This window comes from Streptomyces sp. NPDC057302 (genome assembly GCF_042667685.1).
Lineage (GTDB): Bacteria > Actinomycetota > Actinomycetes > Streptomycetales > Streptomycetaceae > Streptomyces.
Genome location: NZ_JBHUZJ010000015.1, coordinates 1 through 56323, shown reverse-complemented (window position 1 = coordinate 56323; position 56323 = coordinate 1). Strand labels below are relative to the sequence as shown.

The 56323-nt window shown below is 71.1% G+C and carries 48 protein-coding genes and 1 pseudogene (1 of these 49 cut by a window edge); 18 read left to right on the top strand and 31 right to left on the bottom strand.

What is annotated here, in order from left to right:
• Nucleotides 1-964, top strand: partial view of a DUF5925 domain-containing protein gene (locus ACFUPX_RS13940; protein ID WP_383320659.1) — the 3' portion only. It extends 131 nt beyond the left edge of the window; 964 of the gene's 1095 nt are visible here — the last part of the coding sequence; the start codon falls outside the window, past its left edge; its stop codon occupies nucleotides 962-964.
• A gap of 55 nt (nucleotides 965-1019) precedes the next feature.
• On the opposite strand, the gene ACFUPX_RS13935 is transcribed toward ACFUPX_RS13940, so the two are convergent.
• The gene (locus tag ACFUPX_RS13935) at nucleotides 1020-1418 is read right to left on the bottom strand and encodes a GntR family transcriptional regulator (protein WP_383320657.1); all 399 of its coding nucleotides are present in this window, start codon (nucleotides 1416-1418) and stop codon (nucleotides 1020-1022) included.
• A gap of 70 nt (nucleotides 1419-1488) precedes the next feature.
• Here ACFUPX_RS13935 and ACFUPX_RS13930 point away from each other — a divergent pair, with 70 nt between their 5' ends.
• Nucleotides 1489-2418 carry a GNAT family N-acetyltransferase gene (locus ACFUPX_RS13930; protein WP_383320655.1) on the top strand — a complete coding sequence of 310 codons (930 nt, stop codon included), beginning with the start codon at nucleotides 1489-1491 and terminating at the stop codon, nucleotides 2416-2418.
• A complete protein-coding gene (locus tag ACFUPX_RS13925; RefSeq protein ID WP_383320653.1) occupies nucleotides 2399-2920 on the top strand; it encodes a DUF402 domain-containing protein in 522 nt (173 codons plus the stop codon). Before ACFUPX_RS13930 ends, ACFUPX_RS13925 begins: the two co-directional genes overlap by 20 nt.
• Before the next feature lie 25 nt (nucleotides 2921-2945).
• On the opposite strand, the gene ACFUPX_RS13920 is transcribed toward ACFUPX_RS13925, so the two are convergent.
• Nucleotides 2946-4421 (bottom strand): trifunctional class I SAM-dependent methyltransferase/NUDIX hydrolase/VOC family protein, encoded by a 1476-nt coding sequence (locus ACFUPX_RS13920; protein WP_383320651.1) that lies wholly within the window; start codon nucleotides 4419-4421, stop codon nucleotides 2946-2948.
• A 108-nt stretch (nucleotides 4422-4529) separates the two neighbouring features.
• Between ACFUPX_RS13920 and ACFUPX_RS13915 the strand changes: the two genes are divergently transcribed.
• Entirely contained in the window at nucleotides 4530-4670 is a 141-nt protein-coding gene (locus tag ACFUPX_RS13915; protein WP_383320649.1) for a hypothetical protein, read from the top strand.
• 45 nt (nucleotides 4671-4715) lie between these two features.
• Here the strand turns inward: ACFUPX_RS13915 and ACFUPX_RS13910 are convergent, their stop codons facing one another.
• The 4 genes from ACFUPX_RS13910 to ACFUPX_RS13895 are packed head-to-tail and all read right to left on the bottom strand — an operon-like array spanning nucleotide 4716 to nucleotide 8224.
• The gene (locus ACFUPX_RS13910) at nucleotides 4716-5198 is read right to left on the bottom strand and encodes a GNAT family N-acetyltransferase (RefSeq protein ID WP_383320647.1); all 483 of its coding nucleotides are present in this window, start codon (nucleotides 5196-5198) and stop codon (nucleotides 4716-4718) included.
• Entirely contained in the window at nucleotides 5195-6703 is a 1509-nt protein-coding gene (locus tag ACFUPX_RS13905; RefSeq protein ID WP_383320645.1) for a tripartite tricarboxylate transporter permease, read from the bottom strand. Before ACFUPX_RS13905 ends, ACFUPX_RS13910 begins: the two co-directional genes overlap by 4 nt.
• Nucleotide 6704: 1 nt before the next feature.
• Nucleotides 6705-7244, bottom strand: coding sequence for a tripartite tricarboxylate transporter TctB family protein (locus ACFUPX_RS13900; protein ID WP_383320643.1), 540 nt, complete (start codon nucleotides 7242-7244; stop codon nucleotides 6705-6707).
• The gene (locus ACFUPX_RS13895; RefSeq protein WP_383320786.1) at nucleotides 7241-8224 is read right to left on the bottom strand and encodes a Bug family tripartite tricarboxylate transporter substrate binding protein; all 984 of its coding nucleotides are present in this window, start codon (nucleotides 8222-8224) and stop codon (nucleotides 7241-7243) included. The genes ACFUPX_RS13900 and ACFUPX_RS13895 overlap by 4 nt, the downstream gene beginning before the upstream one ends.
• A 223-nt stretch (nucleotides 8225-8447) precedes the next feature.
• Between ACFUPX_RS13895 and ACFUPX_RS13890 the strand changes: the two genes are divergently transcribed.
• The gene (locus ACFUPX_RS13890) at nucleotides 8448-9134 is read left to right on the top strand and encodes a response regulator (protein ID WP_383320641.1); all 687 of its coding nucleotides are present in this window, start codon (nucleotides 8448-8450) and stop codon (nucleotides 9132-9134) included.
• A gap of 267 nt (nucleotides 9135-9401) precedes the next feature.
• Nucleotides 9402-10397: a lytic polysaccharide monooxygenase gene (locus tag ACFUPX_RS13885; protein WP_383320639.1), complete on the top strand. Its 996-nt coding sequence runs from the start codon at nucleotides 9402-9404 to the stop codon at nucleotides 10395-10397.
• 80 nt (nucleotides 10398-10477) lie between these two features.
• Here ACFUPX_RS13885 and ACFUPX_RS13880 read toward each other — a convergent pair whose 3' ends face one another.
• From ACFUPX_RS13880 to ACFUPX_RS13860, 5 genes are all read right to left on the bottom strand, one after another.
• Nucleotides 10478-11341, bottom strand: a complete 864-nt coding sequence (locus tag ACFUPX_RS13880; protein ID WP_383320637.1) for an esterase/lipase family protein — start codon at nucleotides 11339-11341, stop codon at nucleotides 10478-10480.
• 177 nt (nucleotides 11342-11518) lie between these two features.
• On the bottom strand, nucleotides 11519-12229 hold the full coding sequence (locus ACFUPX_RS13875) for a response regulator (protein ID WP_383320635.1): 711 nt from the start codon (nucleotides 12227-12229) through the stop codon (nucleotides 11519-11521).
• On the bottom strand, nucleotides 12226-13575 hold the full coding sequence (locus tag ACFUPX_RS13870) for a sensor histidine kinase (protein ID WP_383320633.1): 1350 nt from the start codon (nucleotides 13573-13575) through the stop codon (nucleotides 12226-12228). The genes ACFUPX_RS13875 and ACFUPX_RS13870 overlap by 4 nt, the downstream gene beginning before the upstream one ends.
• A 100-nt stretch (nucleotides 13576-13675) precedes the next feature.
• The gene (locus ACFUPX_RS13865) at nucleotides 13676-14650 is read right to left on the bottom strand and encodes a hypothetical protein (RefSeq protein WP_383320631.1); all 975 of its coding nucleotides are present in this window, start codon (nucleotides 14648-14650) and stop codon (nucleotides 13676-13678) included.
• Nucleotides 14647-18132, bottom strand: coding sequence for a DNA polymerase III subunit alpha (locus tag ACFUPX_RS13860; protein WP_383320629.1), 3486 nt, complete (start codon nucleotides 18130-18132; stop codon nucleotides 14647-14649). Before ACFUPX_RS13860 ends, ACFUPX_RS13865 begins: the two co-directional genes overlap by 4 nt.
• Before the next feature lie 163 nt (nucleotides 18133-18295).
• Between ACFUPX_RS13860 and ACFUPX_RS13855 the strand changes: the two genes are divergently transcribed.
• Complete coding sequence (locus tag ACFUPX_RS13855) at nucleotides 18296-19342, top strand: DUF3533 domain-containing protein (RefSeq protein WP_383320627.1); 1047 nt, start codon at nucleotides 18296-18298, stop codon at nucleotides 19340-19342.
• 49 nt (nucleotides 19343-19391) lie between these two features.
• A complete protein-coding gene (locus ACFUPX_RS13850) occupies nucleotides 19392-20537 on the top strand; it encodes an AAA family ATPase (protein ID WP_383320625.1) in 1146 nt (381 codons plus the stop codon).
• Nucleotides 20538-20642: 105 nt separating this feature from the next.
• Here ACFUPX_RS13850 and adhE read toward each other — a convergent pair whose 3' ends face one another.
• The 9 genes from adhE to ACFUPX_RS13805 all read right to left on the bottom strand — a co-directional run bounded on the left by adhE (nucleotide 20643) and on the right by ACFUPX_RS13805 (nucleotide 31420).
• Nucleotides 20643-23249: a bifunctional acetaldehyde-CoA/alcohol dehydrogenase gene (adhE, locus tag ACFUPX_RS13845; RefSeq protein WP_383320623.1), complete on the bottom strand. Its 2607-nt coding sequence runs from the start codon at nucleotides 23247-23249 to the stop codon at nucleotides 20643-20645.
• Nucleotides 23250-23450: 201 nt separating this feature from the next.
• Nucleotides 23451-24536 carry a S1 family peptidase gene (locus ACFUPX_RS13840; protein ID WP_383320621.1) on the bottom strand — a complete coding sequence of 362 codons (1086 nt, stop codon included), beginning with the start codon at nucleotides 24534-24536 and terminating at the stop codon, nucleotides 23451-23453.
• Between the two features lie 275 nt (nucleotides 24537-24811).
• Entirely contained in the window at nucleotides 24812-25735 is a 924-nt protein-coding gene (locus ACFUPX_RS13835; RefSeq protein WP_383320619.1) for a slipin family protein, read from the bottom strand.
• Between the two features lie 156 nt (nucleotides 25736-25891).
• The gene (locus ACFUPX_RS13830; protein ID WP_383320617.1) at nucleotides 25892-26791 is read right to left on the bottom strand and encodes a S1 family peptidase; all 900 of its coding nucleotides are present in this window, start codon (nucleotides 26789-26791) and stop codon (nucleotides 25892-25894) included.
• Between the two features lie 269 nt (nucleotides 26792-27060).
• Complete coding sequence (locus ACFUPX_RS13825) at nucleotides 27061-27900, bottom strand: DUF1684 domain-containing protein (protein WP_383320616.1); 840 nt, start codon at nucleotides 27898-27900, stop codon at nucleotides 27061-27063.
• Nucleotides 27901-27929: 29 nt separating this feature from the next.
• Nucleotides 27930-28904: an ABC transporter substrate-binding protein gene (locus ACFUPX_RS13820; RefSeq protein WP_383320614.1), complete on the bottom strand. Its 975-nt coding sequence runs from the start codon at nucleotides 28902-28904 to the stop codon at nucleotides 27930-27932.
• A gap of 25 nt (nucleotides 28905-28929) precedes the next feature.
• A complete protein-coding gene (locus ACFUPX_RS13815) occupies nucleotides 28930-29682 on the bottom strand; it encodes an amino acid ABC transporter ATP-binding protein (RefSeq protein ID WP_383320785.1) in 753 nt (250 codons plus the stop codon).
• 5 nt (nucleotides 29683-29687) lie between these two features.
• Nucleotides 29688-30566 carry an amino acid ABC transporter permease gene (locus ACFUPX_RS13810; protein WP_383320612.1) on the bottom strand — a complete coding sequence of 293 codons (879 nt, stop codon included), beginning with the start codon at nucleotides 30564-30566 and terminating at the stop codon, nucleotides 29688-29690.
• Entirely contained in the window at nucleotides 30563-31420 is an 858-nt protein-coding gene (locus ACFUPX_RS13805) for an amino acid ABC transporter permease (protein ID WP_383320610.1), read from the bottom strand. Before ACFUPX_RS13805 ends, ACFUPX_RS13810 begins: the two co-directional genes overlap by 4 nt.
• Before the next feature lie 541 nt (nucleotides 31421-31961).
• On the opposite strand from ACFUPX_RS13805, the gene ACFUPX_RS13800 reads away from it, so the two are divergent.
• Nucleotides 31962-32921 (top strand): ABC transporter substrate-binding protein, encoded by a 960-nt coding sequence (locus ACFUPX_RS13800; RefSeq protein ID WP_383320608.1) that lies wholly within the window; start codon nucleotides 31962-31964, stop codon nucleotides 32919-32921.
• A gap of 77 nt (nucleotides 32922-32998) precedes the next feature.
• On the opposite strand, the gene ACFUPX_RS13795 is transcribed toward ACFUPX_RS13800, so the two are convergent.
• Nucleotides 32999-34261, bottom strand: a complete 1263-nt coding sequence (locus ACFUPX_RS13795) for a DUF5685 family protein (protein WP_383320606.1) — start codon at nucleotides 34259-34261, stop codon at nucleotides 32999-33001.
• Nucleotides 34262-34550: 289 nt separating this feature from the next.
• Here ACFUPX_RS13795 and ACFUPX_RS13790 point away from each other — a divergent pair, with 289 nt between their 5' ends.
• Complete coding sequence (locus ACFUPX_RS13790) at nucleotides 34551-34994, top strand: cell division protein SepF (RefSeq protein ID WP_249590824.1); 444 nt, start codon at nucleotides 34551-34553, stop codon at nucleotides 34992-34994.
• 13 nt (nucleotides 34995-35007) lie between these two features.
• Here the strand turns inward: ACFUPX_RS13790 and ACFUPX_RS13785 are convergent, their stop codons facing one another.
• Both ACFUPX_RS13785 and ACFUPX_RS13780 read right to left on the bottom strand, forming a co-directional pair.
• On the bottom strand, nucleotides 35008-36201 hold the full coding sequence (locus tag ACFUPX_RS13785; RefSeq protein ID WP_383320604.1) for an acyl-CoA dehydrogenase family protein: 1194 nt from the start codon (nucleotides 36199-36201) through the stop codon (nucleotides 35008-35010).
• 164 nt (nucleotides 36202-36365) lie between these two features.
• A complete protein-coding gene (locus tag ACFUPX_RS13780; RefSeq protein WP_383320602.1) occupies nucleotides 36366-37991 on the bottom strand; it encodes an MFS transporter in 1626 nt (541 codons plus the stop codon).
• Between the two features lie 230 nt (nucleotides 37992-38221).
• On the opposite strand from ACFUPX_RS13780, the gene ACFUPX_RS13775 reads away from it, so the two are divergent.
• Together ACFUPX_RS13775 and ACFUPX_RS13770 are read left to right on the top strand one after the other, a co-directional pair.
• Complete coding sequence (locus ACFUPX_RS13775; RefSeq protein ID WP_383320600.1) at nucleotides 38222-39382, top strand: hypothetical protein; 1161 nt, start codon at nucleotides 38222-38224, stop codon at nucleotides 39380-39382.
• 236 nt (nucleotides 39383-39618) lie between these two features.
• Nucleotides 39619-40638, top strand: coding sequence for a phosphatase PAP2 family protein (locus tag ACFUPX_RS13770; RefSeq protein WP_383320598.1), 1020 nt, complete (start codon nucleotides 39619-39621; stop codon nucleotides 40636-40638).
• 137 nt (nucleotides 40639-40775) lie between these two features.
• Here ACFUPX_RS13770 and ACFUPX_RS13765 read toward each other — a convergent pair whose 3' ends face one another.
• Entirely contained in the window at nucleotides 40776-40991 is a 216-nt protein-coding gene (locus ACFUPX_RS13765; protein ID WP_383320596.1) for an I78 family peptidase inhibitor, read from the bottom strand.
• 306 nt (nucleotides 40992-41297) lie between these two features.
• Here ACFUPX_RS13765 and ctaD point away from each other — a divergent pair.
• Nucleotides 41298-42935: pseudogene (gene ctaD / locus ACFUPX_RS13760) on the top strand (cytochrome c oxidase subunit I); the annotation flags it as partial.
• Between the two features lie 46 nt (nucleotides 42936-42981).
• Here the strand turns inward: ctaD and ACFUPX_RS13755 are convergent.
• The 5 genes from ACFUPX_RS13755 to ACFUPX_RS13735 form a co-directional block, all read right to left on the bottom strand.
• A complete protein-coding gene (locus ACFUPX_RS13755) occupies nucleotides 42982-44052 on the bottom strand; it encodes a helix-turn-helix transcriptional regulator (RefSeq protein WP_383320594.1) in 1071 nt (356 codons plus the stop codon).
• An 89-nt stretch (nucleotides 44053-44141) separates the two neighbouring features.
• Entirely contained in the window at nucleotides 44142-45020 is an 879-nt protein-coding gene (locus ACFUPX_RS13750; protein ID WP_383320592.1) for a hypothetical protein, read from the bottom strand.
• Nucleotides 45017-46276 (bottom strand): glycosyltransferase family 4 protein, encoded by a 1260-nt coding sequence (locus tag ACFUPX_RS13745; protein ID WP_383320590.1) that lies wholly within the window; start codon nucleotides 46274-46276, stop codon nucleotides 45017-45019. The genes ACFUPX_RS13750 and ACFUPX_RS13745 overlap by 4 nt, the downstream gene beginning before the upstream one ends.
• 164 nt (nucleotides 46277-46440) lie before the next feature.
• Nucleotides 46441-47721 (bottom strand): ABC transporter substrate-binding protein, encoded by a 1281-nt coding sequence (locus tag ACFUPX_RS13740; RefSeq protein WP_383320588.1) that lies wholly within the window; start codon nucleotides 47719-47721, stop codon nucleotides 46441-46443.
• Nucleotides 47696-48295, bottom strand: a complete 600-nt coding sequence (locus ACFUPX_RS13735) for a hypothetical protein (RefSeq protein WP_383320587.1) — start codon at nucleotides 48293-48295, stop codon at nucleotides 47696-47698. The genes ACFUPX_RS13740 and ACFUPX_RS13735 overlap by 26 nt, the downstream gene beginning before the upstream one ends.
• A gap of 248 nt (nucleotides 48296-48543) precedes the next feature.
• Between ACFUPX_RS13735 and ACFUPX_RS13730 the strand changes: the two genes are divergently transcribed.
• From ACFUPX_RS13730 to ACFUPX_RS13720, 3 genes are read left to right on the top strand one after another with little or no spacing between them, the layout of a single operon-like run.
• Nucleotides 48544-49002, top strand: coding sequence for a hypothetical protein (locus ACFUPX_RS13730; protein ID WP_383320585.1), 459 nt, complete (start codon nucleotides 48544-48546; stop codon nucleotides 49000-49002).
• Between the two features lie 4 nt (nucleotides 49003-49006).
• A complete protein-coding gene (locus ACFUPX_RS13725; RefSeq protein ID WP_383320583.1) occupies nucleotides 49007-52147 on the top strand; it encodes an ATP-binding cassette domain-containing protein in 3141 nt (1046 codons plus the stop codon).
• Nucleotides 52144-52878 carry an ATP-binding cassette domain-containing protein gene (locus ACFUPX_RS13720; protein ID WP_383320581.1) on the top strand — a complete coding sequence of 245 codons (735 nt, stop codon included), beginning with the start codon at nucleotides 52144-52146 and terminating at the stop codon, nucleotides 52876-52878. The genes ACFUPX_RS13725 and ACFUPX_RS13720 overlap by 4 nt, the downstream gene beginning before the upstream one ends.
• On the opposite strand, the gene ACFUPX_RS13715 is transcribed toward ACFUPX_RS13720, so the two are convergent.
• Both ACFUPX_RS13715 and ACFUPX_RS13710 read right to left on the bottom strand, forming a co-directional pair.
• On the bottom strand, nucleotides 52850-53755 hold the full coding sequence (locus tag ACFUPX_RS13715) for a transglycosylase family protein (protein WP_383320580.1): 906 nt from the start codon (nucleotides 53753-53755) through the stop codon (nucleotides 52850-52852). The genes ACFUPX_RS13720 and ACFUPX_RS13715 overlap by 29 nt on opposite strands.
• Before the next feature lie 119 nt (nucleotides 53756-53874).
• The gene (locus ACFUPX_RS13710; RefSeq protein WP_383320578.1) at nucleotides 53875-54519 is read right to left on the bottom strand and encodes a transglycosylase family protein; all 645 of its coding nucleotides are present in this window, start codon (nucleotides 54517-54519) and stop codon (nucleotides 53875-53877) included.
• A gap of 525 nt (nucleotides 54520-55044) precedes the next feature.
• Here ACFUPX_RS13710 and ACFUPX_RS13705 point away from each other — a divergent pair.
• Complete coding sequence (locus tag ACFUPX_RS13705) at nucleotides 55045-55851, top strand: hypothetical protein (protein ID WP_383320576.1); 807 nt, start codon at nucleotides 55045-55047, stop codon at nucleotides 55849-55851.
• 129 nt (nucleotides 55852-55980) lie between these two features.
• Complete coding sequence (locus ACFUPX_RS13700) at nucleotides 55981-56280, top strand: hypothetical protein (protein WP_383320574.1); 300 nt, start codon at nucleotides 55981-55983, stop codon at nucleotides 56278-56280.
• The last annotated feature ends 43 nt before the right edge of the window (nucleotides 56281-56323 follow it).

The window sequence follows — 56323 nt, the reverse complement described above, 5'->3', positions numbered from 1 at the left end:
GAACATCGACCGCGTCAAGTCGGGATCCACGCTGCTTCCGCCGGGTGCGACGGTGCTGCGCGCGGCCCGCGACGACGACCGCAGCGCGACGCTCGCCGAGGGCGACGGCTGGACGCTCCTGGTCTCCCGCTGGAACCGCGGCGCGGACGTCACGGTGACGGCGACGACCGCCGACCTCGCGGAGAAGGTCCTGAAGCAGGCGACGGACGGCGCGCAGGACGAGCCGGAGCCGCAGCCGGACAACGTGACCATGGGGTTCTGGTACGTGTCTCCCCGGCGCGGCCCGCACCGCACCACGCGGCAGATCGCCGCGGGTACGTGGGAGGAGGTGCGGGAGAACTACACCGCGCCGGTCGCCGAGGCGATGGACTCCCTGATGAAGATGGGCCCCGAGGACATCTCGGGCCGCCTGCTGCTGCTCCACGGGCCGCCGGGCACCGGCAAGACGTCGGCGCTGCGGACGCTGGCGCGGTCCTGGCGTGACTGGTGCCAGGTGGACTGCGTCCTGGATCCGGAGCGGCTGTTCAGCGACGTCGGCTACTTGATGGACATCGCGATCGGCGAGGACGACGGCACGGCGAAGGGGCGTTGGCGGCTGCTGCTCCTTGAGGACTGCGACGAGCTGATCCGCGGGGAGGCGAAGCACACGGCCGGGCAGGCGTTGTCGCGGTTGCTGAACCTGACGGACGGACTGCTGGGGCAGGGGCGCAACGTCCTGGTCGGCGTCACGACCAACGAGGACCTGGAGCGGCTGCACCCGGCGGTGGTCCGGCCCGGCCGCTGCCTCGCCCGGATCGAGGTCGGGAACCTGACGCGGGCCGAGTCGGTGGACTGGCTCGGCACGGACGAGGGGGTCTCCCGGGAGGGCGCGACGCTGGCCGAGTTGTACGCGTTGCGGCGCGGTACGTCACCTACTTCGGTGCCGGACGCCCGGGACGGGGCGGACGCGGGGCTCTACCTCTAGCCGTGGCGGCGTACCGAACGGCCACCGCTAGGTTTCCGCAAGCAGGGGGCAGGAGTCACCCCGAGTCCCCGTAAGCCGCGCGCAGAGCGTCCCGCGCGGCGGCCAGCGCCGCCGTCTCGGAGAGGCCGAGCCGCTGAGCCCGCTCGGCGAAGGCCTGGGCGGCGGCCGACGCCTCCCGCGCCGCCGCGTCACCGGCCGCGGCGACGAACGTCCCGTGCCGCCCCCGGGTCTCGATCACCCCGTCCGCCTCAAGGGCCCGGTACGCCTTGGCCACGGTGTTCGCGGCAAGCCCCAGCTCCTGGGCGAGTCCCCGCACGGTCGGCAGCTTGTACCCCACCGGCAGCGTCCCGCCCCGCGCCTGCTCGGCGATCTGGGTCCGCACCTGCTCGTAGGGCGGCAGACCGCCACCAGCGGCGGCGCCGCCGTCACTCTCGATCTCGATCTTCAACGTCACGCGGAGATTGTCCCGCACCCCGGGAAAATAGGAGGCACCCCGGCGCGCCCCGCGCGTAGCCTGCGGCACCATGACCGTCCTAGTCCGCGCCCTGCGCCCCGGCAACAGGCCCGATGCCGAGGCCTTCGCCGTCGTGCGCCGCGCCTGCGTGCCCGCCATGCTCGCCACCGCCGATTCGATCCGGTTCGACCTGACGCAGGCCCATCCCGCCGCCCGCTACCGCCAGTTGGTCGCGGAGGTGGACGGCGAGATCATCGGCACGGCGCAGGTGGGCCTCGCCTACGACAGCCCCGAGCCGGGCCAGGGCTTCGCCAACGTCTACGTACTCCCGGAGCGGCGCGGGCTGGGCGCGGGTTCGCTGATCCTGCGGACGGCGGAGGAGTATCTGGCTGACCAGGGCGCCATCACGGTCTTCTCCTGGGTCCTGGACGAGCCCGTGAACCTCGCCTTCGCGGCCGGACGCGGCTACCGCGCGAGCCGCTCGGCCCACTTCCTGCGCCTCGACCTGGCGGGTGGCGTGCTGCCGCCGCGCCAAGAGCCGCCCGCAGGAGTGGAGTTGCGTACGGGGGCGGAGTTCGGGGACGACCCGCGCGCCCTCTTCGAGCTGGACGCGGAGGCGGTGGCGGACGAACCGAGCGATGTGGCGGCGGAGCTCACGGACTACGAGCAGTGGCTCGCCGAGACGTGGAACCACCCCTTGCTGAACCGCGAACTGACCTCGGTGGCGGTGGTGGACGGCCGCCCCGCGGCCTTGACCCTGGCCCGCACGGACGACGCGTCGCGCTACGCGAGCGGCGGGACCGGCACCGGGCGCGCGTTCCGCGGCCGCGGGCTTGCCAAGCTCGCCAAGAACGACTCCCTGCACCGGGCGAGGGCGGCCGGCTGCACGGAGGCGTTCACCGGCAACGACGCGGGCAATGAGCCGATGCTGGCGATCAACAAGTGGTTCGGCTACGAGGTCTGCGCGACGGAGGTACGCCATGTCCGAACCCTCGGCTGACAAGGTGGAGATCATCCTGACGAAGGCGGGCCGCACGAAGATCCGCTACCCCGCGGAGGTGATCGCGGACGACGGCACCGTGGTGACGGTCCGCGCACCGTGGGCGGCGGCCGGGGTACGGGACTTCGGCTTCGTACGCTTCGAGCCGGGCGACGTCTTCACGGAGCACTACTGGCGGGACCGCTGGTACGCGGTGAAGGAGGTCCGCACCTCAACGGGCACCCTGAAGGGCTGGTACTGCGACGTGACCCGCCCCGCGGTGCGGCAAGGCGCCACCCTCACGGTGGAGGACCTGGACCTGGACCTGTGGTGCTCGGCGGACGGCAAGACGATCCTGCGCCTGGACGAGGACGAGTTCACCGAAAGCGGCCTCCCCACCAAGGACCCCGAAGCAGCATCCGCGGCCCTGAGTGCCTTGAACACCCTGGAGGCCATGGCCCGCGCCGGAACCCTCCTCTCTCCTCCCGTCCCCGCGGCGGGCCCGGGCCGCGACACACCGTGAGATCACCGAGTCCGCTCTCCACGCATCAGCTTTCGGCCACCAGCTCCACCTCGAACCCCGCCCCGTCCTCCAGGTAGGCCGCGTAGTGCTCCGCCCCTCCCGCGAACGGATGCCGCTCCGGGAAGAGCAGGGACCACCCGTGCTCCGGAGCCTCCGTCACCAGCCGGTCGAGCTCCGCGGCGCTCGCCACGTGGAACACCAGGTGATTCAAGCCGGGCAGCAGCCGGTCATGTGCCCCGTCCCGCATGTCCGGCGACTGCTCGAGCACCACGTACGCCGCATCACGCCGCCAACTGCCGCCGTGTTCCCATCGCTGCTCGCGGACATGCCCCAACTCACCCAGGAGCCAGCCCCACGACGCCTCCGCGGCAGGGAAGTCCGGCACCCAGAGCTCCACATGGTGCGTGCCCTGCGCAGGCGCCAGACCAACCCCCCGCCCAGCCCCGCCCCTCTCGTACGCCACCCCGTCCCCCTCCTCCTGCCAGTGCAGCACGAACCGCTCCCCCGCGTGCCACGCCTCAAGTGCCGCCCTGCAGTACGCCACCATGTCGTCCGGCAGCGTCGATGCCTTGTGCCAGGTCAGTTCTGCGCACTTGTCCGGTTCCGCGTTGAAGGGTTCGCCGCCCTTGCCGTACCGCGCTTCGAAGAACCAGCCGATGCGGGGTTCCTCGCCCGGGCCCCGGTGCTGGAGGACCAGTTCGGCGCTCACGTCGTCGGGGGTGAGAGTGAGGCCGATTTCTTCGTGGGCCTCGCGGATCACTGCCGTGCGGACGTCCTCGCCGGGCTCTACGTGGCCGGAGGGGACGTTGAACAGGCCGTCGCCGTAACCGGTGTTGGCGCGGCGGGCCAGGAGGATCTCGTCGCCACGGCGGAGGATGAGGTGGACGTCCACCACTTCCTTGTGGCGGCGGGGTGCTGGGAGGGACGCCACCACCGCGTATCGCTCGTCCTCCACCTTCCTGCCCCACAGCCGCTCGTCGCCCGACAGGCGCTCCGAGTGGAGATGGGCGGCCACGGGTGTCAGCGCGCTGATCAGGCGGTCCATCGGGATGCCGTTCGGATTCGTCACGCCCCATACGCCCTCGACCAGGACCAGGCGCCCTCCCGGCCGCAGCAGCCCGCACCAGTGCCGCAGCACCGCTTCCGGGTCCGGCACCATCCACAGCACGTGCCGGGCCAGGACCACGTCGAACCGGCGCCCCTCCACCGGCGGCTCCCACGCGTCACCGACCAGCACTTCCGCCGCGTGCCCCGACAGCTTCTCGCGGGCAAGCTCCACCATGTTCGGGGACAGGTCCACCGCCGTGACGCGGTGCCCCCGCTCGGCCGCCAGCAGGGAGAGGCTTCCGGTGCCGCAGCCCAGGTCGAGCACATCGCCCGCGGTCCGTGGCAGCCAGTCCCGCAGCCGCCGCGCCCACGCGTCCCGCACCACCTCGTCCCGCAGCCCGTGGTCCGGCTCGTCGTCGAACGTGGCCGCCTCGATGTCCCAGTCGATCGTCATGCCCCGAGCGTGACATCAGCCACTGACAATCCCCCTCGGATGAGAAACCCTCCCCGCAGAGGTCTACAGAGGTCCCACCTTGGACATCGGTAGTACAGGGAGGCAGCCATGCGCCGTGTGACCGTGCACAAGACCGTCGGGAAGCCCACCAATCGGCAGATCCGGGAGAAGTGCGAGTCCGAGGACCGGACCCACGACCGACCCGAGGTCCGCAAGGACGTCCAGCGGACCTGGTGGCCCGACGGGTGAGATCCGGCGCCGGCGAGGCGGCGGACGCCTGGACGGCACGAACCGTCACAGGCGCTTCCTGTAGTGGTAGCGGTCGTACGGGCCGTCCACCCGGCGCTCCACCATCTCGTACCCGTACCGAGGGTAGAGCTCGACGTTCTCCCACATCATCACGTTCGTGTAGAGCCGGACCTCCGGCAGCCCCAGCGCACGCGCCCGCTCGTCCACGAAGGCGAGCAGGCGCCGGCCCACCCCTTGGCCCGCCGCCTCGGGGTGGACCGCGATGCTGTCCAGGAAGAGATGGTCCTCGTGCGGGACCAGGACCAGGACACCCACTACCGACGGGTCCCCGGTAGCCCCTGTGGCCCCGGCGACCCCTGTGACATACACCCGCCCCGCCGCCACCTGCGCCGCGTGGTCCGCCTCCATGGGGGCGGGCACGACACCGATGCGCTCGATGTAGCGGTGGTAGGCGGCGTCCGTCACCGCCTTCACGGCGGGGACGTCGGCGGCGGTGGCGGGGCGGATGTCGGACGTGTCTGCTGTCATGCCTTTACGTCTACGTCAGCGCTCCTGCCCCGCACCAGCAGTTTCTTCAGGAGCGGCCACAGCACGATCAGCGCGATGATCACGTACACGGTGATCGAGAAGGGCGTGTCGATCAGGCCGCTGACGCTGCCGTCGCTGATCTGCAGCGCGCGGCGCAGCTGCTGTTCCGCGTTCGGGCCGAGGATGACGCCGATGACGGCCGGCAGGACGGGCAGTCCGTAGCGCCGCATGCCGAAGCCGATCAGACCGATGATGAGCAGGATCACCAGGTCCAGCGCCTCGCCGCCCACGGCGTACGCGCCCACCGCCGCGAAGAAGAGGATTCCCGCGTAGAGGTAGGGCCTGGGGATGCGCAGGAGCTTCGCCCAGACCGGGGCAAGCGGCAGGTTCAGGGCCAGGAGCAGGACCATGCCCACGAAGAGCGACGCGATCAGGCCCCAGACCAGATCCGGTTCGCGCTCGAAGAGGAGCGGGCCCGGCTGGATCCCGTACTGCTGGAAGGCCGCGAGCATGACGGCGGCCACCGCCGTCGTGGGCAGGCCCAGCGTCAGCATGGAGACCAGGGTGCCCGCGGCCGACGCGGACGACGCGGACTCCGGGCCCGCCACGCCTTCGATCGCGCCCTTGCCCCACTCGTCCTTGTGCTTGGACAGGCGCTTCTCGGTGACGTACGAGAGGAAGGTCGGGATCTCCGCGCCGCCCGCGGGAATCGCGCCGAACGGGAAGCCGATGAGCGGGCCGCGCAGCCAGGACTTCCAGGTGCGCTTCAGGTCGGACCTGCCCAGCCAGGGGCGGCCGACCGGGATCGCCTCGCCGCTGGTGCGCCGCAGGTGGGCCGCGACCCACAGGGCTTCGCCGATCGCGAAGAGGCCCACCGCGACGATCACCACGTCGATGCCGTCGGCGAGTTGGAGCGAGCCGAAGGTCAGGCGCTGCTGGCCGGTCATCTGGTCGAGGCCGACCAGGCCGATGGTGAGGCCGATGAGGAGCGAGGCGAGCCCCCGTACGCGCGAGGAGCCGAGGACGGACGTCACCGCGATGAACGCGAGCACCATGATGGCGAAGTAGTCGGGTGCCCCGATGTCGACGGCGAGCTCGGCGACCGTGGGGGCGAGCGCCACCAGGAGGGTCGTGCCGATGATGCCGCCCGCGAAGTGCCCGATGGCCGCGGCGGCGAGCGCCTGTGCGCCGCGCCCCGCCTTGGCCATCGGATTGCCTTCCATGGCGGCCACCACCGCGGCGCTCTCACCTGGGGTGTTCAGCAAAATGGACGTCGTCGAGCCGCCGAACATCGCCCCGTAGTAGATGCCCGCGAACATGATGAACGCGCCGGTCGGCTCCAGGCCGTACGTCACGGGCAGCAGCAGGGCCACCGCCATCGCGGGGCCGATGCCGGGCAGGACGCCGATCGCGGTGCCCAGGAGCACGCCGACGGCGGCCCAGAGCAGGTTCATGGGGGTGAGGGCCGTGCCGAAGCCGTCCATCAGGGAGTTGAAGGCGTTCATGTCACAGCACTCCCATCAGCGGTCCGCCGGGCAGCGGCACCCCGAGCAGGTTGTTGAAGACGACGTACGTGAGGAGGGAGAGCCCCGCCGCGATGAGCGGGTCGCGGTCCAGGTGCCGGCTGCCGAGCGCGTACGCGGCGCCCCAGAAGAGCAGGGCGCCCGCGACGGGGAAGCCGAGCGGTTCGATGAGGACGGCGGCGCCGAGGAAGACTCCGGCCAGGAGCAGCACGGTGCGCCAGTCGGCGGGTTCGGACAGGTCGATGTCCTCGCCGCCCTCGGCCTCGCCGCGACCGCCGCGCAGGACGTCGATCGCGAGGATCACGGCGACGACCAGGAGCCCGATGCCGACGACGACCGGGACCGTCTTGGGGCCGATCGGGCCGCGCTGGGCGATCTCGACGTCCATGGTGAGCGCGTCGGTCAGGACGAGGGCGCCGAGGGCCAGGAGCATGACGCACACGCCGAGTTCGGAGTGTTCGCGCAGCCAGGAGCGGCGGCTGCCGCCGCTCTCCTCGGGCGGGGTTTCGGTGGTCGTCGTCACAGTCCCAGCTCCTTCAGCACGGACACCACGCTCTTGTCCTGGGCGGCCAGGAAGTCGCCGAACTTGTCGCCGGTGAGGAAGGCGTCGTCCCAGCCGTTGGTCTTGAGGGACTTGCGCCACTCAGGGGAGTCGTGGAGCTTCCTGACCAGGCCGGTGAGCTTCTTGCGTTCCGCGTCGGAGAGGCCGGGCGGTGCGACGATGCCGCGCCAGTTGGTGAAGTCGACGTCGTAGCCGGACTCTTTGAGGGTCGGCCCGTCCAGGCCCTTGGCCCGCTTGGGCCCGGTGGTCGCGAGGAGGCGCAGCTCGCCCGACTTGATCTGGTCCAGGTACTCGCCGACGCCCGAGACGCCGAAGGCGACCTTCTTGCCGAGGATCGAGGCGAGGAGTTCGCCGCCGCCGTCGAAGGGGACGTAGTTGACCTTCTTCGGGGCGATCCCGGCGGCGCGCGCCATCAGCATCGGGGCGAGGTGGTCGGGGCCGCCCGGGGACGAGCCGCCGCCGACCGGGAGCTTGCCCGGGTTCTTCTTCCAGGCGGTGATCAGCTGCTCGATGTTCTTGTACGGGGAGTCCTTGGCGACCACGACGACGTCCGGCTCTTCGGTGAGGCGGGCGATGGGCGTGGTGTCGGCGAGGGTCTTGGGCGAGTCGTTGGAGCGTGCGGCGCCCACGACGCCCAGGCCCATGGACATCGCCAGCTTGCCGTTGCCGTGCTCGCCGACGAGGCGGCTGAGGCCGACGGTGCCGCCGGCGCCGGGCAGGTTGAACACCTCGATGTTGTGGGTGAGTCCGGCGTCCTCGGCGTTCTTCGCCGCGGTACGGGCGGTGATGTCGTAGCCGCCGCCCGGCGTGTTGGGGACCATGAAGCGCAGGCCGGGGATCTGTGTGCCGGTATCGGATTCGCTGCCCGTCGAGAGCAGCGGCGGCCCGGCGAGCACGAGCAGCGCGGCCCCGAGCAGGGCAAGGGGTGTGCGCAGACGCACGTGTGCCACCACCTGTCGGTACGTAGTTCGGTACTTGGGATACGAGGGATGCGAGGGAGTTGATGCGGCCGGGTTCCCCGTGGGGGCGGGAACCCGGCCGCGGTCCGCGGGGACGGGGATATCTGTGAGGTGGCCCACATGTTGCCCGTGCGTTAAGAAGCTGTCTCTCTTCCGGAATCAACGGACGTTGTGGTCCTTGTGGTCGCGCCCTTAGCCTGCGGCGATGACAAGGGTGCTGGTCGTGGACGACGACTTCATGGTCGCCAAACTGCACAGCCGTTATGTGTCCGCGGTGGACGGATTCTCGGTGGTGGGAGTGGCGCACAGCGGTACGGAGGCGTTGGCGGCGGTGGAGCGGCTGCGCCCCGATCTCGTACTTCTTGACATCTATCTGCCCGATATGGACGGCATCGCGGTGCTACGGGAGTTGCGGGCCGTGGAGGAGCGCGACCGGGACCGCCAGCCGCTGGACGCGCTGTTCATCACGGCGGCGCGGGACGCGGAGATCGTGCGGGCGGCGCTGCGGGCCGGTGCGCTGCACTACCTGATCAAGCCGTTCAACCAGGCGGCGCTGCGGGAGCAGTTGCTGCACGTGGCGGCGGTGCGGGCCCGCCTCGACGGCCTTGACGAGGCGCGGCAGGAGGACATCGACCAGATATTCGGCCCTCGCCCGCCCGGCTCCCGGGAGCTCCCGAAGGGCCTTGCGGCACACACCGCGGACCTGGTCGAGCAGACGCTGCGGGGGCACCCGGGCGGCCTTTCGGCTTCGGAGTGCGCACAGGAGGGCACGCTGTCGCGGGTCAGCGCGCGCCGCTACCTGGAGTTCTTCGCGGACACGGGGCGGGTGGAGGTGACGCTTCGGTACGGGGGGACGGGGCGGCCGGAGCGGCGTTACCGGTGGATTCGCTAGCGGCGGCCCCGCGGGGGGGGGGGTGTGTTCCGCCGGGCAATTCGGGCACGACCTGAGCGGAGCCTGAGGGCTCCCTTAAACCCACCATAAAGATCGCCATCACCCCCTCCCAGCAGGCGAATTCCGGGATTTCAGCGGCTAGCTTTCTCGTCGCCGGGCCGGTTACGAACCGTCGGCGCCGCACGCAGTCGGGGGGCGGCACCGGCCGTTCGCAACCGTCTCGTGTCCCCCACCACCCCCCAGAACCGCCGCTGAGGAGAACCACCCATGAGTGCACGTCGCAAGGTCGCCGCGATCGCCGCCGCAGGCATCGCCCCGCTCGCCCTGACCGCCCTTTCGGCCGCCCCCGCCGCCGCGCACGGTTCGATGACGGACCCGGTGAGCCGTGTCTCCGCCTGCTTCCAGGAGGGCCCGGAGTCGCCGACGTCGGCCGCGTGCAAGGCGGCTGTCGCCTCCAGTGGCGCGCAGGCCTTCTACGACTGGAACGGCGTGAACATCGCCAACGCCGCGGGCAAGTCGAAGGAGATCATCCCCGACGGCAAGCTGTGCAGCGCGGGCAATGACAAGTACAAGGGCCTCGACCTGCCGCGCGCCGACTGGCCGTCGAGCAAGATGTCCGGCGGCAACCACACCTTCCACTACAAGGGCACCGCACCGCACAAGGGCTCCTTCGAGCTGTACATCACGAAGGACTCGTACGACCCGACCAAGCCCCTGAAGTGGTCGGACCTGGAGTCGAAGCCGTTCGTCGACGTGGCCGACCCGAAGATGGAGAACGGTGACTACGTCTTCGACGGCAAGGTCCCGGCCAAGTCGGGCCGCCACCTGATCTACTCGGTCTGGCAGCGCTCGGACTCCCCCGAGGCCTTCTACACCTGCTCCGACGTCGTCTTCGGCAAGGACAGCGGCGGCGGTGCGGCCGCGGCTCCGGCCCCGGCCGCCTCCGCGCCCTCCGAGCAGGACATCGCCGCGGGCGCGGACAAGTCCACCGTCGAGCACCACGGCCACGGCGACAGCGACGCCAAGACGGGCGCCGAGGTCTCCGAGGCGGCTCCGGCCGCGGGTGACGACACGGCCGCCAACGCGCCTGAGGTGAACGGCGGCGCCGAGAAGCCCGTCGCCGCGGCCAACGAGAACCTCGCCGAGACCGGCGGCGACAGCACCACCCCGTACATCGCGATCGGCGGCGCCGCCGCCCTCGCCGTCGGTGCCGCGGCCATGTTCGGCACGGCCCGCCGCCGGACGGCGCGCCACGGCCGCTGATCCACAGAACATGCTGAGCCGCCGCTGACCCCAGTCAGCGGCGGCTCTCGGTTCGGGGGAAGGTTCCGTTCGGAGCCGGTTCAGGAGAAGCAGGTGCTCGGCGTCGCGTGCGCCGGGTCGAGCGCGTTCGCGACCTCGTGGTGCGCGACCCGGTCGAGGATGCCGATCGCCACGTGCTCGGAGAGGTCGGCGGGGCACAGGTCCTGGACGGTGACGTTGCGTACGCCGGGGCCGTTCAGGAATTGCGTGCGGTACGGGGTGACCACCTCGTCCCACTTGGTGGCGATGACGGTGTAGCGCACGCCGGGGACGGTGTCGCCGCCTTGGTTGAGCTTGGTCAGGAACGGCGATCCGGCCACCTGGTCGGCCAGGCCCGGGGTGTTGGTGGTGAGCAGGTCCTCGATGCCGGGGAAGTAGGGCAGCAGCCTGGTCAGGCCGAGCAGGGTGGTGCCGTGGTTGTCGGGCGCGAGGCCGACCAGGGCGTTCACCTTCTGCGCGCCGCCGAGGAACTTCAGGTAGTAGCGGGGCATCATGCCGCCCTGCGAGTGGCCGACGAGGTCCGCCTTCGCGGCGCCCGTCGAGGCGAGCACCTTGTCGACGAAGCCGTCGAGCTGCTCGGCCGACTTGTCGATCGGGCCGAGCCCGTTGAAGAACGGCACACCGGGCAGCTGGCCGTAGTCGAGGGAGTAGACGCAGTAGCCGCGCCTCACCAAGTAGGGCGCCAGGACGAGCCAGTTGTCGATGGAGTTGCCGAAGGTTCCGTGGACGAGGACCACGGGGCGCGGGTGGGCGGCGGACGGCTTGCAGCCGTAGTCGTTCCAGCCGCTCGACGAGGCGGCGGGGGCAGCGGGGGCGGCGGACGCCGTGGGGGCGGTGAGGGTGAGCGCGCCCGTCATGAGAAGGGCGGCGGTGAACGCTCTGAGCGCTCGTCTCCAGGGCAGCATCGTGGGATCTCCTTGCGGCTCAAGGGAGTTGCGATGAGTGAGCCCTGTGATCCGGATCACGAGGATGCCGTGCACACGCCAAATTAAGTGCCGGTCGTCCAAGTGTGAAGTTACGCGTCAGTAAAAAGTTCCAGTCATCACTGGCACGGTCGCCGTTCCCGGCAGGTGGACGTCACCTCAGCGCGGAGGCGACACAAGGCCGCACTCGTAGGCGATGATGACCAGTTGGACCCGGTCGCGGGAGTCGAGCTTGGCGAAGAGACGCGCCATGTGCGCCTTCACCGTGGCGACGGTGATGAAGAGTTCGGCAGCGATCTCGGCGTTGGAAAGCCCCCGGCCGACCAGCGTGAGCACTTCGCACTCGCGGTCCGTGATGCCGTCGACCGTCCGGCGCACCGTTGGCGTGGGCTCGGGCCGCGCCGCGAACTCCTCGATCAGACGCCGGGTGACGCTCGGCGCGATCAGACCGTCCCCGGCGGCCACCACGTGGATCGCCCCGAGGATGTCCTCCAGCGCCATGTCCTTGACGAGGAAACCGCTCGCGCCCGCGCGCAGCGCCCCGTATACGTAGTCGTCGTCATCGAAGGTGGTCAGGACCAGGACGCGCGTCGTCCCGCTGCCCTCGTCCATGATCAGGCGGGTGGCCTCGATGCCGTCCATGCCGGGCATGCGGATGTCCATCACGACGACGTCGGGGCGTACGTCGCGGGCCAGGCGGACCGCGTCGGTGCCCGTCCCCGCCTCCCCCACGACCTCGATCCCGGGGGTGTCGGCCATCAGGACGCGCAGGCCCGCGCGGACGAGGGGCTGGTCGTCGGCGAGGACCACTCGGACGGTGGGGCGCGCGCCCGTGGAGCTGCCGGTAGGGCCACCGGTGGGGCCGGTCATCGGGCCTCCGCCGTCGGCAGGGGCAGCAGGGCCGTCACCCGGAAGCCGCCTTCGGGGCGCGGTCCCGCGGTGAACCGGCCGTGCAGCAGGGCGACCCGCTCGCGCATGCCGACGAGGCCGAACCCGGTGCCCGCGGGCAGGCCGCCGCGCCCCTCGTCCTCTATCTCCAGGGACAGTTCGCCCTCCCGCCGCTCGACGGTCACCCGGCAGGTGTCCGTTCCCGCGTGCCGTACGACATTGGTGAGGGCCTCTTGCAGGATGCGGAACGCGGCCAGGTCGATGTCGGCGGGCAGCGGGCCGCGCTCCCCCCGCCGGTGGACCTCCGCGCGGACTCCGGCGTCCCGCGCCGACGCGGCGAGGCGGTCGAGGTCGGCGAGGCCGGGCGCGGGTTCGCGGGGCGGCGCGGACACGTCGCGGGCGGCGGCGTCCGGTACGGCATCGGCGGGCCCCGGATCCGACTCCGGCCGCTCCGGCCGCTGTGACCCCTCCGACCGCTCCGACCGCTCCGGCCTGCGCAGCGCGACCAGCGTCCTGCGCAGGCCCGCAAGGGTCTCCCTGCTGGTGGCCTCGATGGTGCGGAGCGCGTTGCGGGCCTCGGCGGGCTGGGTGTCGATGACCCGGCTGCCCACGCCCGCCTGGATGGCGATGACGCCGATGCTGTGCGCGATCATGTCGTGCAACTCCCGTGCGATGCGCAGCCGTTCGGCGGTCACGGCGCGGGCCGTGGCCTGGGCGCGCAGGGCCTCGGCGTGCGTGCGGCGCTCGCGGGCCGAACTGCCCGCCGTCCAGGCGGCGATGAGGGCGACGGCGACGAACGCCAGCGCCTCGCCGCTGTTGCTCGCCCAGCCGGAGGGCCGGCAGCCGTCCGGCGGGTAGGGGGCGGGCCCGCAGTCGCCGTCGGCCGGGAAGGAGAAGAGGGCGACGGCCTGCGTCGTGAACGCCATGAGGGCGGCGATGACCGAGGTGCGGCGCGGGCGGGTGGCCGCGAGATAGCCGACGGCGCAGACCCCGGCCAGCGTCTGCAGGTAGCTGACCTCCGCCTTGCGCATCTCCATCGTCGCCGCCACCGCGCCGAGCAGAAGGAAGGTGAGCGCGGGCAGCGGCCTGCGCCTGAGGAGCGAGGCGACCACGACCGTCAGCGTGATCGACGCGAGGACCATCAGGATGTCGAAGCCGTGCTGCCCGTAGTCGAAGGTCACGTAGGTGACGAAGGGGTAGACGACGGCGCCGCTCCAGGCCAGGCCCGCGCGCACGGGCGGCCACAGACCTCCGGACGGCCACGGACGCCTGGGCGCAAGCCGGTTGTGGCCCTCCCCGGGCAGCGGCTGACCTGGCTTGATGTCCATGCGCCGATCGTAGGCGGCCGTCGCTCGCGGGGGTATTGGCCCGCGGTCGTACGCCCAGGGGCTACCTCAGCTGTCGCCGGATGGGGCCGCCGCGACGCGGCTAGGCCGCCAGCGTCCCCGGCACGATCGCGCCGGGGCCGAACTTCGCCCGCGCCCGGTCGGCCACCGCCTCGATCCGGCGGGCCTTGTCGTCCACCGGGTCGAACATCAGCTGGTGGGCGGCGTGTTCGGCGGGTGCGAGGCCTTCGGCGCGCAGCGAGATGCCGCGCACCCTGGCCCGCTGGAGGCCGAGCGCCTCGTACATGCGGTAGGCGGATCCGGTCAGCGCGCAGGAGTGCGCGGTCGGCTCGGGCAGCGTACGGGTGCGGGTCGTCGTGGAACGGTCCGCGTACCGCACGGTGAGGGTCAGGGAGCGGCACACCTGCTCCTCGTCGCGCATCCGGGCGCCGAGTTCCTCGGTGAGCGAGAGCAGCGCCCTGCGGTGGCGCGTGGGGTCCAACTCGTCGCGTGGGAAGGGCCGTTCGGAGGCGAGGGAGCGGGCGGCGGCGTTCGGCACGACGGGGGCGCGGTCGATGCCGTGCGCCTTCTCGTGCAGCTCGCGTCCCGCGCGAGCGCCGACGAGGCGCTGCAGCGTGGACAGCGGCGCGGCGGCCACCTTGCCGACGGAGTCGATTCCGTACGAGCAGAGGGTGCGGGCGGTGGCGCGGCCGACCCCCGGCAGTTCACCGACCGGCTTCGGTCCGAGGAACTCCGCGACGGCGTCGGGTTCCGCGCCCACGACGCGGGTCACGCCCGGCGCGGCTCCCCGCGCGGCCATCCGCGCGAGCATCGGTCCGGGCCCGGCGCCGATCACGCAGTCCACGCCGTGGTGGGCGAGCGCCCGTACCCGTATCACCGAGGCGAGTTCGACGGCGTCGCGGCCGAAGTAGCGCATCGCTCCCCGTACGTCGACGAGCGCGGCGTCGGGCGGCAGCGCCTCGACGACAGGGCTGAACTCGCCGAGCAGTAGGAGCAGTCGGGGCATGGCGGCCTCGTACATGGGCGGCAGCAGGAACCGTACGCAGAGGGTGCTCATCCCGCGCTCCCCGGGCTCTGGTGCCACAACTTCCGTCCTGTCGCCGCCCGTTCGCCGGGCGGCTGGAGGTCGGCCCAGGGGTGCATCTCGTACCCCGTGGACATCCGGATGCGACGGCCGCCGTCGGCCGGGGGTGAGGAGCCGTCGTCCGCCGGGGATCCGCCGGGCTCTCCTTCCGGTCCCGGCTCGGCGAGCCGCGCGCCCACCGCGTCGAGCCCGCCCTCCTGCCGCAGCTCCACCAGTTCCGCCAGGTTCCATGCCGCGGCGCCGACCACGCTGAGGCTGCGCGGGCCGCGCCGCTGCACCACTCCGCGGACCAGGAGCAGCCAGGAGTGGAAGACGGTGTGCGCGCACCGTTCGTGGGCGTCGTCGAAGAAGGCCAGGTCGACCAGGCCGGTGCCGTCGTCCAGGGTGGTGAAGATGACCCGCTTGCCGGAGCGGATCGGCGGGGTCTGGGTGGCCGCCTTGGCGCCCGCGACCAGGACGGTCGCCCCGTGTTCGGCCTCCCGCAGGCGTCGGGCCGTCAGCACGCCGAGCTCCCGCAGGAACTCCGCGTGGTCGCCCATGAGATGGCGCGAGGAGTCCATGCCCAGGACGCCGAGTTCGGCGCTGAGCCGTTCCGCGTCGTCCAGGTCGGGCAGCCCGGCGGTCGCCGTCTTCCGCCCGCCGGACAAGGGGAGTTGGGCCCCGGACGAGCCCCGCGAGCCCCGCGAGCCCCGTCGCAGCTCCGTCAGGTGCAGTTGCAGGTCGCGGCGGTTGGCGCCGAACGCGTCGAGCGCGCCGACCTGCGCGAGGCGCTGCGCGACCGGCTTTCCGGGCCTGGCCCGCTCCCAGAAGTCCAGGAGCGAGGCGTACGGCTGCCCGTCCGCGATCCGCGCGGCCTCGGCCTCGCTGATGCCGTGGACATCGGAGAGCGCGAGGCGCAGGCCCCACACCTTTCGGGGCCCGACTTTATCAGCTTTATCAGACACCAGTTCGATACGGTGAGCGACCGCGGACCGGTTCACGTCCAGCGGCAGGATCGGCACCCCCCGCCGCCGTGCGTCCGCGAGCAGCAGCCGCTTCGGGTACATGCCGGGGTCGTGCGTGAGCAACCCCGCGTAGAAGGCGGCCGGGTGATGGGTCTTCAGCCAGGCCGACTGGTAGGTGGGCACGGCGAAGGCCACCGCGTGCGCCTTGCAGAAGCCGTACGAACCGAAGGCCTCGATGATCTCCCAGGTCCGGCCGATGGTCTCGGCGTCGTACCCCTTCGCCGCCGCCTGCTGCGCGAACCAGAACCGGATCCGCCCCTGCGACTCGAGGTCGGAGAGCCCCCGGCGCACCCGGTCCGCCTCGTCGCGACCGCAGCCGGTCATGATGTCCACGATGTCGATGATCTGCTCGTGGAAGACGACGACGCCGTACGTCTCCTTGAGCGGGCCCGCCAGATCCGGGTGCGGGTAGCGGATGGGCGCGCGGCCGTGCCGGGCCTCGATGAAGGGCCGCACCATGTCGGCGGCGACCGGCCCCGGCCGGAAGAGCGAGATGTCGACGACCAGGTCGTGGAAGGTCGCGGGCTGCAGGCGGCCCACCAGGTCCCGCTGGCCCGGCGATTCGATCTGGAAGCAGCCCAACGTCTCTGTGGACTTGATGAGTTGATACGTCGCGGGGTCCCCCGGCGGCACGGCGTCCACGTCCACCCGCTCGCCCGTGGCCCGCTCGACCTCCTCCACCGCGTGCGCCATCGCCGACTGCATCCGCACCCCGAGCACGTCGAGCTTGAGCAGCCCGAGGTCCTCCACGTCCTCCTTGTCGAACTGGGACATGGGAAAGCCCTCGCCGCTGGTGGGCATGACGGGTGTACGCGCGAGCAGCGAGGCGTCGGAGAGCAGCACCCCGCACGGGTGCATGGCGATCCCGCGCGGCAGCGCGTCCAGGGCCTCGACCAGCTCCCACAGTCGGCCGTGTTTCTCCTTGTCCCCCGCCACCTCGCGCAGTTCGGGCAGCTCCTCCATGGCCGAGCGCGCGTCCCGCGCGCGGATGTGCGGGAAGGCCTTGGCGATCCTGTCGATCTCGGCCGGGTCCATGGAGAGGGCGGCGCCCACGTCACGGATGGCGTGGCGGACCCGGTAGGTCTCGGGCATGGCGACGGTCGCGACCCGTTCGGTGCCGAAGCGGCCGATGATCGCGCGGTAGACCTCGAGGCGGCGGGCCGACTCCACGTCGATGTCGATGTCCGGCAGGACGGCCCGCCGCGTGGACAGGAACCGCTCCATGAGCAGCCCGTGCTCGACGGGGTCGGCGTGCGCGATGCCGATGAGGTGGTTGACCAGGGATCCGGCGCCGGAGCCGCGCGCCGCGACCCGGATCCCCAAGTCGCGTACGTCGTCGACCACTTGGGCCACGGTGAGGAAGTAGGAGGCGAAGCCGTGGTAGGCGATGATGTCCAGCTCGTGGTGCATCCGCTCCCAGTACGCGTGATGCGTGCGGCGCCTGTCGTATCCACGAAGGACCATCCCCGCCGCCGCCCGCGAGGCGAGCACGCGCTGGGCGGTGCGGCGCCCCGCGCCGACGAGGTGCGGCTCGGGGAAGCGCACGGAACCGATGCCGATGTCGTCCTCGGGGTCGACGAGGCACTCGGCGGCGACCGCCTGGGTCTGCTCGACGAGGCGGTGGGCGGTGTCGCGCCGGAAGCCGGCCGCCTCCACGATCCGTTCGGCGTTGCCCAGCATGGCGTCGGCGCCCTTCAACCACCTTTCCCCGCTGTCGAGTTCCTTGCTCGGGTCGACGGGGACGAGGCGGCGCGCGGCGTCGAGCACGTCGGCGACCGGGCCGAGCCCCGCGTCGGCGTAACGGACGGCGTTGCTCAGGACGGGGCGGACACCCTGCTCGGCGGCGAAGCCGACGGTGCGGGCCGCGAGGCGGAGCGAACCGGGCCCGGTGCCTTCGCGGCCGTGCCACACGGACTCCAGGCGCAGCGCGTCCCCGTAGCGCTCGCGCCAGGGGGCCAGGAGGCGGGCGGCCCGGTCGGGGCGCCCGGCGGCGAGCGCGCGCCCCACGTCGGACGCGGGGCCGAGCAGCACGGTCATGCCGTCGCCGTGGTTCTCCTCCCACGGAAGTACGGGCCGGCCATCGCCGCCGCGGTGCGCGGCGGTGATCAGACGGCACAGCGCGGCCCAGCCCGTGGCGCCGTCGCGGGCAAGGAAGGTGACGCGCGGGGTCGACTCGTCGATGAAGGCACCTCCGCGCACCGGAGTCCGCCGCCGCGCACCGGGCGCCGATGCGGGCTCCCCCACCGCGAGCTCGGTCCCGAACAGCGGCCGCACCCCCGCCTTCGCGCAGGCCTTGGCGAACCGGACGGTCCCCGCGAGGGTGTCCCGGTCGGTGAGCGCGAGGGCGTCCATGCCCCGCTCGGCGGCGCGCTCGGCGAGCCGCTCCGGGTGCGAGGCCCCGTACCGCGGGGAGAACCCGGAGACGGTGTGCAGATGCGTGAACCCTGGCACACGCACCTCCTGAAACCCTGAACCGATCCGACCTCACATCCCCCGCCTCCACCATAGACCAAGTTTCGAACGCATGTACGACACGCGCGTCGAACCATCCCCCGCGTCGCCCATTCGGCCCCGCCCACCTGCGGGAACGCCGGGGGCCCCGGAGCGTGGGGGCATGAGTTTCACCGATGAGTTGAAGAGCGCCGTCACCCCGCGAGCAGCCCTGCTGGTCATCGGTGTACTGGCCCTGCAGCTGCTGTTCATCGCCTCCTACGTAGGGGCCCTGCACGACCCGAAGCCCAAGGACGTGCCCTTCGGAGTCGTCGCTCCCGGCCCTGCGGCCAAGGAGACGTCGGACAAGCTCGGGAAACTCCCCGGTGACCCGCTCGACCCGCGCGTGGTCAAGGACGAGGCCGCGGCCCGGCACCAGATCATCAACCGCGACATCGACGGCGCCCTGATCGTCGACCCCCGGGGCACCACCGACACCCTCCTGGTGGGCTCGGGCGGCGGCACCGTCCTCGCCACCGCCCTGGAGAAGATCGCCACCGAGGTCGACGGGGCCGAGAAGCGGACGGTCAAGACCGTGGACGTGGCCCCGGCGTCCACCAAGGACTTCGACGGGCTCTCGTCCTTCTACCTGGTCGTCGGCTGGTGCGTCGGCGGCTACCTCTGCGCCTCGATCCTGGCGATCAGCGCGGGCTCCCGGGCCACCAACGGCCGCCGCGCGCTGATCAGGACCGGCGTCATGGCGCTCTACTCGATCGCGGGCGGCCTGGGCGGCGCGATCATCATCGGGCCGATCCTCGGCGCCCTGCCCGGCAGCATCATGGGCCTGTGGGGCCTCGGCTCGCTCGTCGTCTTCGGGGTCGGCATGATCACGCTCGCCCTGCAGTCGCTGACCGGCATCGTGGGCATCGGCCTCGCCGTCCTGCTCGTCGTGATCGCCGGCAACCCGAGCGCGGGCGGCGCCTTCCCGCTGCCGATGCTGCCGCCGTTCTGGAAGGAGATCGGCCCCTGGCTGCCGCCGGGCGCGGGCACCTGGGTGGCGCGCTCGATCGCGTACTTCAAGGGCAACGCGATCACCGGACCGATGCTGGTGCTCGCCGCCTGGGCGGTCGTGGGCACCGCCGTCACCCTGGTCATGTCCGCCCTGCGCGGGGACCGCCAGCCCGGCCAACGGCCCGCCATGGAGGAGGACACCGGCGCCCACCGCCGGTGAGGAACCGCTTTTCGGGGCCGTTGTCAGACCCGGGTGCGAAGCTGGAGCGATGATCACCACCCTGGCGGTCGAGAACTACCGCTCCCTGCGCAAACTGATCGTCCCCCTGGACCGGCTGAACGTCGTGACGGGCGCGAACGGCACCGGCAAGTCCAGCCTGTACCGCGCGCTGCGGCTGCTGGCCGACTCCGCGCGGGGCGGGTCGGTGGCCGCGCTGGCCCGCGAGGGCGGGCTGCCCTCCGCACTGTGGGCGGGCCCCGCGAAGGCGGAGGCCACCGGCCTGCGCCTCGGCTTCGCGGGCGACGAGTTCGGGTACGCGGTGGACTTCGGATACCCCATCCCCACCTCGGGCACGGGCGCGGCACCCTCCCTCTTCAACCTCGATCCCGAGATCAAGCGCGAGTCCACCTGGGCGGGCCCCGTGCTGCGCCCCGCCGCGCTGCTCTGCGACCGCGCGGGGCCCGCCGTGCGCACGCGGACGGCCGACGGCGGCTGGCACCGCACCCAGGGCATCCGGCCCTACGACAGCATGCTGAGCGAGCTCGCCGACCCGCAGCTGGCCCCCGACCTGCTCAGGCTGCGCGAGCTGATCCGCTCCTGGCGGTTCTACGACCATGTGCGCACCGACGCCGAGGCCCCCGCGCGCGCCGCGCGGATCGGCACCCGCACCCCGGTGCTCGGCCATGACGGCGCCGACCTGGCTGCGGCCCTGCAGACCATCCGCGAGATCGGCGACCCGGCGGCGCTCGACGCCGCGGTGGACGACGCCTTCCCCGGCAGCAGGGTGGAGATCGCCGAGCACGGCGGTCGCTTCGAACTCCAGCTGCGTCAGCACGGGCTGACCCGCCCCCTCGGAGCGGCCGAGCTGTCCGACGGCACCCTGCGCTATCTCCTGTGGGCCGCCGCCCTGCTCACTCCCCGGCCGCCCTCGCTCCTGGTCCTGAACGAACCGGAGACGAGCCTGCACCCGGACCTCCTGCGCCCCCTCGCGGACCTGATCCTCACGGCGACGAAGGAGACCCAGGTCGTCCTGGTGACCCACGCCCAGCCACTGGCCGAAGCGGTGGCCAAGGGGGCGGCCCGCCACCGCGTCGACGTGAACTCCATAGAGCTGCTCAAGGAGTCGGGTCAGACGACGGTGGCGGGCCGGGAGAGCATGCTGGACGAGCCCCTCTGGTACTGGCCCAAACGCTGAGGCGCCCCGCAAGGGGCGCCTCATCAGGGGCGCGGGGCTGTGACATATGCGGCTCCGCCGCGTGGGCGCGACCAGCCACACACGGCCCGCGGACGGCGACCGGAATCAGGCACCCGCCCCGTTGCCGTAGTACGCCCGCCGCATCAACCCCTCCATCTCGGAGAGCATCGGCATCCGCGGGTTGGCAGGCGCGCACTGATCGGCGTACGCGTTCATCGCCTGCTCCGGCAGCGCTTCGATGAAGGCCGCTTCATCGACACCCTCCTCGGCGAAGGACGCGGGGATCCCGCACTTCGCACGCAGCTCCTCGACCGCGGCGGCGTAGGACTCCACCCCCTGCTCAGGGGAGTCCGCCGGAAGCCCCAGCATCCGGGCGATCTCCTGGAACCGCTCCGGCGCCCGGTAGACCTCGGCCTTCGGCCACGGGGTCGCCTTGCCGGAGACGGTGCCGTTGTGCCGGATCACGTGCGGCAGGAGCAGCGCGTTGGTGCGGCCGTGCGAGACGTGGAAGGTGTTGCCCAGGGTGTGCGCCATCGCGTGCACCAGGCCCAGGAAGGCGTTGGCGAAGGCCATGCCCGCCACGGTCGACGCGTTGTGCATCTTCTCGCGCGCCTCGGGGTCCCCGGCCCCGTTCACGACGCACCGCTCCAGGTTCTCGAAGATGAGCTTGATCGCCTGGAGGCAGAGCCCGTCGGTGTAGTCGTTCGCGTACACCGACACGTACGCCTCGGTGGCGTGGGTCAGCGCGTCGAATCCGGAGTCCGCGGTGACCGTCGCGGGCAGCTTCATCGGCAGGGACGGGTCGACGATCGCGACGTTCGGGGTGAGCGCGTAGTCGGCGAGGGGGTACTTCTGCGCGGCCTGAGGGTCGGAGATGACCGCGAAGGGGGTGACCTCGGAGCCGGTCCCCGAGGTGGTCGGGACGGCCACCATCTGCGCCTTCTCGCCCAGGCCCGGGAACTTGAAGGCCCGCTTGCGGATGTCGAAGAACTTCTCCTTCGTGTCCGCGAACTCGATCTCCGGGTGCTCGTACATCAGCCACATGATCTTGGCCGCGTCCATCGGTGAGCCACCGCCGAGCCCGATGATCGTGTCAGGGCCGAACTCCCGCATGCGCGCCGCACCGGCCCGCACGGTCGCCAGCTCCGGGTTGGGCTCGACGTCGTCGATGACCTGGACGGTGACGGCTTCGGGGCGTGCCGCGAGGATGTCGGTCACCCTCTGGACGAACCCGAGCGCCGACATCGTCTTGTCCGTCACGATCGAGACGCGCCTGATGCCGTCCATCTCGCCCAGGTAGCGCAGGGAGTTGCGCTCGAAGTAGATCTTCGGCGGGACCTTGAACCACTGCATGTTGTTGTTGCGCCGTCCGATCCGCTTGACGTTGATCAGGTTGACCGCGGAGACGTTGTTGGACACCGAGTTGTGCCCGTAGGAGCCGCAGCCGAGGGTGAGCGAGGGCAGGAAGGCGTTGTAGACGTCGCCGATGCCGCCGAAGGTCGAGGGGGCGTTGACGATGACACGGACCGCCTTGACGCGCCTGCCGAACTCCTCGGCGAGCTCCTCGTCCTCGGTGTGGATGGCGGCGCTGTGCCCCAGGCCGTTGAACTCGACCATCTGGGCGGCCAGTTCGAGGCCCTGCTCGGTGGAGTCGGCCTTCAGGGCGGCCAGGACCGGGGAGAGCTTCTCGCGGGTGAGCGGCTCGCCCTCGCCGACCTCCGCGCACTCGGCGACGATCACCGACGTGCCTTCGGGGACCTCGAACCCGGCCTGCTCGGCGATCCACCGCGGGGACCTGCCGACGACGGACGCGTTCAGTTTCGCGCCCGAGCAGTCGGCGCCGAAGGCCGTCGTCCCGAAGACGAACTCCTCCAGCTTGGTCTTCTCGGCCGCCGTGACGACGTACGCGCCGAGCCGTTCGAACTCCGCGATCCCCTCGTCGTAGATCTCCTCGTCGAGGATCACGGCCTGCTCGGAGGCGCAGATCATGCCGTGGTCGAAGGCCTTGGAGAGCACGATGTCGTGCACGGCGCGCCGCAGCTTGCCGCTGCGCGTGACGTACGCGGGTACGTTGCCGGCGCCGACGCCGAGCGCGGGCTTGCCGCAGGAGTAGGCGGACTTGACCATGGCGTTGCCGCCGGTGGCGAGGATGGTGGAGACGCCCGCGTGGTGCATGAGCAGCCCGGTCGCCTCCATCGAGGGCTCCTCGATCCACTGCACGCAGTCCGCCGGGGCGCCCGCCTCGACCGCGGCGTCGCGCACGATGCGGGCGGCCTCGGCGGAGCAGCGCTGGGCGCTGGGGTGGAAGGCGAAGACGATCGGGTTGCGGGTCTTGAGGGCGATGAGGGCCTTGAAGAGGGTCGTCGACGTCGGGTTGGTCACCGGGGTCATGGCGCAGACGACGCCGACCGGTTCGGCGATCTCGGTGATGCCGTTCAGTTCGTCGCGGGAGATGACGCCCGCGGTCTTCAGGCCGCGCATCGAGTTGACGACGTGCTCGCAGGCGAAGAGGTTCTTGACCGCCTTGTCCTCGAAGAGCCCGCGGCCGGTCTCCTCGACGGCCAGCTTCGCCAGGTCCCCGTGCCGGGCCAGTGCGGCCAGGGAGGCCTTCTTGACGATGTGGTCGACCTGCTCCTGGTCGTACGACGTGAACCGGCCGAGCGCGGTCAGCGCCCTCTCGACCAGTCCGTCCACCATCTCCTTGGCCTCCATGGCAGGGCTCCTTCAGCTGAGACCTTTTCGCTTATGCCTCAATTGCACACCCGTACGGGGTGCCCGAGGAGCCGAAAAGGGCCTGTGAGGGCAGGCCGAAGGTCCCTTTGTGAAAGTTTTCACAAGAAGTCCGGAAGAAGGGCCGACCCACCCTTGGTGGACCGGCCCCAGATCTTGCCTACCCCTGTGCGGGGCGCACCCTCAGCCGATCTCCGCGCCGACGGCGCTGAGCACCTCGGGAACCGGCTGGAAGAACGTCTCCCCGCCGGCGCTGCAGTCACCGCTGCCGCCCGAGGTCAGCCCGAGCGCGGTGTCGCCCGCGAAGAGCGCGCCGCCGCTGTCGCCGGGCTCGGCGCAGACGTCGGTCTGGATGAGTCCGTTGACGACGTCGCCGTTGCCGTAGTTCACGGTGGCGTCGAGACCCGTGACCGTGCCGTCGTGCACCTGCGTGGTCGAGCCACTGCGCTGCACCTTCTGGCCGACGGTCGCGTCGCCCGCCTTGGCGATGGCCTGGGTCGAGCCGTTGTAGAGGTCCACCTCGCTGGGGTGCGGGGTGTCGCCGGTGTACTTGACCAGGCCGTAGTCGTTCTCGGGGAAGCTGGAGTCGGCGTTCTCACCGATCACCGGGCCGCCCTGCTTCTCGGACCAGCTCTTGACGGCCTCGGTGCAGTGCCCGGCCGTGATGAAGTGCGGAGCGCCGTCCTTGACCACGTTGAAGCCGAGCGAACAGCGGCTGCCGTCACCCCAGATGGCGTCGCCACCCGCGATCAGGGGCTTGAACTCCCCCTTGCTGTGCTGGAGTTCGGCCTTGGCGCCGAGCCCCTTCACGACCGAGCCGAGCTTGTCCATCGCGGCGCCCTTGACCGTGCGGTCCGCCGTGACGACGACCTTGTTGGTGGCCGGGTCGACCGCCCACGAGGTGCCGGGGATGGATGCCTTGTCGCTGAGCGTCGTCCGCGCGCTCTTCAGCTCGGCGAGGGAGTTCTCGACGATTCTCGCCTTGGCGCCCGCCGACTCGACGGCGTCGGCCGCGCTCTGGTCGAGGACGTTCACGACGAGGTTCTTGGCCTTGGCGTCGTAGTACGTTCCGGCCGCGTCCAGGCCGAGGTCCTTGCCGAGGGACGAGGCGAGCTTTCCGGCCTTCGCGACCGAGAGGGTGTCCGGCGTGGGGGTCGGGGCACTCTCACTCGCGTTCGCAGTCTGGAAGGTGATTCCGGCGGCGATCAGTGCGGTGATGCCCGCACCTGCCACGGCTGCACGTCGCTTGGATATGCGTCGGTGCTTCAAGTCACGTCCTCCTGTGGGGGGTCGGCCCGTTCGGTGTGGGGACCTGGGGACCGGAAGGCGTACCGGCACGGAGTCGCTCACGCTGGGAAAGCCGCGTCCATGCCAAATGGTGCGGCCCACTATCCCGATACCGTCCGGTAGCACACAAGGTCTACTTCAGGACGCGCACGCGACCAACACTGTGCGCCCCCTGTGTCTTCACCGGAGCCGGTCTCGCCACGTCGGTTCCCGCTGCAAACACCGCGTGCGAGCGGGTGATCGGCAGCGGGTGAGGACTAGTCCTGTCCGGATTTCGCCGCTCCCGGCGCGTCCGGCACTCCGGATTCCGACCTGTCGGAATCCGTCGTACCGGCATTCGGCAGCGCGACAGCGGGCGGCTCGGACGCCGCGGCGGGCGCCGTGACGGACGGCTCGGACGCCGCGGCGGGCGGCTGCTGCGCCTGCGTGGACCGCTCCAGGAAGCGGAGCAGCTCCACGGGGAAGGGCAGCACGAGCGTCGAGTTCTTCTCGGCGGCGACCGCCACCACCGTCTGCAGCAGCCGCAGTTGGAGGGCGGCGGGCTCCTCCGACATCTCGTGCGCGGCCTCGGCCAGCTTCTTGGACGCCTGGAGTTCGGCGTCCGCGTTGATGACGCGGGCCCGCCGCTCACGGTCCGCCTCGGCCTGCCGGGCCATGGAGCGTTTCATCGTCTCCGGAAGCGACACGTCCTTGATCTCGACCCGGTCGATCTGCACGCCCCACCCGACGGCCGGAGAGTCGATCATCAACTCCAGGCCCTGGTTGAGTTTTTCCCGGTTGGAGAGCAGATCGTCGAGATCGCTCTTGCCGATGATCGAACGCAGCGACGTCTGCGCCATCTGCGAGACCGCGAAACGGTAGTCCTCCACCTGGATGACGGCCTCGGTGGCATCGATCACCTTGAAGTAGATGACCGCGTCCACGCGCACCGTGACGTTGTCCCGGGTGATGCCGTCCTGCGCCGGGACCGGCATCGTCACGATCTGCATGTTCACTTTGCGGAGCCGGTCCACGAACGGCACGATCATCGTCAGTCCGGGTCCGCGCACGGAACGCTGCAGCCGCCCGAGCCGGAGCACCACGCCCCGTTCGTACTGTTTGACCACACGCGCCGCGGCCATCGCATAGACCGCTCCGGCACATCCGACGGCCACTCCCGCCGCCACCAGCTCCTCGACCATGCCGGCCCCCAGGGTCCGAATTGGGCGTGTTGGGCGTGCACTTCGAAGGTAGCGCCGCGCGGCGCACAAAGGGAGACGGGAGACAGGGGTGAGCCCCCGCCCGGACTCCGGGCGGGGGCTCATGTGCTGCTGGCTGCAGACCGGTCCGTACGTGGATCAGTAGACGCTCACGCCGTACGCGCTGAGCGCCTCGGTGACCGGCTGGAAGAAGGTCGTGCCGCCCGAGGAGCAGTTGCCGCTGCCGCCCGAGGTCAGGCCGAGCGCCTTCGTCCCCGCGTAGAGCGGACCGCCGCTGTCGCCGGGTTCGGCGCAGACCGTGGTCTTGATCATGCCGTAGACGATGTCACCGCCGCCGTAGTTCACGGTCGCGTTCAGGCCGGTGACCTTGCCGCTGTGGGTGCCGGTGGTGGAGCCGCGCCGGGTGACGTTCTGGTTCAGGGTGGCGTTGCCCGCGCTGGTGATGTCCTGGCTGCCGACGGTGCCCGACTTGGTGATCGACGAGTTCGAGTACTTGACGATGCCGTAGTCGTTGGTCGGGAAGCTGGATCCCGTCGTGGACCCGAGCGTCGTGGTGTGCCCGGAGTTGGACCACCAGGTGCCCGCACCGTCGGTGCAGTGACCGGCGGTGAGGAAGTAGTAGGTGCTGCCGCTGCGGACGTTGAAGCCGAGCGAGCATCGCCAGCTGGACGCGTAGATCGCGTCGCCGCCGGAGATCAGCTTGCTGAACTTGCCGGGAGTGCGCTCGACCTTGAGGGCGCCCGCGGTGCTGCCCGCCGCCTCCTTGATCTTGGCGATCTCGGCCTGGGAGACGGTGCTGTCGGCGGTGACGACCAGACGGTTCGTCGCCTTGTCGACACTCCACGCGGTGCCTGCGACATCCGCGTCGAGCACCGCGTCGCTCGCCTTGGTGAGCTGCGCCGAGCTGAAGGTGGTGACGTCATTGGCGTTCGCAGCGGGGACGGCGAGCGCGCCGGCGGCCACAAGTCCGGTGGCCACGGCGAGCAGACGAGTACGTCTCGCTATGCCGCTGCGGGGGGTGGTGCGCTTGTTCCTCACTTGTTGTTCCTCCCGGGGGGAAGTCAGTGGGCCCGGTGGGTTGGGGCCCGTGAGGCGCAGCCAATGAGCAGAAAAAAGGCAAGCCGGATTCCGGTTACGCCGTGCTCCTGACAAGCGCTGCTCGGGAGTATTCGGGCCGGGGACATCGCGCACAAGGGCGCCTTTCGGCCGTCGGGCGGATACACGCAGAGCGGCCCCGGCGGCTTTCGTACCTGTCGTACGCCGCCGGGGCTCGGGCGGCTCTGCTCCTGAGCCTTGTCTCTGACGGGTCAGCGGCCGATGAGGTTCCTCTCCCCCGCGGCGATCTCGACGTCAAGGGAGTTGCCCGGGGGCGGGAAGGGGCAGATGAAGTGGTCGGCGAAGGCGCACGGCGGAAGCAGCGCGCGGTTGAAGTCGACGGCCGTGCGCCCCTCGGCGTCCGGCGCGGCGGGCCGCAGGAACCGGAACCGGTAGCTGGACACCCCGCTGGTCGCGTCGGCGAAGACCGCCCAGAGGGAGCCGTCGCCCTCCACCGACACCTGGAGCGTGTGGTCCTTTCCGGCCAGGGTGAAGGCCAGCTCGCCCCCGAGGCCGAGCCCCCGCTCCACCCCGTCCGCGTTGCCGACCTTGACGGTGCGCACCCCGCTGCCAGGAGCGTCGGTGCTGTCGGCGGCGTACGGAGTGAAGAGCCCCGGCACCACCCAGCGCTCGTCGTACTCGGTGGCCTCGATGCCCTGGAAGGCCCGGCGCGTGGCGGACTCCGGGTCGAAGTCGCGCACCGCCCAGAGCCCTTCGCGCCGCAGCACGACCAGGCGGCGGTCGCCGTGCCCGACGCGGGCCGCGCCGACCGGCCCCGGGTCGGCGGTCAGGTGGGCCTCTCCGTCGAGGAGCTGCCCGTCGAGGGTGAGCCCGTCGCCGGCCCCGGCGGCCAGGGCGATCTCGTCGCCCGCCTCGGTCCAGCGCCCGGGGATGCCCGGAAGTGAGCCGTCCGGGTAGTCCGCGAGCCAGTGCGTGCCGGTGAGGGCGAGCGGGCCGTAGGGCGCCGCCACCGTCTGTGTCCGCTGCTCGTGCCAGTGCTTCCAGTCGTGGGAAGCGTCCGTCGTTCCGTCCGTCGATGCGTCCGTCGTCATGTGATCAACCTTTTCATACCGGTATATCCCTACGGCTTGGGCAGACCCTTGGGATTGATCTGCGACTCCTTCACGCCTTCGTCGCTCAGGCCCCAGCGCTTGAGCACCTTCGCGTAACTGCCGTCCTCGATCACGTGGTTGAGCGCGGCGGCGTACGCCTCGACGAGCCCGCTGTCCTTCTTCGTGGTGGCCGCGATCTCGCCCTGGATGCTCGGCCCGCCGCCCGACATCGTGCCGATGATCTTCGTCTGCCCCGATGCCGCCACGTGGTAGGCGGCCGAGGGGTTCGGGCCGAGGTAGGCGTCGATGCGGCCCGACTGGAGGGCCAGGTAGTAGTCGGAGTCCTTCTGGAAGTACTTGATGTCGACCGGCTTGCGCCCGGCCTTCTCGTTCTGCTCGCTCCAGTCGACGAGGATCTTCTCCTGGTTGGTGCCGGAGGAGACCGCGATCGACTTGCCCGCCACGTCCGCGGGCTTCTTCGCCGTCCACTTCGCGTCCTTGCGGGCCTCGAAGGCGATGTTGTCGTGGCGGTAGGTCGCGAAGTCGTACTTCTCCTTGCGCTCCTCCGTCACCGTGACGTTCGAGAAGACCCCGTCGAACTTTCCGCTGTCCAGGCCGACGAAGAGGTTCTCCCAGGAGACCTGTTCGAACTTCGGCTTCAGGCCGAGCGTGTCGGCGACCAGGCTCGCGATGTCGACCTCGGAGCCGATCCGCGTCTTGTCGTCGGTGGCGTAAAAACCGAGCGGCGCGACCGAGTCCGCGCTGCCGCCGAGCCGCAGCGTGCCGCGCTCGCGCACCTTCGCGGGCAGGAGCTTCGCGAGCGCGTCGACCTTCTTTGCGCGTACGCGGTTCTGGTCGGGCCCGATGTTGATGTTGCCGACCTTCTTGGTGCCGGGCTCGCCGCCGCCGGTCGCGGCGTCGCTGTCCCCGCCGCAGGCGCCGAGCAGGGGCGCGAGGGCCAGGGCGGCGACGGAGAGGGAGAGGGTGGTGCGTCGGGAAGACATGCGGGAGCTCCTAGAGAACCTTTGGCTAGAGAACCTTGGAAAGAAACGCGCGGGTGCGGTCGTGCCGTGGACGGTCCAGTACGTCGCCGGGGGCGCCCTGCTCGACGATGAGTCCCTCGTCCATGAAGACGACGGTGTCGGCGACCTCACGCGCGAAGCCGATCTCATGGGTGACGACGATCATCGTGGTGCCCTGGCTCGCCAGGTCCTTGATGACGTCGAGGACTTCACCGACCAGTTCGGGGTCCAGGGCCGACGTCGGCTCGTCGAAGAGCAGCAGCTTCGGCTCCAGGGCGAGCGCGCGGGCGATCGCCACGCGCTGCTGCTGCCCGCCGGAGAGCTGCTTGGGGTACGCGTCCGCCTTGTCGGCGAGCCCGACCCGGTCGAGCAGGGTCCCGGCATCCGCCACCGCCTGCTTGCGCGGGCGCTTCAGCGCGGAGACGGGCGCCTCGACGATGTTCTCCAGGACGGTCAGATGCGGGAAGAGGTTGAAGTTCTGGAAGACGAAGCCGATCTGGGTGCGCTGCTTGAGCACCTCGCGTTCGCGCAGCTCGTACAGCTTGTCGCCGGAGCGCCGGTAGCCGACGAGCGCTCCGTCGACGCTGATCCACCCCTTGTCCACCTTCTCCAGGTGGTTGATGGCGCGCAGCAGCGTGGACTTGCCGGATCCGGAGGGCCCCAGGATGACGGTGACCTCGCCCTTGCGCACCTGCAGATCGAGGCCCCGCAGGACTTCCAGGGTCCCGAAGGACTTGTGCACGGAACGGAGTTCGACCATCGCGCTCATCGCGATGCCCCCTTAGAGAAGTGACGTTCGACGTAGTGCTGGAGGACGGAGAGGGCGCTGGTGAGCAGGACGTACCAGGCGGTGGCGACCATCAGGAGCGGCACGACGCGGCCGTTGCGGCCGTAGATGACCTGCACCTGGTAGAAGAGCTCGCCGATCGCCATCACGGAGACGATCGAGGTGCCCTTGAAGAGGGAGATGATCTCGTTGGCCGCGTTGGGCAGGATCGAGCGCATCGCCTGCGGCAGGACGATGCGGCGGATCTGCCGCAGCCGGGGGATGCCGAGCGCCGCCGCGGCCTCCAACTGGCCGCTGTCGACGGACAGGACGCCCGCGCGCACGATCTCGGCGGCGTACGCGGCCTGGTGCAGGGCGAGCCCGAGGACCGCCGCGCTCATCGCGCCGACGAGCCCCATCGTGTCGAAGGTGAGGAACCCGGGCCCGAACGGGATCCCGAACTGCAACTCCTTGTACAGATAGGCGAGGTTGAACCAGAAGAGCAGCTGCACGATGAGCGGGATCGAGCGGAACGCCCAGATGTAGGCGAAGGCCACCGCCCTCAGGAAGGGGCTGGCCGAGAGCCGCATGAAAGCGATCACGATGCCGAGCGCGAAGCCGAGAGCCGTGCCGTAGAAGGTGAGCTGGAGGGTGACCCAGACCGCCTTGAGGATCACGTCGGCGGTGAAGAACTCGGCGAACACCTCCCATTCCCAGCCGGAGTTGGTGGCAAGTCCGTGCACGAACTGGGCCACCAGGACCGCCGTCGCGACGACGGCCGCCCAGCGCCAGGGGTGTCGTACGGGAACGACCTTCAGCGCGCCGAAGTCGCCCTTGACCAGATCCTCGCCGGCGGCCCGGCGCTCCGTCACGCTCATCGGGTGCGCTCCGAACCGCGCGCGTAGTGCCGCTCCACGTAGTACTGCCCGACGCTGAGCAGCGAGGTGATCACGACGTACCAGATGGTGGCCACCAGGAGCAGCGGGATCACCTGGTAGGTGCGGTGGTAGACGAGCTGCACGGAGTAGAGGAGGTCCTGCACCGCGATCACGCTGACGATCGACGTGCCCTTGAGCGTGCCGATCAGCATGTTCCCGGCCGGAGGCACGATGGAGCGCATGGCCTGCGGCAACACGATCCGCCGCCATCTGCGCCACCGGCTGAGCCCGAGCGCCTGTGCGGCCTCGATCTGCCCGCGGTCGACGGAGAGGATCCCGCCGCGCACCACCTCGGCGGCGTACGCGGCCTCGTGCAGGGTGAGCCCGATGACGGCGATGGTGATCGGCCCCAGGAGGTTCACCGTCTTCACGCCGAACAGGTACGGGTACAGCGCCCCGATGTTGAACCAGAACAGCAGCTGCACCAGGATCGGCATCGACCTGAAGAGCCAGACATAGCCCCAACTGACCCCGCGCAGCACAGGGTTGGACGAGAGCCGCCCCATGGCGAGGATCGCGCCGAGCACGAAGCCGAGCACCATGACGACGGCGGTCAGCCAGAGCGTGAGCCACAGGCCGCGCAGCACGGACGCGGAGGTGAAGTAGTCGCCCACCACGTCCCACTGGAACGCTTCGTTGCGGACGACGGAGTTGACGGCGAGCGCGAGGAGCACGAGGACAGCCGCCGCGGCCACCCACTGTCCGGCGCGGCGCTGCGGAACGATGCGCGGGACATCGGGTGGCGGGTCATGGGGAGGGGCCGGTGCGGCTTTGGCGAGCGTGTCGGAAGACATGGCGAAGGCTCCGTGGATACGGGAGGTCTCCGGCGCACGGGGCGATCGCAGGGCGAAGCGCTCGGCGGGAGATCACACACGGGTGATGCCTTCACACGGACCGAGCCCCTCAGCACGATCCGCCTTGAGAGTACGGGGCGCTTTCGGCCCGCTGTCAAGGCCGTCCAGGATATGAGCGGTTGGTCTCAGGACAGTTGACGCGCAAACGGATGCCTGTTCCACTTGCCCCATGCATTCGCAGCAGTGGCTGGTCACGCGCTCCCACATCGACTTCGGTCGAGTGTGGTCGGCGTCGTGTTCGACGACTCTCTGAGCCGACCCCCTGCGCGCCGAGCCCCTTCCTTTCCGGGGTCTCTCCCGCCGTGCACGTCCCGTGGGCCACGTTTCGGCCTCGCCCGCGCGCCGTTGACCCCGCCTTCACACGCGTACTCCGCCGCTGCACCGCTCTGAGCGACGGCACCCCTCCCTCGTTTCCCCCTGCGTCCGCTGCGCCCTGCGTCCGCTTCGCCCTGCCCTGCTGCCCGATGGAGACCGTCACGCCATGAGCAAGTCCTCGCATTCCCGTCCCGTCCAGGCGGCCTTCGCCCTGATCACCGCCGCCACCCTCACGCTCACCGCCTGCGGCTCCCCGGACTCCGCCGACACCACGGGCGGCGCGGCCCCCGCGGGCAAGAGCGACAAGATCCCCACGCGGGACGTGGTCTCCTCGGTCAAGAAGAACGCGGCGGCGGCGAAGCTCCTGCCCGCGGACGTACGCGAGCGGGGCACCCTCAATCTCGCGACCGCCGTCGGCGGCAGTCCACCCGGCAACACCTACCTGGAGGACGGGAAGACGATCGTCGGCCAGGACGCCGACTTCGCGGAGGCCGTCGCCAAGGCGCTCGGCCTTCAGCTGAAGCGCGAGGCCGCGAGCTTCGAGGCGATCCTGCCCGCCCTGGACAGCGGGAAGTACGACCTGGGCACCGGCAACTTCGGCGTCACGGAGGAGCGGCGCAAGACCATCGACTTCGTCACGTACATCAACGACGGCCAGGGCTTCGCGGTCCGTGCGGACAGCAAGCTGAAGAAGGTCACCGACTTCCGTCAGCTGTGCGGCCTGAACGTGGCGACCGGTGCGGGCACCACCTTCGAGGTCACCCTGGAGGACAACAAGCACGTGTGCGAGGACGCGGGCAAGAAGCCGTACAGCGTGAAGACGTACGCCGAGCAGGGCGCGATCTGGGGTTCGCTCCAGCAGGGCCGCAGCGATGTGGTGATGTCCACGATCAACGGCCTGCGCTATGCCGTGGCCCACCAGGAAGGGCTGAAGTTCCTCGGCGAGTACCACCGCCTCGACGTGGGCTTCGCCTTCAAGAAGGGCACGAAGCTGGCGCCGGCCTTCCGCGCCGCGGTGAACCAGCTGATCGAGGACGGCACGTACGACCGCATCCTGAAGAAGTGGGGCACCCGGGGCTCGGCGATCGAGGAGTCCCGGATCTCCCCGCCGGAGATCAAGGACTGACCGCGCCCTAAGCGGCGCGGGGAACTGCGCGACCAGCCACGACGAGCCCGCAGACGAACAGCAGTACCCCGCAGTTCCTACAGCCCGCAGTCACAGCACTGGCAGCACTCGCAGATGCCGCAGCAGCCGCAGTCGTCGCAGTTGGAGCAGCAGCCCTCGCGCTTCTTGCGGGACCAGGCGCCCTCGTACGAATCGGCGCAGCACACCTTGCAGGTGCAGCAGAGCCCGATGGCGACCGCGCACCCCGCCAGGAACCCCCGCTTGCCCGGCTTCGGCGGCTGCGGCTCAAACCCGGGCCCGCCCCCGGGGCCACCAGGACCGCCCGGACCGCCGGGCACCCCGCCTCCGTACGGATTGCCACCTCCGTACGGGGACTGCGGGCCGTACGGACCGCTGGAGGGAGGTCCGTACGGCCCGCCCTGGTCCGGCGGCGGCCCGAAGGTGCCGCCCTGATGGTCCGTCACCCCATGGGCGTGCCCGCAGGCGTCGGCCTTGAAGGCGCGGTCCACCGAGCGCCCCAGCTCGTGCGCGAGCAGCATGTGGGCGAGCTTGCCGTCGGTGAATTCGGTGTCGCGCAGCGCGAGGCGGATGCCGTGCAGCGCGTCGTCGGCCAGGCGCCGGGCCTCGGCGAGTCCGGTGCCCGTGGCCGTCAGGGGGTTCCACGCACCCGACGCGGCGTCAGCTTCCTTGTCCTCCACGGCGTCCAGGAGATGCGCGAGCCTGCCGAAGAGCCGCCCGGCCTCGGCGAGCGGCTCGGCGTTGCCCGGCCTGCCCGCGAGGACGGCGGTGTGCGCGAAGGCCGCGGCGGTCGCGGTCTCGGTCGGCTCGGTGACCGCCAGCAGGGAGGTTCCCGGGCCCGCCAAGCCCTCGATGCCGACCTGCCGTTCGACGGCGTCCAGCAGGACCGCCGTGTCGAAGCCCACGTCGGCGCCGGTGCGCGCGCCCGCCCGGTCCCAGCTCCGTGCCACCCGCCGGGCGGCGGCGGCCACCGGCCTGCGCGCCAAGAGGCCGTCCCCGTCGACGACGTGGTCGCGCACCTTCGCCGAGGCGAGCACCAGCGAAACGGCGGCGGCGAGCCGCGCTCCCTCACCCTGAGCGACGGAAGCGGTACGCATTCCGCGCAGCGGACAGGGCCCGGCGGTGCGTCGCCAGCCGGTCGATCTCGCGGCCTGAGCCTCCGTCAGAACCGAGATGATCAGGCCGTCGTAGTTGGTCACGACGCGGGCGAACTGCCCGTGGTCGCCGCGCAGCGCGAGACAGAGTCCGCACAGATGAGCCATCCACTGAGCCTTCAGCCCCTCGCCGAGACGGTGGCTGCAGGGCCTGACGATTCCGAACATGCGACTCCCCCGTGAGCCTGTTTTCGATCAACTCGGGCATCGTATCGAGGGGTCCGTTCACCCGGACGCACCGCCCGTCACCCATACGCCGTGAAGAATCATATTTCACTCACTGTCAGCAGCCGTACACAGCACGACCCTTGGGGAGCCACGTGAAACACCGTGTTGACTCTGCACCAGTACCGTCACGAAAACCCCGCGCGGCGACTATCCACTTGGCGCACTATCCGCATCATGGACGAACATGGGGATGCGGAACGCAGAAAGCCCGCTGTGAGAGGAGGCGTCCATGGGATCGGTACGCAAGGCGAGTGCCTGGCTTGGCCTCGTCGACGACAACAACAACGACGAGCGTTACTACGACGGCTATGACGACGACGGGGCCGAGGGCCCCGGCGATGCCTGGGTGACCGACCCGCGCGTGCGGGTGGTCGCCGAGGCGGCCGAGGAGGAGGGTCGCCGGATCGGCACCGTGACCCCGGACAGCTTCCGGGACGCGCGCGGCATCGGCGAGCTCTTCCGGGACGGCGTCCCGGTCATCATCAACCTCACGTCGATGGAGCCCGGCGACGCCAAGCGCGTCGTGGACTTCGCGGCGGGCCTGACCTTCGGTCTGCGCGGCTCCATCGAGCGCGTGGCCACACGGGTCTTCCTGCTCACCCCCGCCAACACGCAGATCGTCAACGGGGAGGCCACGAGCCGTCCGTCGGACGGCTTCTTCAACCAGAGCTAGCGGGCGAGGCCGCTCACCGGAAGGCGTCAAGACCGGTGAGCGCCTTGCCCAACACGAGTTGATGCATCTCGACGGTGCCCTCGTAGGTGAGCACCGATTCGAGGTTCGTCGCGTGCCGCATCACGGGGTACTCCAGCGAGATCCCGTTCGCGCCCAGGATCGTCCGGGACGTGCGGCAGATCTCGATCGCTTCTCGTACGTTGTTGAGCTTGCCGAAGCTGACCTGTTCGGGGCGGAGCCTGCCCGCGTCGAGGCGCCGGCCCAGGTGGTGCGCGAGCAGGATGCCCTTGTGCAGCTCGACCGCCATGTCGGCGAGCTTGGCCTGGGTGAGCTGGAAGCCGCCGATCGGCCTGCCGAACTGCTCGCGGGTCTTGGAATACTCGACGGCCGTCTCGAAGGACGAGCGGGCGGCGCCCATGGCTCCCCAGACGATGCCGTAGCGCGCGTGGGAGAGGCAGCTCAGGGGGCCCTTGAGCCCGGTGACCTCGGGAAGGACGGCGTCGGCGGGCAGCCGGACCTCGTCCATCACCAGCTCACTGGTGACGCTCGCGCGCAGCGACCACTTGTGCTTGATCTCGGGCGCGGAGAAGCCGGGGCTGTCCGTGGGGACGACGAAGCCGCGGATCCCCTCGTCCGTCTGCGCCCAGACGACGGCGACACCGGCCACCGACCCGTTGGTGATCCACATCTTGCGTCCGGTGAGCACCCAGTCGGTGCCGTCCTTCTTCGCGTGGGTACGCATGCCCGCCGGGTCGGAGCCGTGGTCGGGCTCGGTCAGGCCGAAGCAGCCGATGATCTCGCCCGCGGCCATGCCGGGCAGCCACTGCTGCTTCTGCTCCTCGGAGCCGAAGCGGTGGATGGCGTACATGGCGAGGGAGCCCTGCACGGAGACGAGCGAGCGGATGCCGGAGTCGGCGGCCTCCAGCTCCAGACAGGCGAGCCCGTACTGGACGGAGCTGGCGCCCGCGCAGCCGTAGCCCTCCAGGGACATGCCGAGCGCGCCGATCGAGCCGAGCTCACGGGCCAGGTCACGGATGCCGGGCAGCTCGCCCTTCTCGTACCAGTCGGCGATGTGGGGCAGGACGCGGTCGGCCGCCCAGCTGCGGACGGTCTCCCGGATCGCGAGGTCCTCCGGCTCCAGGAGGTCGTCGATGCCGAGGGGATCGGTGGGGTCGAAGGGCGGCAGGGGCGTACGGCGTGCGGACATCTCGGGCCTCCGGCGGCGCAAAAACTAGCAGCGGTAGTTACTTACGGCTCGCGCTGACGTTACGACGCGGGGTCGCGCCGGAACAAGTGCGTGCGGGTGCAAGTGCGTGCGGGTGCTCGTGCGTGCGGGTGGAGGACTTCCCCGGCCGGCGGGCCGAGGTCGCGTCAGCGGACGGACTCCGCGTGGACCCCCGTCGCGTCCCGGGGCGCCGGTATCCCCTGCTCGGGCAGCGACGCGGGCGTCCCGCACTCCATGGTCCGCGGCAGCTTCAGGGCCATCAGGGCGCCGAGCAGCAGCAGTCCCGCGCTGACCAGCAGGGTCACGTGCAGCCCGTGCACGAAGGACTCCCGCGCGGCGCTGCGCAGGGCCTCGCCCGCCCCGCCGCCGAGCCCCGAAGCGACTTCGTACGCCTCACCGAGGGAGTGGCTCGCGGCGGCGCTCTCCTTGGCGGGAACGCCCCGCACGGAGGAGAGACCCGGCGCGTAGGCCGCGTTCATGACGCTGCCGAGCAGCGCGATGCCGATGCCCGCGCCCAGCTGGTACGAGGTCTCGCCGATCGCGGCGGCGCCGCCCGCCTGCGACTGGGGGGCCTCGCTGAGCATCGACTCGTAGGAGCCGAAGAGGGTGGTCTGCAGGCCGAGGCCGAGCAGCACGAAGCTGGTGATCATCAACGGGTCGTTGAGCTGATCGCCCATCCCGGTAAGCACCACCACGGCCACCGCGGTCAGGGTGAACCCGGCGGCGACCATCACGCGCGGGCCGAAGCGGTGCAGGAGCTTGGATCCGGCGAGGCCCGCGACCATCGCGGCGACGGTGAGCGGCACGAGCCGCATGCCGGTCTCCAGCGGGGAGAGGCCGAGCACCAGCTGCAGATACTGCGCGGCGACCAGCTCCAGGCCCACCAGGGCCAGCATCGCGAGCACGATGCAGCCCAGCGAGGTGCTGAACGCGGGCCGCGCGAACATCGAGAGGTCTATGAGCGGGAACTTGCGCCGCCGCTGCCTGCGGACGAAGCCGATCAGGAGGGCGCCGCCGATGAAGAACGAGAGAAGCGTCGTCATGCCGAACGGCGACTCTCCGCCGCCGGCCCGCTTCACGGCGAAGACGAGGCCGAAGAGCCCGCCCGCGGCCATCAGCGCGCCGATCACGTCCCACGGGCCGTCGCGGTCGCCCGTGGACTCGGGCAGCAGCAGGCGCCCGATGGGCAGGCTGACCAGCATCAGCGGGATGTTTATCAGGAAGACCGAGCCCCACCAGAAGTGCTCGAGGAGGAAGCCGCCGAGCAGCGGCCCGCCCGCCGCGCCGATTCCGGCCACCGCGCTCCACACACCGATGGCGACGGCGCGCTCACGCCGGTCGGGGAAGACCTGGCGCAGGATCGAGAGGGTCGCGGGCATGATCATCGCGCCGCCGACGCCGAGCAGGGCACGGGCCGCGATCAGGACCTGGGCGTTGTCCGCCATCGCCGCCACGGCCGAGGCCACGCCGAAGAGGGCGTAGCCGAGCAGCAGCACGCGTCTGCGGCCGACCCGGTCACCGAGGGTGCCGAAGAGGATGAGCAGCGAGGCGCAGACCAGCGGATAGACGTCCACGATCCACAGCAGCTCGATGCCGCCGGGCTTCAGGTCTTCGGTGACGGCGGGCACCGCGACGTGCAGAACGGTGGCGTCGACGGCGACGAGCAGCAGGCTCACGCAGAGAACGACGAGCACCAGCCAGCGGTTGGCGCCACCCTGCGACCCGGGTACCCGACGGCCGGAAGGCGCGGTGGCCGTGGTTGAACCCGACATGTGCGATACCTCCCAGTGATCCCTCGCATCGGCGGCCCCGCGGGACGTGATCTCCCAGCTGGCGGCGGCGAAAGGCGAGTGAGCCGTCAGAGTACGCGAGTTCACGGCTGTGGCGCGTGGCGGACCTCTCATGGTTGCGCGCAGACGGTGTGGCGTACACCACGCCGCCCACGCAGGGACCACGCACCCGGGCGGGCGGCCGGTTCCCGCCGGCGCCGATAATCGAGCCCGTGACCGACCTTGATCAACGCCTGCCGCCGCCCTCGTACGGCGCCCGTGCGGGAGCCGCGCTGCGCCGTGCGGCGCCCGCGCTCCTCGTCTACGCCGGGGTGCGCGCCCTGGGGGTCGCGGTGCTCGCGGTGTGGAGCGCGGCGGCGGGCAAGAGCCCGCACACGCTGCTCACCGCCCGCTGGGACTCCCTCTGGTACACCCGCGTCGCCGAGCACGGCTACGGCTGGGAGGTGACACTCCCGGACGGCAGCGTCCACTCGAACCTCGCGTTCTTCCCACTGCTGCCCTGGCTGGAGCGTCTCGTCTCGGCGGCCAGCCCCTTGTCGTACGCCGACGCGGGCCTGGTGGTGAGCTGGCTCGCCTCGCTCTGCGCCGCCGCGGGGATCTTCGCGATCGCCGATCACCTCTACGGGCGCCGGGCGGGGATCTGCGCGGCCGGGCTGTGGGCGGTCCTGCCGGTGGGGATCGTGCAGTCGATGGCGTACAGCGAGTCACTCTTCACCGCGCTCGCGGCCTGGTCGCTGTACGCGGTGCTGACCGGCCGCTGGGTGTGGGCGGGCGCGCTCGCCTCCTGCGCGGGGCTGACCCGGCCCGTGGGCGCCGCGGTCGTCGCGGCGCTCTGGGTGACGGCGGCCGTCCACGTCCACCGGGAGCGCAGGGCCGGGTGGCGCATGGTCCTCGGAGTGGTCCTGGCCCCGCTGGGCGCCGCGGGCTACGTCCTGTGGGTCGGCCGGCGCACCGGGGACGGTCTCCTCGGCTATCTCGACGTCCAGGCGGGCTGGGGCAACGGCTTCGACTTCGGCTATGCCTTCGCCCGCTTCGTGGGCGACAAGTTCACCGCCTTCCCCGCGGCCCTGGCGGGGGTCGGCCTGATCGTCGGGGTCGCCCTGGTGGTCTGGCTGTACGTCGTCGGCGTACGGGGCAAGCAGCCGCTGCCGCTGCTGGTCTACAGCGGGATCGTGGTGGCGCTCGCCCTGTGCGCGGCGGGCTATTTCGGCTCGAAGCCGCGCCTCCTGCTGCCCGCCTTCCCGCTGCTCCTGCCCCTCGCCGTGGCCCTCGCCCGGCTGCGTACGTCCAGGTCGGCGCTGGTGCTCGCGGGCGTGGCGGCGGCGAGCGCGGTGTACGGGGCGTTCTGGCTGAACGGCTCGGGTCCGCCATGATCGTTTCCGGGCCCCGGGTGAGCGCGGGGGAAATTCCGCACCAGGCCCCGGTGAACGAATTAATAAGTGCCATATAACGGCCGCACTAATGATCAACGAATTCAGTAAGGGGCTTGTCGCGGAATAGGGAATCGGCGGGAATAAACCCCCGTCTGAGATCAATGCCACATCACATCGTCATCACAAAGCCACTGATTCGGCCTAGCGGTGCACTCACTCGCTGTAACGTCGATTGGGTGCGTACCGAACGAAACCTCACCCGTCTGGACCGGGTCTTCGCCCGTCTCGACCGTGAGCCGGAACGACCGGCCGGCCTCGATGTACCGAGGATGAGCAGGCACAGGATCGTGCTCTTCAGCGCGACCTTCGCCTTCTACCTCGCCATCGTGGTCGCTGTGCTGGCCACCTCGTGGCTGGTGCGGTTCGACTGGCAGGTCATGTTCTTCCGGCCCTACCAGCAGTGGCCCGAGATCCACGCCTTCCTCGACTACTGGGTGGTCCTCGGCCAGCGCGGCCCGACCGCCGTGATGGTCGCGGCCTGGCTGGGCTGGCGCTCCTGGCGTCAGCACACCATCCGCCCGCTCCTGACGTTCGGCGCCGCCCTGCTGCTCCTGAACATCACGGTCGGCGCCGCCAAGATCGGCATGGGCCGCCTCGGCCCGCACTACGCCACCACGATCGGCGCCAACGAGATGTGGCTCGGCGGCGATATATTCCCCTCGGGTCACACCGCCAATGCCGTGGTGACCTGGGGAATCCTGGCCTACATGGCCTCCACCCCGCGCACCCGCCGCTACCTCTCGGCGCTCTCCGCCGTGGTCTCCCTCAGCGTCGGCCTGACCACCGTGTACCTCGGCACCCACTGGCTGAGCGACGTCTTCCTCGGCTGGGCCGCGGGTCTGCTCGTCCTGCTGGCGCTGCCCTGGGTCGAGCCGCTGCTCACCCGGGTCGAGGGCTGGATCTTCAGCCTGCGGGACCTGTGGCGCGACCGCCGCACCGGCGCCCGCTTCCCGGCCCCGGCCACCCCGGTCCCCGCCATGTCGCCGCGGCCCGCCGCCGCACCGGCCGACGAGCCCCAGGTCCGCGAGCCGGTCGGCGCCTCGCGCCCCGCCCGCGCCCCGGCCTACCTCGCGCCAGGACCGCACACACCGCGCTCCGAGCGCAGCCCGGTGACCCCGGCGGGCAGCCGCCGCCCGCCGCACTCCGAGCGCCCCTCACGCGCCGCCACGTCGCCCCGCCCGGTCGCGGGCGGCTAGCCCGAGGCAGCCCCAGGGACAGCGGGGGTCGGTACGCACAACCCATCCCCCGCGGCGCGAAGGCCCCGGTTCCGTCCAGGAACCGGGGCCTTCGCCATGTCGTGCCCGTACGCCGTCCTACACCGCCGGGGGCGCGGTCAGCCCTTCCAGCAGCGGATCACGACGCCTTCCTTGACCTCGAAGTTGAGCCGCCCCGCGAGGTACTCCATGGTGATGATCGCGCCCGGCGGCAACGACCTGACCGTGGACCAGCCGCGCTCGCGGGCTTGGTGCTCCGCGCCGTCGGCCGCGAGGCCGACGTAGGCGTCCAAGGTGTCCTGGGGTTCGGCGGGAGGGGTCGGAATAGGTGCCATGGCCGCCACGTTAGGCGGCGCGGCCCGGCCGGGGAAGGCCATAGCCGGACACCATGCGTCACCGGTCCCTCCCCGGTCACGCTTTTGTCACAGCATCACGACCGGCGTTTCGCCTTAACCGCGTCACACGTACGGGCGGTTCCGTAGTTGTTCCGATGTGATTCCCGGATATACCGCAAGGCCGCGGACCGCGCCCAGAAACGACCGTAATAGCACGGCCGAAAAGTGGACGAGGCACCTTTACACACCCCGCGCAATTCCCGAATCCTGGACGCTCGCCGGGATGTGACGCCGTATAGGGAATTCATGGTTCCAGCACAGCGGGCCGGTACGCCCCCTGTCGGATCCGGGTGTGACGCGAGCATCATGGCGGGTGCTTCAGGCAGGCCCAGCGGCGCGACGGCGAAGGGGCGAGCGATGGGGACTGATACCGCGACCGAGGCCGCACCACCGGTCCGGCACAAGACTTCGGGCCGGGTCCTGGTGGACTGGCTGACCACCACCGACCACAAGAAGATCGGCCACCTGTACCTGATCACGTCCTTCGTGTTCTTCCTCGCCGCCGGCCTGATGGCTCTGATGATGCGGGCCGAACTCGCCCGCCCCGGGCTGCAGCTGATGTCGAACAACGAGTTCAACCAGATGTTCACCATGCACGGCACGATCATGCTGCTGCTCTTCGCGACGCCGACCTTCGCGGGCTTCGCCAACGAGATCATGCCGCTGCAGATCGGCGCGCCCGACGTGGCCTTCCCACGGCTCAACATGCTCTCGTACTGGCTGTTCCTGTTCGGCGGCCTGATGGTGCTCGGCTCGTTCCTGGTGCCCGGCGGCCCCGCCAACTTCGGCTGGTTCGCCTACGCGCCGCTCAACAGCATGGAGCGGTCCCCGGGGATCGGCGCCGACCTGTGGATCATGGGGCTCGCGCTCTCCGGGTTCGGCACGATCCTCGGCTCGGTGAACTTCCTGACGACCATCATCGGGATGCGGGCGCCCGGGATGACGATGTTCCGGATGCCCGTCTTCACCTGGAACGTCCTGTTCACCTCGATCCTGGTGCTGCTCGCGTTCCCGATCCTCGCCGCCGCCCTGCTCGTCCTGGAGGCCGACCGGCGCTTCGGCTCCATGGTGTTCGCCCCGGAGAACGGAGGCGCGCTGCTGTGGCAGCACCTCTTCTGGTTCTTCGGGCATCCGGAGGTCTACATCATCGCGCTGCCGTTCTTCGGGATCATCTCCGAGATCATCCCGGTGTTCAGCAGGAAGCCGATCTTCGGCTATCTGCCCCTGATCGGCGCGACGATGGCCATCACCGGCCTCTCGGTCGTCGTGTGGGCCCACCACATGTTCGCGACGGGCGCGGTCCTGCTGCCCTTCTTCTCCTTCATGTCCTTCCTCATCGCGGTCCCCACGGGCGTGAAGTTCTTCAACTGGACGGGGACGATGCTCAAGGGCTCGCTGTCGTTCGAGACACCGATGCTGTGGGCGATCGGCTTCCTGGTGAGCTTCCTCTTCGGCGGGCTCACCGGCGTCATCCTCGCCTCGCCGCCGCTCGACTTCCACGTCACCGACTCGTACTTCGTCGTGGCGCACTTCCACTACGTGGTGTTCGGCACCGTCGTCTTCGCGACCTTCGGCGGCTTCTACTTCTGGTGGCCCAAGCTCACCGGGAAGCTGCTCGACGAGCGGCTTGGCAAGATCCACTTCTGGACGCTCTTCATCGGCTTCCACGTGACGTTCCTCGTCCAGCACTGGCTGGGCGCCGAGGGCATGCCACGGCGGTACGCGGACTATCTGGCGGCGGACGGCTTCACGGCACTCAACACCATCTCGTCGCTGGGGGCGTTCCTGCTCGGCATGTCCACGCTGCCGTTCCTCTACAACGTCTGGAGGACCGCCAAGTACGGCGAGAAGGTCGACGTCGACGACCCCTGGGGCTTCGGCCGCTCCCTGGAGTGGGCCACCGCCTGTCCCGCGCCGCGCCACAACTTCGTCACGCTGCCCCGGATCCGCTCCGAGTCCCCGGCGTTCGATCTGCACCATCCCGAGTACGCGGCGTTCCAGCCTCCGGGGACCCAGCACCCGGATCCGCAGACCGAGCACCCCGGTCCAGGGCCCGGCTCAGGAGGTCCCGGGCCGAGCTGAGCCGCTCGGTGAAGTCAGCGGGCTCGACCACCTCGAACTCGAAGCCCATCAGCAGCACATGGATCACCATGACGTCCAGGCTCATGGCGCCCGTGCGCAGCAGGCAGCTGCTCTCGGACTCGGCTTCCAGCGTGCCGGCCGACGGGGTGATCCGCTGGGCCGCCTCCTCCAGGGGCACCAGGAGCCGGACCACCGCCTGGGCGGCGTACGCGCGCGTGGAGACGCCCCGGGAGACGTACGCGGCGAGGTCGCCGGCCGGCGGGGTGCGGGGGGCGAAGCGCGGTCCGTGCGGCGGCCTGGGGGTGACGCGGTCCACGCGGAAGGTCCGCCAGTCGTCGCGGTCGACGTCCCAGGCGACCAGGTACCAGCGGCGCTCGGTGCAGACGAGGCGGTGCGGTTCGACGGTGCGGCGACTCGAACTGCCGCCGTGGTCGCGGTAGTCGAAGCGCAGGCGTTCCGCGTCCCGGCAGGCGTGGGCGAGTTCGGTCAGGACCGAGGGGTCCACGGCCTGCTGCTGCGGGGTCCGGAACATCGGCACGGTGAACGCGGTCAGGGCGCCGACCCGGCGCCGCAGCCTGCTCGGCAGGACCTGCTCCAGTTTGGTCAGGGCGCGTACGGAGGTCTCGCCGATGCCCTCGATGCCCTGTCCGGCGGCGGCGCGCAGCCCGACGGCCACGGCGACCGCCTCGTCGTCGTCCAGGAGCAGCGGCGGCAGCTCCGCGCCCGCGCCCAGCTGGTAGCCGCCGCCCGTGCCGGGGCTCGCGTTGACGGGGTAGCCGAGCTCGCGCAGCCGGTCCACGTCACGGCGCACGGTGCGCGGGGTGACGCCGAGCCGCTCTGCCAGGTCCGCGCCCGACCAGTCGCGGTGGGCCTGCAGCAGCGAGAGCAGGCGGAGCAGTCGTGCGGAGGTCTCCAACATGGGGCCGATTGTGCCCGGCGTCGCGGACAGCCACGGTCCGCGATGGCGTCAGCACGTGGCGACGGGCCCCCGGGTCAATCCTCGACGGATCAGTCCTCGACCGCGTTCGCCTCGCGGATCCGCACCGAGAGGTCGTTGTCGTTCGTGTAGTACGGCCCCGCGTCGAGCGGTCCGTGCACCGCGGTGTCGAGCCGCACCGCCGGGTAGGTGAAGATCTGCTTCTTGTCCGGCACGTCGTCCAGGAGCCGGGCGAGCCGGATCCGCGGCCCGCTCTCCCCCGCCGGGCGCAGCCAGAGGTCCCAGGGCCCGGGGCCGCTGTGGGCGAGCACGTCGCAGTGCAGGCCGAAGCTGAACTCCACGCCGTCCGCGGTCAGTTCGGAGCGCTCGATGCGGTCGGGCTCGGCGCGCAGGGACGCCTCCGCGTAGGCGGCGGTGGTCAGCACGGTGCCGTACACGCGGCCCTGCGCGGTCACCGCGGCGCCGGAGATCCGCAGCTCGCCGATCTCCGCGTGCGGGGCGCGCAGCCAGCTGCGTACGGAGAGATTGCCCTGCTTGGTCGCGTACGGAATGCGTACGGCGATGTGGCCGCGGGCCCCGCTGGGGGCGCGGTCGACCAGGGAGCGCAGGTCGTTGACGCCGGGCGCCAGGCGGCGCGGGGTGGCGCCCCCGACCTCCGCGTAGGCGTTCCAGCGGCCCTCGGCCAGTTCGACGCTGCTGGGCAGCGCGGCCCGCAGCCTGCCGTCGGCGGCCGGGGACAGCGGCAGGCGCACGTCCTCGTCGGCGGATGCGGCGTCGCGGCGGCGCAGCAGCAGATAGGCCGCGCCCTTGCCGCCGGGGTCGGTGACGTCGAAGGTGAGGCCACCCGCGGAGTCGGCTATGCAGTCGGCGCGCGGTGCCGCGGCGACATCCTGATCAACGCCGGCGTCGTCGCAGGGCGATGAGGCGTCCGAGGTGGCCAAGGCCGTCATGCGGTGGATCCCTTCGTCTGTATGCCGATGTCCCGTACCGCGTACGCGCCGCCCAGGAGCGCGCCGCGGGTGCGGTGCAGCGAGCCGCGCATCCGGCCGCCGAAGGAGCTGCCGCGGGCGAGCATCCCGGTGAACATCGCGTCGTAGCGCTCGGCGATGTGGGCCGGGTCGAAGCGCTCGGAGTCGTGGAGCGCGGCGCCCGCCATCCGCTGGCGCAGTGTGTCGTCATTGATCAGTTCGAGCAGGCCGCCCGCGATCGCGGTGGGGTTGCCGACCTCGACGAGGCGTCCGTCGACGCCGTTGTCGATGATCTCGCCGGGGCCGTGCGGGCAGTCGGTGGCGACGACGGGCAGGCCGCAGCGCATCGCCTCGACGATCGTCATGCCGAAGGACTCCAGGCTGGAGGTGACGGCCGCGATGGAGCCCTTGGCCCACTCGGGCTCGATGGGGTGGGCGGGCCCCATCAGGAAGACGTGGTTGTAGAGGCCGAGTTCGTCGATCAGGGCGCGCAGCTTGTCCTTCTGCTTGCCGCCGCCGTATATCCGAAGCCGCCAGTCGGGACGCTCGGCGCGCACCTGGTCGAAGGCCCGTATCAGCAGGTCGTACCGCTTGACGGGGGCGAGCCGCCCCGCCGCGACGACCCACTTCTGGTTGCCGTCGGCGGGCTCGATGCCGGGCGCGGGCACGGGATTGGGCACGGCCTGGACGTGGACGCCGGGCAGTCGCATCATGCGGCGGTAGGCGCGGGCGTCGGCCTCGGTCGTCGTGGTCAGGACGTCGAGGCGGGGATAGACGCTGCGCAGCTGACGGCGCAGTTCCTTGGAGTGGCTGTCGAGCGTGAGGTGCTCCTGGCCGACGCGCAGCGGGCCGCGCGCGGTCTCGCGGGCGATGTGCACGTTCAGGCCGGGGCGCGTACCGATCACCACGTCGGAGCCGACCGAGGAGAGGTGCTCGGCGATGCGCCGGTCGGTGAGGGCGCTGTACTGGTCGTAACGGCCTTCCGCGCTGGGGAAGGTCCGGGCGGGCCGCAGGGCGTCGGCGGCATCCCCCTCGTAGCCGGGGCTGTCCTTGCGGATGTCGACAAGGTGACTGAGCCTGACGCGGGAGTCAGGGGAGAAAACGGGCTCGTCACGGTGGCGGAAGACGGAGACGATCTCGACGTCGTGCTGCTCGGCGAGAGTGTTCGCCAAGTTGTACGTCGTCCGGATCGTCCCGCCGATTCCGTACGCGTTGTGAATAAGGAAAGAGATGTGCATGCGTCCCCGTATCCCCCGCTTCCCCGCGGACAGTCCCTCTCGTCCGCCTACCGCAGGGTTAGACGGGGATTACGGCCCGAGGGTTGGGTTCCATCATCATCTTGTTCCTGAACAGTTGTGCCATTGATATTCGGTATTGGGAACTTTCCTGCTAGGTACACACATCATGGCTGGTAGGAGAGCTGCGGCACGTCGAAGCAGTTCTTGCTCATGTCTCCCTGTGTGACCCAGCCCTCACTGTCCTTCCAGCGGGCCACCGACACACAGGTCTCACGGGTGCCCGGCGGATCGGCCCGGTTCTCGTACGTCACCGGGAGCAGCAGCCCCCGGGCGGTGTACGGCGTACCCCGGTTCATGAAGCGGTCGACGCACGCGCGCGTGACGTCACCCCGGCACGACGTCGCCGCGTCCGTGAACCACATGGCGGCGGCCCAGCCCTCCAGCTGCCACTGGGAGAGCTCCTTGTGCCCCTTCATGGCGGCACGGAACTCGCGCACGGCGGGCCGGCCGGAGTCCTCGTAGTTGCGGCTCGCGCCGGTGACCCACAGGGCGTTGCGGCAGCGCGGCGCGTCCTTGTAGTCCTCGGCCACGGATGAGGTCCAGTTCTGCACGTTGGTGACCTTGGCGGTGACCTTCGCCCCCACCTCGTCCATCGCCTCGCACAGCTGGACGTTGCCGTGGGTGTCCATCGCGTCGAAGACCAGGTCGGCGCCCTGCTCCTTCAGGTCGGCCGCCGCCGCCCGGAAGTTGGGCAGCGCGAAGTCGACCTGCTCGGTGACCACCTTGTAGCCCTCGGCCTTCAGGCCCCGGGTGACGAGACGGGCGTACGCGGCGGAGGCCGCCTGGTTGTAGGAGACGACGGCGGCGGTCCGCGCCCCCTGCTCCCGTTCGAAGTAGCGGTAGACCTCGGTCCCGCCGATCAGCTTGCCGCCCCAGCCCGGCTTCCCGTTCCGTGGGGCGAGGCTGCCGTAGATCCCGTAGAGATGCGGATAGGTGTCGTACGCGGACCCGATCGGCTGGCCTCCGACGTCGGGCACGCGCGCGCGGGAGACGCGGGAGGCACCGGCGTAGTCGAGGGAACTGGTCGCGACGAGCGCGACGACGCGCTCCTCGTCGATCAGCTTGTCCACGCATGCGCTGTTGCCGACGCCGCTGCCGCCGTCGTCGCACGTGCGCACCTCGATCGTGCGCCCGTCGATGCCGCCCCGGGCGTTCAGCCGCTCGAAGTACGCCTTCGCCCCGTCGCGCGGCCCGGTGAACGCGGAGCCGCCGACCGGGCTCGTCGCACTGGTGATGATGCCGACGCGGACCGGCGCCCGCGACGGGGCGGGCGCCGTGCTCCTGTCCTCGAAGTCGCTCTCGGGCAGCCGGCTGCCGCACCCCGCCACCGCGACGAGCAGCGCGGCTACGGCAAGGGCCTCAACAGCCCGGACCGGGCGACGCATTGCCGCTCAGCTTCACCAGTGCGCAGAGGGTCTTGACGGACACCTTCCAGGTGTCGTCCACGTGGACGGAGGTTCCGGAGGCTCCGGGCAGCGCGGTGGCACCCTTCAGGGTCAGTGCGTACGTCACGTCCGCCTCGGTCGCCGAGGTGAACTCGACCTTGTTGACCTCGGCGCTGACCTGCTTGCCGCGCTCGTCGCCGCTGAATCCCTTCAGGACGGCGCGCATCTTGGGCCCGTCCTCCAGGACGGCCTCCTTCTCCTTCATGGAGACGGCGGGATCGAAGAACTTCTCCCAGTTCTTCTTGACCTCCTTCTCGGCCGCCGCCGGATCCGCGGGCGCGCTCGCGTCGTCCGAAGGCGCGTCGTCGGACGAGGCGTCGTCGGAAGGCGCGTCCTGACTCGACTTCTCCGCGGACGGCTTGGGCGGATCGCTGTCGCCGCCCCCGCCGCTGTCGTCACCGCATGCCACGGCGGCCGGAGCGACGAGCAGGACCGCGGCAGCCGCCATCGCCGCGCTCCGCACCCTTCCCCGCCTGAGATCACTCCACCGCTTGGGGCTGGTCCAGAGAACCATCTGGCTCACCACCGGTATCGGTCCGGGCGGTCAGCGCCCGGAGCTTTCAGGGTCAGCTTGCAGAAGGCATAGTGCAAGCCATCGGCTGACATGGACAGCCCACCGACGCTACGAACGTGTCCCAGGGGGCGCAGATGCGGGCGGCTCAACCGGATCAGACACCGGATCAGGAACCGGATCGGACACCCGATCAGCCGGCCGACCAGACACTCGATCAGGCAGCCGGCCCGGCACAGCGGCTCCGTGCCGTGCGCCCCCTCCTCTGGGTGGCCTTCGCCGCCCTCGCCGCAGGTGCGGTGCTCTGCGTGGTCGGCTGGTACGGCATGTCGGGCGAGCGCTTCGCCGAGCGGCAGCTCCCCTATCTGGCCTCGTGTACGGTGCCGGGCGCCGCACTGATCATCGCGGGCGCGGTGCTCTTCACCCACGGCAGGAGCACCCTGGCCACCTCCCGCGTGGAGGAGCTGTACGAACTCCTGGTGACGGCGGGCACGCCTCCCCCGGCGGCGGAGCGAAAGGCCCCCGTGGCGATCAGCGGCGAGTCGCTGATGATCCCCGGCGGCACCCTCTGGCACCGGGCGGACTGCCCCCTGGTGGCCGGAAAACCGGAAGCGGTCCCCGCGGACGCCCACATCATCGCGACCGGCGACCTGAGCCCCTGCCCCATCTGCGAACCCCAACCGGCCACCACCCCGCCCCCGGAGCGATGACCCGGTGGCCTCCCTGAGCTACGACCTGACGCTGGCCGGGCTCGCGGTCGGCAGCGCGGCGGCCCTCACCGGCATCGGCCTGATCGTCACGTACCGCGCGACCGGTGTCCTCAACTTCGCGCACGGCGCGATCGCGATGGTCTGCGCCTACGTGCTGCGCCAGCTGACGACGGAGTGGAACTGGCCCCTGCCCCTGGCCACGGCGGTCACGCTCCTCCTGATCGCCCCGGCCATCGGCCTGCTCCTGGAGAGGGCGGTCTTCCGCCCCTTGGCGGTCCTGGGCAACGACCCGGCCCGGACCTTGGTGGCGTCCCTCGGCGTCTTCATCCTCCTGGTCGGGGGCGCCGCACTGATCTGGGGCCCAGGAGCCAAGGCAGACGCCCCCACCCTCGTATCGGCGGACCCCTGGGCCCAGTTGGCGGTGACGATCGCCCTCGCCGCCGCGGTCTGGGCGGTCACCCGCTGGACCCGCTTCGGCAGCGAGCTGCGGGCCGTGGTCGACAACCGCCCCCTCGCGGTGCTCAGCGGCGTCGACGCGGACCGGGTGGCGTCGGCGGGCTGGGCGTTCGGCGCGTTCACCGCGGGGCTCACCGGGGCGCTGCTCGCCCCCTTCGTACGCCTGGACCCGTACGGCATGCCGCTCCTCGTGATGGAGGTGGTGGCGGTAGCGGTGGCGGCCCGCATGCGGAGCCTGTCCACAGCCGTGGTGGTGGCCCTGGGACTGGGCGTGGCCCAGAGCCAGCTGACCCGCCTGCACCCGTCGGGCTGGGCGGAACCGCTCCTCCAGTCCCTGGGCGCGAACATCTTCGTGGTGGCCCTCCTCGTCGCGGCGCTCGTCCTCCCGGGCATCGGCTCGCACAACACGCTGCCCCGCACCGCGACGGCGCGCTTCCCGACGCCGCCGGGCGCGTGGATCGTGGCGGCGGTCCTCTTCCTCATCCCGCTGGGCTTCGCGGGCTCGGACCTGACGACCTCGGTCCAGGTCCCGGCCCTGGCCGTCATCCTCCTCTCGCTGGTGATCGTCACCGGCAGGGGCGGCCAGATATCCCTGGGCCAGGCGGCGTACGCGGGTCTCGGCGCGCTCTTCACCGCCCTCCTGACGGCGGGCCGCTTCCCCGGCCTCCCCGAGCTCCCCCACCTCCCGGCCCTGGCCGTGGCCGTCCTCCTGGTGGCCCCCCTGGGCCTGCTCACCGGCTGGCCCGCGATCAGCCGCCGCGGCCTGGCGCTCGCCCTCGCGACGTTCGCGGTCGGCGTCGGGGTCAGCCGCTTCGTCTTCGCCCAGCCGTACGCGACGTCGGGCCTCGCCCTGGACCGCCCCGCGGGCTTCGACAGCGACCGCGCGTACTACGTCCTGGAACTGGTCCTGCTGGCCGCGGCGTTGCTCTTCGCGACGAGCATGCGCCGGGGCCGCATGGGGCGGGCGCTGGCCGCGATGCGGGATCACGAGGCGGGGGCGGCGGCTGCGGGCGTGCCCGTGCGCTCCCTCAAACTCACGGCCTTCGTGGCCGGGGCGGCGCTGGCCGCCCTGGGGGGCGGGATGCTGGGCATGGGTCTACGGGCCTTCGATCCCGCCGCGTACGACCCCGTGCGGGGGCTCCTCTGGTTCGCGGCGGTAGTGGTCCTCGGCGCGGACAGCCTCCTGGGCGCGCTGCTGGCGGCGGCGCTCCTGGTGGGCCTGGACGCGGGCACGCGGGGCGGTGTGGCAGCGGCCCTGATAGGCGTCCTGGCACTCCTGACCACCCGCACCCCACCCCCCACCGACCTACGCCGCCGCCTCGCCCTAACCCCCCTGGGCAAGCGCGCCCGCAACATCCTCACCCCACCCCCCGGATCGCCCCGCATCTCCCCCTCCACGAACAAGCTCTCCCACCCACCCACCGGATTGCCCCGCGGCACCAGCGGGTGGGTGGGCCTCATCCGATGGCCGGGCGGGGGGCGGGCGGGCAGCGACCGGCAGTCCGGCGGCCGACGGGCGCGCTTCCTCCGATCGCCGGGCAGAGGGTGGGCGGGCTTCCCCCGATGGCCCGGCAGCCGTCGAACGCGCCAGAACGGCCTGCCCGGCAGCCGGCCGGTGAGCCCCGACCGAACACCGAACAGCCGACGGACACACCTCCTTGGTCTGTGGGCGGGCCTCGGCCGGCTGATCGGCGGTGGGCGGCTGGGCGTCGTCCGATTGCCGCGCGGTCAGCAGCCGGACCCCGCTCCCTCGCCCCGCAGCGGACACGCGGAGAGCGGCGACGACGACGGTGCAACCGAAAGCGGCACAGGCCCGCAGCCGCCGAACCGACCTGAGGGGACGGGCCGGTATGTCCGCCCGGAGCACGGTTCGCTGGACTCCCCCGCCGAAGAACCCCCGCGGCCACCGGACGACAGCGAGGACGGACATACCGGCGCGGCCCCGCCCCAGAACGGCCCCCGCCGCGAGACCCCGCACCCAACAGGACCCCGCCCCAGAACCCCGGCCCCCCTGACGGCCCACCACATCACCGCCACCTACGACGGCTTCACCGCCCTCGACGGCGTGGACCTCTCCGTACCCCCCGGCCACATCACAGCCGTAGTAGGCCCCAACGGCGCAGGCAAGAGCACCCTCTTCCACTGCCTGGCCGGCACCCTGCGCCCCGACACGGGCCGCATCACCTTCGACGGCAAGGACATCACCCGCACCCCCGCCCACGCCCGAACCCGCCTGGGCGTGGCCCGCACGTTCCAGCAGCTGGCGGTCTTCCCCTCCCTCACTGTCACCGAGAACATCCAAGTAGGCGCGGAACAGGGAAGGCCCACGCACCCCCAAGCCACGACCCAAGCCCTCCGCCTCCTCTCCCTGCACCACCCCACGACCCGCCACCACCCCGCCGCAGACCTCCCCACCGGCACCCTCAGACACGTAGAACTGGCCCGAGCCCTGGCAGGCCACCCCCACACGCTCCTCCTGGACGAACCGGCAGCAGGCCTGGACACCGCCGAAGTGGCCGCGCTGGCCCGCGTCCTGCGCGCCCTCGCGGCAGACGGCATGGCGCTCCTCGTGGTCGAGCACGACATGGACCTCGTCGCGGACCTGGCCGACACCGTGCACGTCATGGCAGCAGGCCGCATCGTCACCTCAGGCCCCCCGACCGAGGTCCTCCACAGGATGGCCCCATGAGAACCGGCATCGCACTCCACGAGGCCCGCGTCCACTACGGCCCCCTGGAGGCCCTGCACGGCGTGACCCTGGCCGCGCCGTCCCCCGGCCTCACCGTCCTCCTGGGCCGCAACGGCTCGGGCCGCACCACGGCCCTGCGCGCCCTGGCCGGCACGGCCTCCCTCACCACCGGCACGGTCACCTGGGACGGCACGGACGTCACCCGGCTCCCCGCCCACGCACGCGCGCGGCGCGGCCTGTGTTTCGTACCGGACGGGCAAGCGGTGTTCGGCCACCTCACCGTCGCCGAGAACCTCGACCTCTCCGGCCCCGGACGCGGACCCAGGCCCAGGCCCAGCCCCAGGAACAAGCCCGACATCACCCCGGCCCTGGACGCGTACCCCCAACTCCGCCCGCTCCTCCCCCGCAGAGCAGGCACCCTCTCCGGCGGCGAACAACGCATGCTCGCCCTCTCCCGCGCCCTTCTGACGGCCGACGCCCGGGTGATCCTGATCGACGAACCCACCCAGGGCATGTCCCCCGCCGTCGCGTCCCGTACGTACGAGCTCCTCGTCGGCCTGAGCAGGCGCAGCCCGCACACCTGCGTCATGACCGCGGAACAGCGACTGCCGCCCGGCCTGCGCGAACACGCGGGCCGGACGGCAGTGGTGGTGCACGAACTGCGCCGTGGCGCGGTCGTGTTCAGCGGCGAGGCGACCGAACTCAGCCCACCGGCGCCGGGTCAGGCTTGACGGACGCGGCGGGCTTGGCGGGCTTGGCCGACCCGGAAGGCTCGGCAGGCGTGGCCGACACATCAGGCTCAACCGTCTTGGCGGGCTTGGCCGTCTCGGCAGGCTTCGCAGACTCGGCCGACTCGACGGGCTCAGGCCCCTTGGACTGCTCAGCGGGCGTCGCCGACTCGGAGGGCTTAGCCGACACGGAGGGCGTCGCCGACCCACCCGGCTTCCCCGGCTTCGAAGGCTTGGCCTCCTTCGAAGGCTTCGCCGACTCAGACCCCTTGCCCGCCTTCTTCGGAATGACCAGCTTCGTGCCGACAGACAGCCGGTCGGGGCTGCCCCCGACCTCCTTGCGATTGGCTCGATACAGGGCTTCCCATCCGCCCTTGACCTCGTACCGCCGGGCGATGGAACTCAGCGTCTCCCCCGCCTTGACGACATGCACGACGCCCCAGCCCTCGCGGATCTCCCGGGGGATCTTCTTGGAGCACACCGGCCAGGCCTTCCAGCCCTGGACCCGAAGCACCTCCTCGGCGACCTTGATCTGCTCCGCCTTGGTGGCGAGGTCGGCACGGCGCGCGTACTTGAGCCCGCCGAACTCCTCCCAGGTGGACTGCTTGAACTGCAGCCCTCCGTAGAAGCCGTTCCCCGTGTTCACGTGCCACCGGCTGGTGCTCTCGCACTGCGCGAGGCAGTTCCAGCGCCCCTCGGTGCGGGAGCAGTCGTACGCGGCGAAGAGGGCTCCTGGCCCCGGCAGGGGCCGCGGTGGCGTCGGAGCGGCGTTCGCGGGCGCGGGCAGCAGCAGGGAGGTGGCAGCGGCGACGACCAGACCAGAGGGCCACAGCGACCGAAGACCCGCGCGCAGACCCTTGCGAAGACTCTTGATCGGCATCGGATACATCCGCCCACGCTAGGCAGCGCCCCCGCGGCACGGGGCCGTGCCGCGCCGCCACGGGCGCGGCCCCACCCGGTCAGCCGACCGAGCGGGACCACGCCCTTGGTGGACGGAACTCAGAGATCGAGCCGCTGCCCCGGCAGGATCACGTTCGGATCCCCACCGATGACCGCCTTGTTGGCGGCGTACACCTTCTGCCAGCTGACGCCGTGCGCCGCCGCGATCCGGCTCAGGGTGTCCCCCTGCCGAACGGTGTAGTCACCGCGCCCGGAGCCCCGGTCGGCATGACCGGGCGCACGCTGCTGCGGTGCGGCGGGCCGCTGCTTGACCGCCTTGGGGGCCTTGGCCGCCCTAGGAGCCTTGGCCGCCTTGGGGGCCGCCGGAGCGGCTGCCGCCCCCGGCGCGCCGCCGGACGCACCCGCCCGAGCCGAACAGCTGGGCCACGCGCCCCACCCCTGAGCGCGCTGGACCTTCGTGGCGACAGCGATCTGCTGCCCCTTGGACGCCTGGTCGGCGGTGGCCGCATAGGCCCCGCCGCCGTACGCCCGCCAGGTGGACGCGGAGAACTGGAGTCCTCCGTAGTAGCCGTTCCCGGTGTTGATGTGCCAGTTTCCGCCGCTCTCGCACTGAGCGATGCGATCCCACACTCCGCTGTCCGCCGCTCCGGCCTGGCCGGTGGCGGTGAGCAGTCCCAGCGGGGCGAGCAACGCCGCTCCGCCGATCACTGCTGTCCTGCGAACGCTACTGGGACGTGCGGACATGAATATCCCTCTCGAAGGACCCGGGGTCCCCCAGGTGTCCCGGGCCTCCTCGCGCATCTGACGCCGGAGGCCCGCTCACCCCGTCCGCCGGAGTTCGGCACGTTCGTGCCGTGGTGCTCGAGCTGGCTGACTGGTGCGGCCGGCGGACGTACCCGAGCGGTGCTCGCTGCACACGGCGGTGGAATCTAGGCGCCCGCTCGCCCCGATATCAACCAACTCCTTGTCATTCCAGGCCAGTTGACTGTTACCCGGAGTATCGGCGATTTCAGGCCAGCCACTTAATTCCCTGATTTCAGTATTTGTCGACCTGTCGCCATGGCGATCTGTGACCCAGCTCACCGCACCAACTTGCCTGTACGCAGAAGACATTGGCGCGGAGTGACGAATTCCGCCGGACAACTCACCCTCCGCTGCGGATGGTTCGATTCCGTTCGCCTTCGCGCGTGACCTGCGCCACTGATCGCCCGTTGTCTTCTTATGAGCCGGGCACCCCCGGTCCGTACGCAACGATTCCGAGGAGCCCCCGTGCCGCGCATGCTCGACGTCGGCGACGACGTCCGCGCCGAGATCGGCGACGAAGAAGCCGACCGGCTGCTCGCCGGAGAGAACGCCCCGGGCAGTTACGACTGCACCTCCTGCCGCACTCCAGGCGACACGGAGCAGGAACGCACCAGCACGGTCCTGTTCATCGGCGACGAGACGGCCGTCCTCGCCTTCGCCCACGCCACCTGCCTGCCCTCCCAGATCGTCCAGGTCTCCGAGGAGCAGCTGCAGGGTGCCGTGCGCTCGATCACCGGCGAGGACGGCACCGGCGTCGCCGGGGTCCCGGCCGCCGGTCCCGTCGGAGGAATGCCCGACCAGGCGGTCCTCGGCGTGACCAGCGGTCTCGTCCTCATCGAGGGCGAGCTGCGGCCCGCCCTCGTCGTGGAGCCGACCGGCGCCGTCGCGCGCCCCGGCTCCGCGCCCGGCGGCGGCGACGACTTCCTGTCGCTCCTGGTCGAGCAGGGCTTCTCGCCGGTGGCCTCCCTCGACACCGTGCCGCCGGTGCTGCACGGCTGGTCGGTGCTGCTCGCCGCGGGCCAGCTGCACGCCGTGCTCCAGCCCGGCGTCGGCGGCGGCTCCCCCGTGGCCTGGTGGCAGGCCCACCACCCGCTCCAGGTCACCGATGCCTGGCGGGCCGCCGCCAACAAGCTGCAGACGGTGCTGCTGTTCGCGGCGCCGGTCGGCTCCATCGGCCGCCAGCCCCGCGAGGACCTGCTGCGCGGCGCCCTGGACAAGGCCGCGGTGCACGGCCGTCTGGTCGCGTCGGCGATGCCGCTCGCCGGCACCTGAGCCCGTGCGGGCCGCGCCGTGAAAGCGGCGCGGCCCCCGCATCCGTAGGCGGACGGGGTCGTTGGCACATACGTGCACACATACGACCCCTCCCGCCCCCGGCCGGCGTACCAGACCCCCATCCCCTCCATGCGCTCGGCGCAGGAGACGGGGGCCGACTACTCGGCCACGCCGATCTACGACGCGCTCTACTCGGAGTACCGCAGGTCGTTCAAGGCCCTTCCGGGAGACCGGACCGGCGAGGAGGATCTGGGCTTCACGTCGTTCGGCAGCGCGCCGTACGGCATGCACCGCGTCGGCGACCGGCACGACCCCCGGAACAACACCTTCAGCCAGCTGCACGTCACCCGCTACGGCCACGAGCAGCACGGCACGATGCACCAGCAGTTCCCGGCCGCGCTGCCGCCGGGGCCGCGCAGGGGGTTCTGAGCCGCCGACGCCGATGGGCCGGGCCCCGCCTTCACGAAGAAGG

Excerpts from the sequence above, each read along its gene's own strand:
- ACFUPX_RS13930 (WP_383320655.1), top strand. The coding sequence starts at position 1,489 with ATGACCGTCCTAGTCCGCGCCCTGCGCCCCGGCAACAGGCCCGATGCC.
- ACFUPX_RS13925 (WP_383320653.1), top strand. The coding sequence starts at position 2,399 with ATGTCCGAACCCTCGGCTGACAAGGTGGAGATCATCCTGACGAAGGCG.
- ACFUPX_RS13920 (WP_383320651.1), bottom strand. The coding sequence starts at position 4,421 with ATGACGATCGACTGGGACATCGAGGCGGCCACGTTCGACGACGAGCCG.
- ACFUPX_RS13915 (WP_383320649.1), top strand. The coding sequence starts at position 4,530 with ATGCGCCGTGTGACCGTGCACAAGACCGTCGGGAAGCCCACCAATCGG.
- ACFUPX_RS13910 (WP_383320647.1), bottom strand. The coding sequence starts at position 5,198 with ATGACAGCAGACACGTCCGACATCCGCCCCGCCACCGCCGCCGACGTC.
- ACFUPX_RS13905 (WP_383320645.1), bottom strand. The coding sequence starts at position 6,703 with ATGAACGCCTTCAACTCCCTGATGGACGGCTTCGGCACGGCCCTCACC.
- ACFUPX_RS13890 (WP_383320641.1), top strand. The coding sequence starts at position 8,448 with ATGACAAGGGTGCTGGTCGTGGACGACGACTTCATGGTCGCCAAACTG.
- ACFUPX_RS13885 (WP_383320639.1), top strand. The coding sequence starts at position 9,402 with ATGAGTGCACGTCGCAAGGTCGCCGCGATCGCCGCCGCAGGCATCGCC.
- ACFUPX_RS13880 (WP_383320637.1), bottom strand. The coding sequence starts at position 11,341 with ATGCTGCCCTGGAGACGAGCGCTCAGAGCGTTCACCGCCGCCCTTCTC.
- ACFUPX_RS13875 (WP_383320635.1), bottom strand. The coding sequence starts at position 12,229 with ATGACCGGCCCCACCGGTGGCCCTACCGGCAGCTCCACGGGCGCGCGC.
- ACFUPX_RS13870 (WP_383320633.1), bottom strand. The coding sequence starts at position 13,575 with ATGGACATCAAGCCAGGTCAGCCGCTGCCCGGGGAGGGCCACAACCGG.
- ACFUPX_RS13865 (WP_383320631.1), bottom strand. The coding sequence starts at position 14,650 with ATGAGCACCCTCTGCGTACGGTTCCTGCTGCCGCCCATGTACGAGGCC.
- ACFUPX_RS13855 (WP_383320627.1), top strand. The coding sequence starts at position 18,296 with ATGAGTTTCACCGATGAGTTGAAGAGCGCCGTCACCCCGCGAGCAGCC.
- ACFUPX_RS13850 (WP_383320625.1), top strand. The coding sequence starts at position 19,392 with ATGATCACCACCCTGGCGGTCGAGAACTACCGCTCCCTGCGCAAACTG.
- adhE (WP_383320623.1), bottom strand. The coding sequence starts at position 23,249 with ATGGAGGCCAAGGAGATGGTGGACGGACTGGTCGAGAGGGCGCTGACC.
- ACFUPX_RS13835 (WP_383320619.1), bottom strand. The coding sequence starts at position 25,735 with ATGGTCGAGGAGCTGGTGGCGGCGGGAGTGGCCGTCGGATGTGCCGGA.
- ACFUPX_RS13825 (WP_383320616.1), bottom strand. The coding sequence starts at position 27,900 with ATGACGACGGACGCATCGACGGACGGAACGACGGACGCTTCCCACGAC.
- ACFUPX_RS13820 (WP_383320614.1), bottom strand. The coding sequence starts at position 28,904 with ATGTCTTCCCGACGCACCACCCTCTCCCTCTCCGTCGCCGCCCTGGCC.
- ACFUPX_RS13815 (WP_383320785.1), bottom strand. The coding sequence starts at position 29,682 with ATGGTCGAACTCCGTTCCGTGCACAAGTCCTTCGGGACCCTGGAAGTC.
- ACFUPX_RS13810 (WP_383320612.1), bottom strand. The coding sequence starts at position 30,566 with ATGAGCGTGACGGAGCGCCGGGCCGCCGGCGAGGATCTGGTCAAGGGC.
- ACFUPX_RS13805 (WP_383320610.1), bottom strand. The coding sequence starts at position 31,420 with ATGTCTTCCGACACGCTCGCCAAAGCCGCACCGGCCCCTCCCCATGAC.
- ACFUPX_RS13800 (WP_383320608.1), top strand. The coding sequence starts at position 31,962 with ATGAGCAAGTCCTCGCATTCCCGTCCCGTCCAGGCGGCCTTCGCCCTG.
- ACFUPX_RS13795 (WP_383320606.1), bottom strand. The coding sequence starts at position 34,261 with ATGTTCGGAATCGTCAGGCCCTGCAGCCACCGTCTCGGCGAGGGGCTG.
- ACFUPX_RS13790 (WP_249590824.1), top strand. The coding sequence starts at position 34,551 with ATGGGATCGGTACGCAAGGCGAGTGCCTGGCTTGGCCTCGTCGACGAC.
- ACFUPX_RS13785 (WP_383320604.1), bottom strand. The coding sequence starts at position 36,201 with ATGTCCGCACGCCGTACGCCCCTGCCGCCCTTCGACCCCACCGATCCC.
- ACFUPX_RS13780 (WP_383320602.1), bottom strand. The coding sequence starts at position 37,991 with ATGTCGGGTTCAACCACGGCCACCGCGCCTTCCGGCCGTCGGGTACCC.
- ACFUPX_RS13765 (WP_383320596.1), bottom strand. The coding sequence starts at position 40,991 with ATGGCACCTATTCCGACCCCTCCCGCCGAACCCCAGGACACCTTGGAC.
- ACFUPX_RS13755 (WP_383320594.1), bottom strand. The coding sequence starts at position 44,052 with ATGTTGGAGACCTCCGCACGACTGCTCCGCCTGCTCTCGCTGCTGCAG.
- ACFUPX_RS13750 (WP_383320592.1), bottom strand. The coding sequence starts at position 45,020 with ATGACGGCCTTGGCCACCTCGGACGCCTCATCGCCCTGCGACGACGCC.
- ACFUPX_RS13745 (WP_383320590.1), bottom strand. The coding sequence starts at position 46,276 with ATGCACATCTCTTTCCTTATTCACAACGCGTACGGAATCGGCGGGACG.
- ACFUPX_RS13740 (WP_383320588.1), bottom strand. The coding sequence starts at position 47,721 with ATGCGTCGCCCGGTCCGGGCTGTTGAGGCCCTTGCCGTAGCCGCGCTG.
- ACFUPX_RS13735 (WP_383320587.1), bottom strand. The coding sequence starts at position 48,295 with ATGGTTCTCTGGACCAGCCCCAAGCGGTGGAGTGATCTCAGGCGGGGA.
- ACFUPX_RS13720 (WP_383320581.1), top strand. The coding sequence starts at position 52,144 with ATGAGAACCGGCATCGCACTCCACGAGGCCCGCGTCCACTACGGCCCC.
- ACFUPX_RS13715 (WP_383320580.1), bottom strand. The coding sequence starts at position 53,755 with ATGCCGATCAAGAGTCTTCGCAAGGGTCTGCGCGCGGGTCTTCGGTCG.
- ACFUPX_RS13710 (WP_383320578.1), bottom strand. The coding sequence starts at position 54,519 with ATGTCCGCACGTCCCAGTAGCGTTCGCAGGACAGCAGTGATCGGCGGA.
- ACFUPX_RS13700 (WP_383320574.1), top strand. The coding sequence starts at position 55,981 with ATGCGCTCGGCGCAGGAGACGGGGGCCGACTACTCGGCCACGCCGATC.